Origin of the sequence: Herbivorax alkaliphila (assembly GCF_030848475.1) — a bacterium.
In the GTDB taxonomy this organism is placed as follows: domain Bacteria; phylum Bacillota; class Clostridia; order Acetivibrionales; family Acetivibrionaceae; genus Herbivorax.
The window spans coordinates 1-57,671 of the sequence record NZ_JAVDDS010000010.1 but is presented as its reverse complement, the minus strand read 5'-3'; the positions used below and the strand labels follow the sequence as shown (position 1 = coordinate 57,671).

The following is a 57,671-nucleotide window of genomic DNA, read 5'->3' as shown; positions in this document are numbered from 1 at the left end:
ATATTGATTGCAGATGTTGCCCTAGGGGTTATTTCAAAAACTGTACCTCAGCTTAATGTTTTTATAGTAGGAATGCCCTTGAAAATTTTCTTAGGATTATCAGTTATGATGCTAACTGTACCAATATTTGTATCGGTTTTAGAATCTCTCATAAAAGGAATGGACAGAGAAATGTACAATTTTTTAGAAAGCATGGCTCCAAAATGAAAAAAAGTTGGCACAGTATATTAAAATTAGCTAAATATAATAAAATAAAATCAAATTTAATGCCTGTAAATCTTCAAAAGTTTGCGGATAGTGGTGAAAAAACTGAAAAAGCTACGCCTAAAAAGCGAAAGAAAGCTAGAGAAGAAGGACAGGTACTTCAAAGCAAGGAAATGACATCAGCCATAGTACTTTTATGCATGTTTATTACTTTAAGAATTTCTGGAAGCTACATGTATGAAAAAATTCTAGAAGTATTTAAAGTTTTTTATACTCAATCACCTAAAATGGAAGGGCTTTATACTTTAGATGGAATACTTAAAGTGTTTTCACAGGCAGTTGTAGCTTATTTAAAAATAATAATTCCGATATTTGCTGTAGCTTTTTTAACGGCATTAATAACAATGTATGCACAGGTAGGATTTTTATTTACTACAAAAACTTTGAAATTTAAATTAAGCAAACTCAATCCACTTAGTGGATTAAAGAGAATTTTCTCAATAAGGTCGTTAACAGAGTTGGTTAAGGCAATTTTTAAAATATCAGTAATAGGCTTAATTGGTTTTTTGTACCTTAGAGGTGAAGTGGTAAATATATTAAAAACAATGGATATGGATGTAATAAGCATAGCAGCCTATATAGGAGTTATTGGTACAAATGTTGCAATAAGAATGTGTATAGCAATTTTAATCTTAGGAGTTTTTGATTATATGTATCAATGGTGGGAATATGAAAAAAAACTTAAGATGTCAAAACATGAAGTAAAAGAAGAGCATAAGCAGTCAGAGGGTAATCCTGAAATTAAATCAAAAATAAAGCAAAAACAAAAACAGATGTCTATGAAAAGAATGATGCAGGATATACCTGATGCAGATGTTGTTATAACAAATCCAACACATTTTGCAGTTGCTGTAAAGTATGATGCTAAAATTTCAGATGCACCCTTTGTTTTGGCAAAGGGACAGGACTATATAGCTTTGAGAATAAAAGAAACGGCAAAAGAAAATGGTGTGGAAATTGTTGAAAATAAACCCTTGGCAAGAGCAATATTTACTGCTGTTGAAATAGGAGAAAAAGTACCACCAGAGCTTTATCAAGCTGTTGCAGAAGTATTAGCTTTCGTATATGGTTTGAAAAACAGTGAGAGAGGAAGGAAATAGATGAAATTTGGGGATATGTCGGTAGCTGTTTTAGTAGTTGCTATTGTTTTAATTATAATAATACCTGTTCCAGGTGGACTGCTGGATGTTTTTCTTGCTATTAACATATCCGCAGGGTTGGTTATTCTGCTAAATGTTATTTATTCAAAAGAGGCTCTGCAGATTTCAGTGTTTCCATCTATTTTGTTATTTACTACAATGTATAGATTATCTCTCAATATAAAGTCTACAACATTGGTGCTATCAGAGGGTGAAGCTGGAAGAGTTATTGAGGGATTTGGAACATTTGTAGCTCAAGGAAATCTGGTTGTAGGTTTTATTATATTTTTAATTATTATGATTGTTCAGTTTCTTGTTATAACAAAGGGAACTGAAAGAGTGTCAGAAGTTGCTGCAAGATTTACACTAGATGCAATGCCGGGAAAGCAGATGGCTATTGATGCAGATTTAAATGCAGGACTTATAAATGATGTTGAAGCTAAGGCGAGACGAAAAAAAATTCAGAGAGAAGCGGATTTTTACGGAGCAATGGATGGAGCCACAAAGTTTGTTAAAGGAGATGCTATAGCAGGAATTATTATTACTATACTTAACATAACTGGTGGTTTGATAATTGGAACTGTAATAAGAGGAGAAGATTTTAGTTTTGCACTTGAAAACTATACAATACTTACAATTGGAGATGGTCTTGTAAGTCAGATTCCAGCTCTGTTAGTCTCATTTGCAACAGGACTTATAGTTACAAGGTCTGCATCAGATGGAGGGTTAAGTGATGATTTAAGGCAGCAGATACTTTACAATCCTAAAGTGTTTTTTATAGCTGGAGGTTTTTGTATATTGCTGGCAATTCCCCTAGCGACACTGCCATTTTTTACATTGGGAACAGCATTTATAATTATAGGAGTGGTGCTTTCTAAACAAAAAGAAGAAGTTGAAAAACAGGAAGAAGAGCAAGGGGAAGAAGAAGAGGTTGAGGAAATAAGAAAGCCTGAGAATGTAGTAAATCTTCTTCAAGTAGACCCTATTGAATTAGAATTTGGATATGGCATAATTCCTTTGGCAGATGTAAATCAAGGAGGTGACTTGCTGGACAGGGTTGTTATGATAAGAAGACAGCTTGCCCTAGATATGGGGATGATAGTTCCTGTAATAAGGTTAAGGGATAATATTGGGCTTAGCCCCAATCAATATATTATAAAAATTAAAGGAGTTGAGGTGGCAGATGGAGAACTAATGCTTGACCACTATCTTGCAATGAGTCCTGGAGTTGTGGAAGAGGAGATATCAGGTATTAATACCACTGAGCCTGCTTTTGGTCTTCCAGCAGTATGGATAAATGAGACACAAAGGGATAAAGCTGAAATGTTAGGTTATACTGTAGTTGATCCTCCATCTATTATAGCTACTCATCTTACAGAAGTTATCAAAAGTTATGCACATGAACTTACTGGAAGACAGGAGGTTCAGACAATTATAGAAAAAGTAAAGGAAAATTATCCTGCTATAGTTGAAGAACTTGTTCCTAAAGTAATGTCAATTGGAGAAATCCAAAAAGTTGTTGCAAACCTTTTAAGGGAGGGTATATCTATAAGAGATATGGTAACAATTCTAGAAACATTAGCTGACTATGCTCCAACTACAAATGACACAGATATGTTAACTGAATATGTAAGACAGTCTTTAGGAAGAGCTATTTCCAAAAAGTTCATGAAAGAGAAAAAGTCATCGGTAATAACATTAGATCCAAAATTAGAGCAGGTAATTATGGACTCTGTTCAAAAAACTGAAACCGGTTCTTTTCTAAATATAGAGCCGGGGTTAATTAATTCAATTATAAATAATTTATCAAAGCAAGTTCAAAAGCTTATGCAGTTAGGACAACAGCCTATTGTATTATCATCACCTGTTGTAAGGTTATATTTTAAAAGACTTGCAGATCAGTCCATACCAGGATTGGTAGTGTTATCATATAATGAACTTGATCCTGATATACAGGTTCAAGCTGTTGGGACGGTGAGTATTTAATGAAAGTAAGAAGGTATATGGGAAAAGATGCCCACGAGGCTATGCTAAAAGTAAAAATGGATTTAGGAAATGAAGCAGTAATACTAAACACCAGAAAGATAAAGCAGAAAGGGCTTTTGAATTTTATGTCAAAGCCAATGATTGAGGTTTTAGCAGCAATTGATGAATATCAAAATATAAAGGCAAAAAAACCCTCTTATGATAACAGGCAGCCCTTTTATAATAACGGGCAGAATAATGATAATATTAAAAAGAATGAAGAAAATTATAATGAAGTGAAAAGTAAATCGACAGAAAAAGAGGAAAAAATCATGTTGTTGGAGAATAAGGTTAATAGTATGGAAAACATACTTCAAAAAATATATGATAAAGTTCAACAACCTGAAAAGAAATCTAATGAAGCATCAAAAGAACAATGTGTTTCAAAAGTAATGGAACTTTTTCATAATAATCTTAAAAATAATGAAGTGGACACTAAAATCATCAAACAGCTGCTAAAAATAGCTGGGGAAAGATGCAATTCAAATATAAGTGTTAATGATACGGCGTTGATACTTTACAATCTTATATCCGGAATGCTCGGAAAACCTGAAACAATAAAGCTAAGAGAAGATGGAAAGCCAACAGTAGTTATCTTCGTAGGTCCAACAGGAGTAGGAAAGACTACAACTTTAGCGAAAATTGCAGCAAGTTATGCTTTAAACCACAAAAAAAATGTAGGACTTATTACTGCCGATACCTATAGGATTGCAGCAGTAGATCAGCTAAAAACCTATGCTGAAATACTTGGAATGCCTTTAGAGGTGGTCTATTCTTTAAATGAAATAAACAGTGTAATTGAAAGCTACCAGGATAAAGACATTATCTTTATCGATACTGCTGGCAGAAGCAGCAGGAATAAGCCTCAATTTAATGAACTTAAGACTTTGGTAAAAGCATCTTGTGCAGATGAAATGTTTTTGGTTTTAAGTACAACTACAGGAAAGAATAATTGCAAAGAAATTATTGATAGTTATAGTTTTTTAGGAAACTACAAGTTGATTTTTACCAAGCTAGATGAAACTCCTTCGTTAGGAACTATTCTAAATGTAAAACAATACGCAGACAAACCCCTTTCTTATGTGACAAATGGACAAAATGTACCTGACGATATAGAAATGGCAAATATAGATAAAATAACAAAAAATCTAATAGGGAGCATTTAGTGGATGATGGATCAAGCGAATAAATTAAGACAAATTATAGATAATTTAAAACTTAAAGAGCCTATAAGTGAAGCTGATGAAAAGGTTGTCCAGAAAAATAAGTCGGCCAAAGTAATTACTGTAACCAGTGGCAAGGGTGGAGTTGGAAAGACAAATATAACTATAAACTTAGCTATTGCATTAAGTGAGATGGGCAAAAGGGTTACAATTATGGACGCAGATTTAGGTCTGGGAAACATAGATGTATTACTTGGCGTTGTTCCTAAGTATACTTTGGTGGATGTTATATACAATAACAAAAATATTGTTGAAATATTATCTGATGGACCTAAAAATATTAAATTTATTGCTGGTGGATCAGGTATTGAAGATTTGGCAAAGCTTGATAATTATCAGATTCAAAAATTTCTTGCAAATATTTCACTTTTAGATAAGATGTCAGATGTAATACTTATTGATACAGGAGCAGGCCTTTCAGACAATGTAATGAGTTTTGTTATGGCAGCAGATGAAGTGGTGCTTGTTGCTACTCCAGAGCCTACATCTATTACAGATGCTTATGCACTTATAAAGGTGATATCTAAAAGAGATGTTAATAAGACAGTTAGATTGATTATAAATAGGGCAGAAAGTGTCAATGAGGCAAGTGATATTACAAATAAACTTTCAATGGTTACAAAAAGGTTTTTAGAAGTAAAACTTCAGCCATTAGGATTTATACCTCAGGATAATATGGTGATAAAAGCTGTAAAAATGCAGCAGCCTTTTTCCTTAAGTTTTCCAAAGAGTATGGCATCAAAGCAAATTAAAGATATATCAAAAAATCTTTTAGAAATAAAAAATAATGCTGATAGTGGAAGTACAACAGGAATAAAAAGTTTTGTAAGCAGATTTGTTAACATTTTAAATGGATAAATAGATTCTTTGCTGTTTTTAGGACAAAGGTGGTGAAAAATATGAATTTTAATCAGCTCAAAGAAGGTCTGAAGCTGGAAATGAAATTAAGTGATGAGGAAAAAAGCCCTGAATTTGTAAGTCAGTTAGAGTGGACTGAGCATGATAAAATTTTGTATATTTTAGCACCTATATATAAAGGGAGATTATATCCTATAGAAAAAGGAGCCAATTTAGAGATATACTTCATTCAAAAGGAAAATTTTTATCAATTTGAAGCTGAAGTTATAGAAAGAATTAAAAGAAATGATATTAGAGTTTTAAAGATAAATACATTAAGTGATATAAAAAAAATTCAAAGAAGAGAGTTTTTTAGGTTTGAATGTACAAATCCAATTAAATATAAAGTAATAAAAGCTTCAAAATCCAATTTAAAAAAAGGTGAAGATTTAAAAAAAACAATAACTAGAGACTTAAGTGGTGGAGGGGTTTGTATAAAATTAACCAATAGGGTTAGTGTTGGAGATATTCTTGAATGTGAATTGTTTTTAAATGATTTTGATAAAGTGGGCTTTCGTGGGAAAGTAGTAAGGTTTAGTGAATATGGAGTTGATAGAGGAGAATACAAGTATGAAATTGGAGTGTCATTTGAGAAAATTAGTGAGAAGGCAAGGGAGAAAATAGTAAGTTATATATTTCAAGAGCAGAGAAGACTTATTAAAAAGGGCTGATTATTTTATGAAAAGACTTAATAAAAAAGTAAAAGTGATGATTGTAGATGATTCAGCTTTTATGAGAAAAGTAATACGGGATATTTTGAGCAGCGATGATGAGATTGAAGTTATTGATACTGCTAAAAATGGTCTTGATGCTATAAAAAAGGCTAAAGTCTTAAATCCTGATGTAGTAACTTTAGATATTAACATGCCTGTTATGGATGGTCTTTTGTGTCTCAAAGAGCTTAACAGATTGCTTAAAGTATCTGTCATAATGCTTAGTAGTGTTAGCAAAGAAGGAGCAGAAGCCACCATTAAAGCTTTAGATGATGGAGCGATTGACTTTATTACAAAACCTTCAAATATATTTCATATGTCTGGTGAGGAGAAAAAAAACGAAATAGTACAAAAAATAAAAATTGCAGGAAGAGCATTAGATAATTATGATAGTAATAAAGAAAAATTTTTAATAGATGAGGATTTAGTGAAAGAAAAAACAGAATTAAAATATATTGTTGCAATAGGAACTTCAACAGGTGGTCCAAAAGCATTACAAAAGCTTATTTCTTCAATTCATCCAAATGTGGAAGCAGCATTTTTAGTTGTACAGCATATGCCTCCAGGATTTACAAAATCTTTAGCAGACAGAATTGATTACATAAGCAAGGTTAAGGTAAAAGAAGCTGAAGATAATGAAGTTATTAAAGGTTCACATGTGTACATTGCACCAGGAGATTCTCATTTGATGGTAAGTAAATCTTCTGAAAATGTACTTAAAATAAAACTGTCAAAAGATCCACCTGTAAATGGACATAGACCTTCAGTAGATGTAATGATGAAGTCGTTATCGAATACTAATTTTAAAAACATTATAGGAGTTATAATGACTGGCATGGGCAGAGACGGAAGTGAAGGAGTTGAGATACTTAAAAATACAAATAATGCACATATTATTGCTCAGGATAAAAAAAGCTGTATAGTGTTTGGAATGCCTAAAGAGGCAATATTAAAAGGTGTGGTAGATGTTGTAGCAGCGTTAGACGAAATAGCAAATGAAATTATGAAAACCATGGGGGTGCATAAATAATGGATATGAGTCAATATTTAGAAATTTTTATCGATGAAAGTAAAGAGCATTTACAGTCACTTAATCAATCGCTTCTAAGTTTAGAGAAAAACCCTCAGGACAAGTCTGTTTTGGATGAAATATTTAGGGTAGCTCATACATTAAAGGGCATGTCTGGAACTATGGGGTTTAGCAAAATGGCTAAATTAACTCATGACATGGAAAATGTTTTGCATGCTGTGAGAAGTAATGAAGTAAGAATCAAATCTGAATTGATTGATTTATTGTTTAAATGCTTAGATGCACTGGAATTTTATACGGAAAATATTATGAACGAAGGAAGTGAAGGAGATAACGATTATACTGAGATAATAAATGAATTAAACTCTGTATTGGATAAAAAAGGGGAAAATGAAGGAGGAAAAGCTGCTTCTTCAAAGGACAGAAAAAAGAAAACAACTGAAAAATCACAGTATGAAACAGCAAATTTTAAACTCGACCAATTTGAACAAAACGCAGTAAATAAGGCCTATTCTATGGACATGAATGTTTTTGAAATTACAATTATACTAAATAAAAGCTGTGTGCTAAAATCTGCACGTTCATTTATAATTTTTCAGACTCTTGAAAAGTATGGAGAAATTATAAGGTCAGAGCCAAGAGTTGAAGATATAGAAGATGAAAAATTTGATTTTGAATTCACAGTTATATGTGTAACAAAAGAAGATGATTCGGTTTTTACTAAAGAAATTAATCATATAGCTGAAGTTGAAAAAGTTGTTATTGGATCTATTGATGATAAAAAAGCTGATGAATCACAGGTGCAGGAGGCTTATGAAGAACATTCTATAAAAAATACTAATTTGGAAGAAGAGGAAAAAGATACAGAGAAAGATAAAAAGAAATCAAAAATGAAAGCCCATAAAGCGAAAACAGGTAAAACAGTAAGAGTTGACATTGATAGACTTGATGTTTTAATGAACCTTGTAAGCGAACTTATCATTATTAAGACTCGCCTTGAAGGGCTAGATGATGTTGAGACTTCACAAAGTTATGATGAAGCTGTTGAATATTTAGAGAGAATAACGACAAACCTTCATGATGCAGTAATGAAGGTAAGAATGGTTCCAGTGGATTTGGTTTTCAATAGATTTCCAAGGATGATTAGAGATGTTTCAAAAGAGCTTGGAAAAGATATAGAGCTTAATATGACAGGAACAGAGACGGAGCTTGACAGAACAGTTATTGATGAAATTGGAGATCCTTTAATACATTTAATAAGAAACTCTGCAGATCATGGATTGGAATCAACAGAAAAAAGAAAAAATATTGGAAAATCAGTAGCTGGACATATTAATTTAAAGGCATATCAGGATGGGAATAATGTTGTCATTGAGGTAGAAGATGATGGTCAGGGAATCAACCTAGAAAAAGTAAAGAAAAAGGCAATTGATAGAGGTGTAATAAAAAAAGATATGGCAGAGAATCTATCCAAAAAAGATATTATTGATTTCTTATTTAAGCCATCATTTAGTACTTCTGATAAAATAACAGATCTTTCAGGCAGAGGAGTAGGACTTGATGTTGTAAAAACTAAAATAGAGCAATTAGGTGGTATAGTTGAAGTTGAAACTGAGAAAGGTGTAGGAAGTAAGTTTATAATAAGGCTTCCACTTACCCTTGCAATAATACAGGCTTTATTAGTGGTAATTGGGAAAGAAAAGTATGCTATACCTTTAAACAGTACTAAAGAAATTATAAAAATAACTCCTGAACAAATAAAAATGGTTCAAAATCAGGAAGTGATTTTACTTAGAAATATGGTAGTTCCTGTTGTAAGACTGGGTAAAGTTTTGCAAGTACCTGAAAATGATGACCAAAAGAAAAATATGACAGTTGTTATTGTGAAAAAGGGTGAAAGATTATCAGGATTTTTAGTAGATTCATTAATTGGCCAAAGAGAAGTGGTTATAAAATCACTTGGAAAGCTTCTTTCGGGCATTAAGTGTATTGCAGGAGCAACTATATTAGGAGATGGAAATGTGGCATTGATAATAGATGTGAATTCATTAGCTGTTTAAGAGTAGTATGTTAAAATTTATGTCGCCATAAAGAAGGGGGTTATAAATCAATGAGTGAGAGTGTTGATATTAAAAATAGGCAGTTTGTTGTATTTAAGCTGGGAAATGAGGACTATGGCTTGGACATTCAAAAAGTTACTACAATAGAAAAAATGCTTCCTGCCACAAGAGTACCTAAGACACCACATTATATAAAAGGAGTTGTAAATTTAAGAGGTGAGATAATTCCAGTAATGGATATAAGAGCGAAGTTTGGTTTTGAGTCTTTAGAAGCGACTGAGGAGACAAGGATAATAATTCTTCAATTAAAAGAGATTTCATTTGGTGTAATAGTTGATGAAATTGATGAAGTCTTACAACTAAAAGAAGAGGCTATTGAAAGTGTATCAAATTTTACTAACGATCTCTCTTTAGATTATATATTGGGAGTGGGAAAAGTTGGCGACAGAATAATAACTCTTTTAAATTTTGAAAAGTTAGCAGATATTGATGAAATCGGGAGTGAAAATAATGAGTCTTAACATTGATAACTTAGACAATTTGCATATGGACGTTTTAAGGGAAATAGGAAATATAGGAGCAGGGAATGCAGTAACAGCTTTATCTAAAATGTTAAACAAAAAAATAGATATGGATGTTCCTAAGGTAAAAGTGATGAAGTTTAAAGATGTAAACGAAATTTTAGGAGGAGCAGAAATACCTGTAGTGGGGCTTCTTTTAAATGTTACAGGAGACATAAATGGTAGCATTATGTTTATTTTAAGAAGTAATGCAGCTAGGACTTTAGTGAATATATTGATGGGAAGAAGTATTAAAGATGAAAGTGAGTTTAAAGAAATAGAACTATCGGCATTACAGGAGATTGGAAATATTTTAGCAAGTTCATACTTGGCTTCTCTTTCAACTTTAACAAACCTTAGTATTATGCCGTCAGTTCCTGAACTTGCAATTGATATGGCTGGAGCAATACTTAGTGTTCCTGCCATACAATTTGGGGCAGTTTCAGATTCGGTTTTGTATATTGAAACTGAGTTTTCAGAAGGAAGTAGGAAGGTAGTAGGTGATTTTTTCCTTGTACCGGATGTTGATTCTTATGGGGTATTATTAAAAGCATTAGGAGTTATAGGCTAATGAAAAATGTTATAAAAGTTGGAATGGCTGATTTAAGTGCATCTTCCCACCCGTCAAAATTGACTACATTAGGGCTAGGTTCTTGTGTTGGAATTGCTCTTTACGATGCAAAATTAAAAGTGATAGGAATGGCACATGCCATGCTTCCAGATAGTAGTCAGGCAAAAAATACAGCTAATATTGCTAAATTTGTAGATTCATCTATTTATGCCCTTATTAGCGAAATGGAGAAGCAGGGAGGGCAAAAAGAGAATATTGTTGCAAAGTTAGCAGGTGGAGCTAAGATGTTTGCCTTTAAAGAAAGTGCAGATTTGATGCGAATTGGTCAAAGAAATGTTATTGCTGCAAAAGAAAAACTTAATCAGTTAAAAATACCAATTATTTCTGAAGATACTGGAGGAAATTATGGACGTACTATTATACTTGATTCTGATACAGGAATGCTTTATATAAAAACTATAGGATATGGAGTCAAAGAAATATAAAAGAGAGGTAGGGTAATGAATAATATTTATAAATTACCATTTATTACAGGGACTTTTGTAACGATTTTGGTGGGTATGATTAGTTACAAGACTGGAATTAAAGATGGGGAAATTTATATAAGAATGTCAATTAGTATGGTGGTATTTTTTATAACAGGAGTATATTTAAAAAATTTCATACTTAAAATTAATGAAGAATTAAAACAAAAAGAAGAACGCTTAAAAGAGCAAGAGAGATTGGAAAAAGAGAAGAAAAATGATGAAAAAAAAGGAAAAAGAATTGACTTAAAAGCAGAAGAAGAAGGCAATGAACCGGAAAAAGAACAGGATGATGACCAAAAGTTATATGACGAAGAATTTAAACCTCTTAAAGTTAACAGTGTTAAAGTTAATAAGGAAGATGAAAATTAAAAGAAAATATTTTAACAATCAAACGTTTAACATAAAACTTTATAAAACTACTGATTCAAAGACAAGCTGAAAATAGAAAAATAAAAACAATGGGGGATTTAAATGTCAGCCGTTAATAACAAACAAATTGAATTGTGGATAAAGTACAATGAGACCAATGATCCAGCTATTAAAGATAAGCTGATTTTAGAGTATGCTCACATAGTTAAGTATGTTGCTGGAAGGCTTAGTATATACTTTGGATCTAATGTTGAATATGACGATTTGATTGGATATGGAGTATTCGGGCTTATTGATGCTATTGACAAGTTTGACCTCAATAAAGGGGTCAAATTTGAAACCTATGCTTCTTTGAGGATTAGAGGATCAATTATTGACAGTATAAGAGAACTTGATTGGGTACCAAGGTCTTTAAGGCAAAAGAGTAAAGAATTAGAACGTGTATATATGGAACTAGAGAATATGTTGGGGCGTTCTGCAACAGATGAAGAGGTGGCTAGAAAGCTTGGGATAGGAATAAAGGATTTAAACAAGTTGTTAAATGAAGTAAATTTATCATCTATGATATCTTTAGAGGAATTTTTAGAACAAAACTATGAAGTTGGAGCAACAAACAATACTATAAATAAAGAGGAAAGACCTGAGGGATATATAGAGATAACAGAAGTAAAAAAAATACTGGTTGAGGCAATAGAAAAGCTTCCTGAGAAAGAGAAAACTGTTGTTTCATTGTACTATTTTAATGATTTGACATTAAAAGAAATTAGTGCGATAATGAAAGTATCAGAGTCTCGAATTTCTCAGTTACATACCAAAGCAATTCTAAGGCTAAGAGGCAAGCTTACGCGTCATAAGAGTGTTTTGATTAGCTAAAATTTACATTAAGAAAAACTATATATACTTTTTCGAATAATTAAATACATTGAAAGGAGGAAGGCGAAGTGTACAAATCACCCAGTGAAAATCCTAATAATGGTTATTTTGAGCTAGAATTTAAAGAAGATGGATTGTTTTTAACGGTCTATCCTCCAGTAGAAAAAGGTAAAAAGGTTGAGGTTAATGACATTTTAGATAGACTGGCTATTAAAAAGGTAAGGGATTTTAAAAAAGACGTGATAGAATTAGCTGTTTTAAAGTCTGAAAAAGAGCCTGTAAAAATTTCTGAAGCACAAGAAGAAGTAAAAATAGATGCTTCGGTAAAGGTTTCAGTTACACCTGATAAAATGAAGGCTTCAATAATTTTAATACCTCCAGATGGTGGCAAAATGCTAACTATAAAAGAAATATTGTCTTCCATGGGAGAACAGGGAATTAAATATGGGCTTGATATGGAAACTTTAGAAAACATATCAAAGTACCCTGTATACAATGAAAGTATCGTAGTGGCAAAAGGAACTCCGGAAGTAAATGGTAAAAATGGTTCTGTAAAATTTCATTTTGATGTAGAAAAAGATAAAAGTCCTAAAGTTGATGAAAGTGGAAAAGTTGACTTTAGACATTTGGATATTATAGAAAATGTAAAAAAAGATACAGTTCTTTGTTCATTAGAGCCGCCTCTTCCAGGTACTCCGGGAAAAACTGTTGCAGGTGTAGAGATTCCTGCTAAAGATGGCAAACCTGCGGCATTACCAAAGGGAAGAAATACAAAGATAAGTGAGGATGGGCAAAAGCTTATTTCTGTTATAGATGGACAAATTAACTATATTAGTGGGAAAGTCAATGTTTTTCAAAATTATGAAGTACCTGCTAATGTAGATAATTCAACAGGAAATATAGATTTTATAGGCAATGTGATTGTACGAGGAAATGTACAGTCCGGCTTTGTAGTTGAAGCTGGAGGAAATGTTGAGGTGTGGGGAGTTGTTGAAGGTGCAACCATTGTAGCACAGGGTGACATAGTTTTGAGAAGAGGTATGCAGGGACTTGAAAAGGGTACATTAAAGAGCGGAGGAAGTATAATTGCTAAATATATTGAAAATAGTAATATTGAGGCAAAAGAAGAAATAAAAGCAGAAGCAATAATGCACAGTAATATTAAGTGTGGAAACAAGTTGGAATTATCAGGCAAAAAAGGTCTTTTGGTTGGGGGAACATGTAAAGTTGGAAAAGAGATATCAGTAAAAGTGATAGGATCTTATATGTCTACTCCAACGGATATAGAAGTGGGAATAGATCCTTCTTTAAAAGAACGTTACAAGGAATTAAGGTCTGAAATTCAAACAATTGAAGAAGATATAAAAAAGGCAGATCAGGCTGTTACAATATTAAAAAAGTTTGAAGCAGCGGGAAAATTAACGCCTGAAAAGCAGCAAATAATGGCTAAAAGTATAAGGACAAAGGTTTTTTATTCAAATAGGGCTAATCAAATAAAAGAAGAATTATCGTATATAGAAACGAAGTTGGAAGAGGAAGCGAGCGGTATTATAAGAGCTAATAGTTATATTTATCCAGGAACAAAGGTTTCAATAGGTACAAGTATGTTGTATGTAAAAGACAATTTACAGTATTGTACTTTATATAGAGATGGCGCTGATATCAAAGTGGGTTCTTATGACAAGTAATTCAACTTGGGGACGGTTCTTGAATTGAATTTTTATGATAAGCAAGATTAAGGAGCGATGTTATGTCTATTAAGCCTGTGGAATATCAAATTTTGATTCCAAAATCTTCAGAAGTATCAAAAATACAAAATGATAACCAGCATAAGGGTACTGTAATGCAACAACAACAATCGGCATTAAATCAGCAAAAATCTGAAGATTCTGTTAATTTAGTGCATTCACAGGAGAATCCACAAAAAGCGTTGATTAAAGACAAAGAAAAGGAAAGAAAGAAAAAAAATAAGGATAAAAAAAGAGGTTGTAGAAAATATAAACACAGGAAAAATTCTGAAGATAAAGCCAGTACAATTGATATTAGGTTGTAAAATGGTTGGAGGTGATGTAGGTGACAGGTTTTTATGTAAGCATAATGTTTATGGGAATATTATTGATGGTTATTTCATTGGTGTGGATAGCCTTTGATAAAAAGAAGTATTTAGATAGCGAAAATGTGCTTGAGGAAAAAAAAGAAATGTTGGTATCGGTAATTTCAGATGCAGAACAAATGATTGAAGAGTTAAATAATCTTTCAGACTATGTAGTATCTAATATTTCTGAAAAGAGACAGGAGGTTATTGATACAATTGAAAAGGCAGATAAAAAAATTAAAGAAATTAAGGAAGAGAAAATAAGTACTAAAGTAGATGGGACGTATTTTTCAGAGGCAAATAAATCTCCAATAGATAATAAAAATACTGTATTTAGAAATATACTTTCAGAGGAAAAGGATGTGGCTAAATCCTTTGCTAAAAGTAAGGTGGAAAAAAAAGTTGTTTCAATAAACAACAGGCATAAAGAAGTTATAGATCTTTCCCAAAGTGGGCTTAATGAGACACAAATAGCTAAAAAACTGAACATGGGAAAAGGTGAGATACAACTTATCTTAGGTATAAATAAATAATTTATAGTATGGGGGCAGATTTTTCATATAGATGCTTTCAAAAAGGAGGGAGCAGAGTTTTGAGGAAATTTCACTTAAAAAGTTTGCTTTTAGGAATAGGAATGGGAATAGTGTTGAGTTCATTTGTTGGGATTATACACTCTGCTGGAATGGATAATGAACTTACTAAAGAGGAGATAATTGAAAGAGCCGAATATTATGGAATGGTATTTCATGAAGAATTTATTGAGGGTGGAGATTAGAACTTTCAAATTTTATATTAAAATGCAAGAACAGAACTTAGTTTTCCCAAGACAAAGGGTAGCTAGGTTCTATTTTTTTAGAAAAAGAAGAAATTAGCATTAAAATATGCTCACATAATTACTGTGTCTTGCACTAGGGAAATAATTGTAAATGCTACTAGGTTTGTGTTACCATTTATCAATAAGAAATGCCTTAGAAATAACGCTCTATTCTAAATCAGAAAACCCCTATGATTTAACGGGGTTTAGACGATGAGAGTCGGATGTTATAGAAGGGTTATTAACTTGTTAGTTATATTCTGACAGGAGGGGTTATAGTTGAAGTATAAAATTATAATCATAGCAGCAATGTTTTTTATATTTTATGGATGTTCGGCTTCGGTAATTGAAGTTGGTCCTAAAAGGGAAGTTAATTCTTACAGTGAAAAGTTATTTGAGGTTAATGAAAATGATGAAATCAGTATATCCTGTGATTCTGGCAATATTGAGTTTTTTAACTGGGACAGGAAAGAAGTGAAATTAGAGATAAAAAAAAGAGTAACGGGAATTTGGCAAAATAATAACCTAGATGAAAAATTGCATGATTTTAAGGTTGAATTAATTGAGGAAGATAATAAAATTTATTTTGATGTTGAATACACAGGAAAAGATAGAAATTCAACAGATAAAATTGTAGATTTAAAAATTTACATACCAAGGTGTGTACATGTTTTAAATTTAGATTTAGATAGAGGAAACGTAAAATTTCATGATGATTTAAGGGGAATATTAAATGTGGATATAAATACTGCTGATATAGAAATAAATAAATTTATTGGAAAAATAAATATAAAAGGTGATGTTGGAAATGTTAGAATACTAAATGGAAAGTTGTCTGAAAATTCTAGCATAATACAAAACATTGGTTCAATAAATATAAAATCAGAATTTGAAGAAGGGGGGGAGTATAGAATTAATACAGGTACAGGAAATATTGAACTATGGGCACCTGAGAATTCAAAAGTATCATTTGAAAGTGTAGGTGCAATAGAAGAAAATAATTTTAAGGAGAATAACTATCCTACTAAAGTCAGAGTAAATAGTTCTATGGGGAAAATTTCAATAAAAAAATATTAATTTAGCTAAACGAGTTCACTTCTCACATAGTTCAACAGCACATCTATTTAAAGTCATTTTTCATTATAAAAAAATATTGGATATTCTTTTAGTTTGAAGGGTAAATATATATTAGAATTTAAAAAATTATTATTTATAAATATGAAGGGTGATGAAATGTGATGGATGCATGGCGTGGATTTAAGACAGGAGACTGGTGTGACGAAATTGATGTTAGAAATTTTATAAATAAAAACTATACACCTTATGAGGGGGATGAAAGCTTTTTAAAAGGATCTTCAGAAAGGACAAAACAATTGTGGAAAAAGGTATCCTGCCTGTTAGAAGAAGAGAGAAATAGAGGTGGTGTTTTTGATGTAGATACAGATACAATTTCTACAATTACATCTCATGGTTCCGGATATATTGACAGAGAATTAGAAGTGATTGCAGGGCTTCAGACAGATGAGCCTTTAAAAAGGGCTTTAATGCCATTTGGGGGACTGAGAATGGTCTTAAAAGGAGCACAGGCCTATGGAAAAAATGTTTCACCTGATGTAGTTGAGATATTTACTGAATTTCGCAAAACTCATAATGATGGAGTGTATGATGTTTACACACCTGAAATGAGGAGAGCGAAAAAAGCAGGAATAATAACAGGGCTTCCAGACGCTTATGGAAGAGGCAGAATTATAGGGGATTATAGGAGAGTTCCACTTTATGGTGTTGATAGGCTTATAGCTGAAAAACAATATGAAATGACAAATCTTGAACTTGACTATATAGATCATGAAACAGTGAAAAAAAGAGAAGAAATAGCAGAGCAAATAAAATCTTTAAAACTGTTAAAGGAAATGGCAAAATCCTATGGATTTGATATTTCAACTGCTGCAAAGGATGGAAGAGAAGCAGTACAGTGGCTTTATTTTGCATATCTTGCGGCGGTAAAAGAACAAAACGGAGCTGCAATGAGCTTAGGGAGAGTATCTACATTTTTGGATGTTTATTTTGAAAGAGACTTAAATGAAGGAAGAGCTAGAGAAGAGGATATTCAAGAATTGATTGATCAACTTGTTATTAAGCTCAGAATGGTAAGGTTTTTGAGAACTCCTGACTATGAAAAACTCTTTAGTGGAGATCCAACATGGGTAACCGAGAGTATTGGAGGTATGTCTTTAGATGGAAGAACTTTGGTTACAAAAACATCTTTTAGAATGTTAAATACATTATTTAATTTAGGCCCTTCACCAGAGCCAAATTTAACTGTACTTTGGTCTGTAAATTTACCTGATGGTTTCAAAAAATTTACTTCAAAGGTGTCAATTCACACCAGTTCCATACAATACGAAAGTGATGATATTATGAGACATTATTGGGGAGATGATTATGGAATTGCATGTTGTGTATCTGCTATGCGACTGGGAAAACAAATGCAATTTTTTGGTGCTAGGTGTAATTTGGCAAAAGCTTTATTATATGCTATAAATGGTGGAAGGGATGAATTAACTGGCAATCAAATTGCCCCTATGTTTTCAGCAGTTGAAGGTGAGTATTTAGAATATGATGATGTAATGAAGCGGTTTGATATGGTGCTTGACTGGGTAGCAAGGCTTTATATGAATACATTGAATATAATTCATTATATGCATGATAAATATTCTTATGAAAGGCTTCAAATGGCACTTCATGATAGGGAAGTATTTAGAACTATGGCATGTGGCATAGCAGGTCTTTCAGTTGTTGCAGACTCTTTGAGTGCAATTAAGTATGCCAAAGTGAAGCCTTTAAGAGATAAAAATAATATTGTTGTAAACTATGAAGTTGAAGGTGACTACCCTAAATATGGAAATAATGATCAGAGGGTGGACTCAATTGCTACACATATAATAAAAATATTTATGGACAAACTTAGAAAGCAGAGAACATATAGGGATTCAACTCCTACACTTTCAATATTGACTATTACATCAAATGTAGTGTATGGTGAAAAGACAGGAAATACACCTGATGGAAGAAATGAAGGAGAGCCTTTAGCACCTGGTGCAAATCCAATGCATGGAAGAGATGTGCAGGGAGCTTTGGCAGTTTTGAGCAGTATTTCAAGACTTCCTTATGAATATGCACAGGATGGAATATCTTATACTTTTTCTGTTATTCCAAAGGCATTGGGAAGGGATAAGCATTCGAGGATAAATAACTTAAAAGCTCTTTTGGATGGCTATTTTAAAGAGGGAGGCCATCATATAAACATAAATGTATTTGAAAAAGAAATCTTGATTGATGCAATGGAGCATCCAGAAAAGTATCCTCAACTTACAATAAGGGTATCAGGGTATGCAGTAAACTTTATAAAGCTTACAAAGAAGCAGCAGCTTGATGTTATAAATAGAACCATTCATGAAAAAATATAATTGTGAGGAGAAAAAATATGAATAATACAGGTAGAATACATTCCTTTGAATCATTTGGAACGGTAGATGGACCTGGGATTAGATTTATTGTGTTTATGCAGGGATGTCCACTAAAATGTGTTTATTGTCACAATAGAGATATGTGGGATAGTGAAGGGGGAAAGGAATACACTCCTGAACAGGTAATTGAGGAGATGAAAAAATATATAAATTATATAGAGTTTTCAGGTGGAGGAATTACTGTTACAGGAGGTGAGCCACTTCTTCAGGTGGACTTTGTAACTGAGCTTTTTAAAATAGCAAAAAAGATGGGTATTCATACTGCAATTGATACCAGTGGTTTTGCCAAGGCAGATGATGTTCGGGAACTATTGGAATATACTGATTTGGTGCTTTTGGATATAAAGAGTGCAGATAAAGAAAAACATAAGAGAATCACCGGAGTTGAAAACGAGAAAATCACAAAATTTGCAAAGTATCTTTCTGATACAGGAATACCAATTTGGATAAGGTATGTTTTAGTACCTGGATTGACAGATGAGGAAAATGATTTAAAAAAGGTAGCTAATTTTATAAGAGGACTAAAAACTGTGGAAAATATAGAGGTGTTACCTTATCACACCATGGGCGCTTATAAATGGGAAAAGTTAGGCTATAAGTATCAACTTGAAGAAGTTAAAGTACCTGATTCAGTAGACATAAAAAATGCTAAGAAAATGCTGGATGTATTATAAATTCATAAATATAAAAATTGGATTTACAGTTATCATAATAAATAAAAATCGTTAAGAAGTACATAAAAATCAGGCATCTTTAGCATTAGGAGTGCACGTGCTTTTTTTAGAATTGCTTTTTCTTTTAAAATTTTTCTTTTTAAAAGGTTTTATGGTGTTAAACATTTTAAAGTTAACCTTATCAAAAATGCATTTGAAAATTTTAGAGGTATATTCTGCATCTGTTAAAGCTCTGTGAAAATCATCTAAAACTTCAATCTCCAATAATTTTAGTGCGTTTTTAAGGCTGTATCTTTGACTAGATGGAAGATTAAAAATGGATGAAAACTGTTTTTGAATATCAATGTTTTGTTTTAACCATCCAATTTTTATTCGATTGTATCTGCAGTTTAAGCTTAAATTATATATATCATCATGTCCCCAACTTATTAGTACACAGTCAGAACCAATCCATTGTTGAAAATTCTTGATAACCTTCTTAAAATCATCAGCTTTGTTAATATCCTCTTGGGTTATTTTAGTTTTTCTTTTGACTAGTGAAAATAACTTTTTAAAATATTTAGGTTTTATAAATGCTTGGAATTTTCCTATTTCCTGTAGATTTTTATCAAGTTTAACTGCACCGATTTCAATTATTTCATTGGGGAGATTACTTTTAAAAGGCTTGCTATTTAATTCTAAATCGTAAATTATATAATTCATATTATATCTCGTCCTTAATAATATTTTTAATATTTTGTGCAAATAAACAACATTCAATTCTCATACTCCAAAAAAATCCGTTAAAGCATTGGGATTTTGTCCTTGAGAAAAAAGCGTTATTTCTAAGACATTCCTTAACTATAACTTTTATATATAAAATACTTTACCATATTGTAAGGGAAGCTGCAAATATATAAAAAATATATCCTTTCGAAGACAAGTTGGTTTTTTGAGCATATTTTATATTTTTCTATTAACTTATTGACTTTAATCTGTTACAATTAATATAAAGATTTAAATAATTGTCAGTACATAAGATGATATTTATAGAATACGTTTTTGGTTATATAGATTCATAGATGCAACAATTTAAAGAGTAACTTTTTAAAAAATCAATTTTCAACACATACACTACAAAACTTTTATTTTTAAGATAAGTATATGAAAAGTCTTTTTATAATGATATATACCTTATTTTATTGAGTTTGCATTGTAAAAATGCTTTTGCAAAACTCAGTGAACTCGTTTAGCTAAAGCTAAACATAGAGGATTAAGGTGGAGTCTTAGAATAAGATAAAAAAACAAAAGAGCAGGATTTTAGAGGTGATTTTTTTTGCTAAAAAACAATAGGTCTCCTGTTAATTCTATTAACCATGCTATTATTAGAATTAAAAATGGGGATGTTGGTCTTAAAGAAGAGTTAATTAAAAAATATAGACCATATCTATTAAAAACTATATCAAGTACCACTGGTAAATATGTTGATTCTGAAACAAGCGAAGAGTATAGTGTAGGATTAATGGCTTTTAATGAGGCTATTGATAATTTTGATTCAGAAAAAAATGGGAATTTTATCAGCTATTGCAATATAGTCATAAATCATAGGATAATTGATTACATAAGAAAGAAAAAAAGGGAAAATAAAACCATACCTTTTTCATATTTTGAAGAGAAAAGCGAAAGTGAATTTGAAGAAAAATATCTTGTTTCTGATTCACACTATCAATATGAAAAAATTGAAGTTAGAGAAGAAATTATGATTTTTGAAAATAAACTTAAAGAATTTGGAATTACATTAGATGAACTTGTAACAAAGTCACCAAAGCACAAAGATTCAAGAGAGCTTTATATAAACATAGCAAAGATACTTTCAAATAATGAAGTTTTATTTAATAAAATGATTAAAAAAAAGTGTATTCCAATGTCAGAACTAATGAAGTTTGTTAAAGTTAGTAGGAAAACCATCGAAAGAAATAGAAAATATATAATAGCTGTAAGTTTGGTTTTAAGAAGTAGTTTAGACGAAATTAAGCAGTACTTTAAAAAAGATTAAAAAGGAAGGGAGGGGAAACAAATGAACAGTTTGGGAATAGTAGTTAAGGTACAAGGTAAAAGTGCAATAGTTGTATCAGAAGCTGGTTTGTTTGAAATGATAAAATACAGGGAAGGAATGTTTGTTGGACAAAAGGTTTTTTATTCTGAAAAAGACATGATAAGCAAGAGGGAAAAATACAAGTATTTAATTCCTGTTATTGCTGGGATTGCCTCTATATTCATATTAATGATGTCATATTTTAGATTTTTTCATACCGATGATGTATATGCATACATAGCTTTAGATATAAATCCAAGTTTGGAGTTAATAATAAATGAGAACAGCACTGTTATAGATGTGGTTGCTCTTAATGAAGATGCAGAAATAGTTATAAATGACATTAACTATAAAGGAACATTGTTAGAAAAAGTGGTATATGACATAATTAGAAACTCAAAAGATCAAGGTTTTATTGTAAAAAGTGATAAAAGAGAAATAGTTTTAATATCAACAGCATTTGATAATACAGAACAACCAGTGCAAAATCAAGTATTTAATAATAAACTAATAAGTAATTTAAGAAGTGAAATAAACAAAGATTTTTATTATGATGTAGATATACAACTTATGGAAGTTCCGATTAACAAAAGACATTTAGCATCAGAAACAAAAGTTTCAATGGCCAAGTATCTAATTTATGAAAAGGCAAAGGAAAAAGGAAATGACATTTCTATAGACGTGCTTAAGTCAGCTAGTTTAAATGAGTTGATTGAAGAAGGTGACATAGACATAAATAAGCTTACCTTAAAAATAGATGAGCATGAAGAAAATAAACCAACACCAAAAGAGACACCGGAGCCAACGGCAACGCCAACACCAGTACCGAAAGAGACACCGGAGCCAACGGCAACACCAACACCAGCGCCGAAAGAGACATCGGAGCCAACGGCAACACCAACACCAGTGCCGAAAGAGACACCGGAGCCAACGGCAACACCAACACCAGCACCGAAAGAGACACCGGAGCCAACGGCAACACCAACACCAGCGCCGAAAGAGACACCGGAGCCAACGGCAACACCAACACCAGCACCGAAAGAGACACCGGAGCCAACGGTAACGCCAACACCAGCACCAAAAGAGACATCAGAGCCAACGGTAACGCCAACACCAGCACCAAAAGAGACATCAGAGCCAACAGCAACACCAGCACCAAAAGAGACACCGAAGCCAACGGCAACACCAGCACCAACACCGAAAGAGACGCCAGAGCCAACGGCAACACCAGCACCAACACCGAAAGAGACGCCAGAGCCAACGGCAACACCAGCACCAACACCAAAAGATACACCAGAGCCAACGCCAACTGAGACACCAGCACCTACAGAAAAACCAAAAGAAGAACATAATATAAGGGTACAAATATATAACGACAATGCAGTATCCAAGACAGATTCAATTTATTTAAATGTTAGAGTTATTAATACTGGAGATCAGGAAATTGATCTTTCAGATGTTAAAGTAAGATATTATTATACAATAGATGGTTATTCAGAACAGGAATTTATATGTGACTGGTCAACAGTTGGACTTTCTAATGTAAAGGGTGAGTTTATTGAAATGTCATCACCAGTTGATGGGGCAGATACTATCCTTGAAATGAGTTTTTCCGACAGTGCAGGGATACTTGAACCAGGAGATTTTGTTCGTTTTAGAGTTCGAGCTTCTAAAAATGATTGGTCTCATTATATTCAGTCAAAAGATTATTCTTTTAATGCATCAGCAAATAACTTTGTTGATTGGGAAAGGATAACAGGATATATTTCTGGATCGTTAGAGTGGGGACAGGAACCATAAAAAAAGAACCATAAAAAAAGTTTTTTTGTTCTACCCACACAAAAAGAATAATTAGTTCGCACTAATATAATAGCGGGACATTTTAGATGCTCTGCTAGCTGTTGCGACAACAGTTAAAATGATAATTTTCAATACATATACCCTACATAATATGTTGAACCCCGTTTTTAACGGGTGTTTTTTTTTGCAAGTCAACATTTGCGTACTTTATGTATACTATGATATTAGGAGAGTATTTTAATCATAGTTAGGAGTGTTGAAAAATGTCAGAACAAAAAAAAGTTACTACAACTGACACTTGTAAAATTCAATATACCCATGATGAAGATTGTAAAAAGACTTTAAGAAAATGCATAAAGGTACCTGAAGTTGTTGGTAGGAATAGTAGTCAGGTACTAATTGAAAGCGTTATTCCTTTTCCAGATCTTTTTCCTGCTGTTGAGATTAAAGACATAAAAAAAGAGGTAAAAGATCTTCGTGTGCATGTGTGTAAAAACAAAGTGCTTATAAATGGTGTTTTACACAAAAATATTAACTACAAGACATTTGAAGGTGAAGTAAAGTGTGGTAAGTTAGATACCTTTTTTGGAGATGTCAAACATGTAGGCGTGGATATTCCTTTTGCAACCTATATTGACGTTCCAGGTGCTAAACCAGGAGACAAATATCAGATTGAATTTGCTGGTGTTGAAGATGAGTGTGAAGTTGATATTTTAGAGGACCCAGTTACTCTTGTTAAGTGTACAGTAAAGGCTTATAGAAAGCTTCGAGAAAAGGTTATAGTAAAAGTAGATTTAAAGGTGTTAAGAGAGGTGCAAATAGCAGTTTATCCAGACAAATGCAACATTTGCCCATAGAGTGAACTCATTTAGCTAAAGCTAAACATCCAGTCTTCAGGTGGAGATTCAACTCCACCTGAAGACTTATGAGAGAGGTTCCACCTTCTAAGATGGAGCCTCTTTTATAAGTTAAATTTAAGCCATATGTTTCCTTGAACTTTTATTTTACTAATAGAATATAATGCTTAGTAGAAAATAACCATAATTCTAGGGAGTTAAAAGGTATTTATGTTAAAAAATTATCCTAATTATAATTTTTTTAGAGAGAAAATTATAGATGAAGAAAACAAAAATATATATTACAGAAAAAAGAGTAAAAAATTAAAAGAATTAAATGAAATTGTTGAAAAGAAAAGTACTACAAAATTTATTGAGTATGAGATTTTTTTTCCACCCAAATTTCCTGCACTTAAAATAAATGAGAATATAACAAAATTAAAAAACTTAAAATGTATTAAATTTAAAAGTGGAATACTTGTTGAAGGTACGGTCTTAAAAGAAATTGTTTTTTTCTCACCTGAAAGCAGATACATCAAAAAAAATAGACTTAATACATGTTTTTCCTCACTTAAATCCATAGTAACCAATGTACCATTTAGTTGTTTTATAGAAATTAATAATGTTTACAAAGATGATATTGTTCAATTTGAATTTGCAGGGGTAGATGAAAATGATGTGGTTGATATTCTTTCAAAACCTTTCATGTGTTCAGAATGTGGAGAAAAATTGTACAGAGCATTAAAAGAAAAAATTATAATCAAAATTTCAATTATGTTATTAAGGAAAAAAACAATTTGTCTTTAGATAAATATTAAAACTAAAAAGTTTAGATTATGTTAAAAACCTCAGGCATTAAATAGTATACACCTGAGGTTTTTGGCATAAATTTCAAATGATTAATTTATGAATATTAAATCAGTCAATTGAATGTCCACAGCTATGTCAACAAATTCATTTGTTCTTTCGTTGTATATATAAAGGATGTCTGTATTTCTAAATGGACTATCGGAAGATAGTTCTCTTCCGTAAATAATATAGTAGTCTCCCTTAACTTCTATAACGTTTTCAACGTTAAAGTTTCTTCTTAATAGTCTAGAATTATTAGAACTAACATTGTAAAATGAGGTAATATTAGAGTCGGTATCTCGACCAGATGTAAAGACTTTATTGTCAATTTTACCCCAATAATTTACTTCGAAGTTACTGAGAAGTTCTTCAAATTCATCGCTGTAAAGATATACTTTACTTCTATTAATATCTGCCTCAGTACCACTAATAGCCAATGAACTTTCTAATTGCTCCCATATGTTTTTTTCCATACCAAGAACTAGATTTCTTATTCTTGAATTTGCACTATCTATATCTGCATCGTATAAAATTAATGCAAATCTACTATCATCAGACATTCTATCAATGTCTTTAACTGATAGAAATAAATTATTCTCTATTGTTTTTGTAGATATAATTTCAGTTACATCACGAACAACTGATTCTTTATCTTCATCCCATATATATAACATGTAGTCACTACTGTCTCTGTCCTGTATATGAATAATCAGTTTATCATCTTCAACAAAAAGATCTTGAAAATTACAGTTACCATAAAGTGTTCTGACACGTTGTAGAACTAGGTAGTCACCACCTGTAAAAGTATTGTCTTCATTAATGTTTTCTGGAAGTCTTGTACTGTAAAATCCAGTTGAAGTAATAATAGAGTTGTTATCATTTATAGCCATATAAATAAGTCCATTGTAGATTTCAACTTCGGATATTCTGACTGTTCCTCTTTCTGAAACTGATTGTGGCACAAAAAGGTCATAAATTTTATAATTTGATGAATCTGATCTAGAGTTTTTAAGAACTATTAAATGATCTCGTCTATCCTTTGTAGCAACGGTAATGATATTGTTAACACCATTATTATCAACAAAGTGTGTAGTTTTTTCTAAATCTATATCCAAGTCTCTATCAAGAAGTCTTAAAGTTTTTCCATCATATGAAACAAAAGGTTTTTGGGTTCCTGTAGCAAGAGTACAACTCATAAATAAAATATCATCATCAATCATCGAGTCCTGAAGAATATAGTCACTTCTTAAAAGTCTTGGATTCCAAGAATCTTCTTTAAAAACGACAAGTGAGTAATTACGTGTATCGGTGTACCTGTTTACTATTAATTGATCATTTAATATAACATAATCGCCCATAGCAAAATTATCAGCTATTTTATAAATATCTTCGCCGTCAAACCTATATAAAGCATCATTTTTTTGAGTTCTGTCATAACCATGAAGTATAAGATTGTCATTGAATTCTACTTGTTGTCTTATTTCAAAATTATTTATTAAGGTTTCGAATTTTCCATTTCTAAAAGTAACCAAGTTATTTGTATCGTCATCTTCATCAAATAGTGTTATAAGAAGTCCTCCATTGTAGGTGGTTGTGTTTTGGATTTCCTTGCCCTCTAAAGGTATTGTTGCTATGGAACTACCATCATATACGTATACCTGTGGATTTCTTCCCTGCTGGTCGTAAAACAAAACAGTACCAGTATTAAATCTTCCCACTCTATTTATAGAGATGCTTCTCTCTTCACCGTCCCAGTCAACAAAGGCACCGGAACTTTCTGCAACAAATCTTAAAGGAACTAAAGTTCGGTCTTCTTGAATTGTAGGTGCAACATCTAATTGACCTGAACTTCCATTTACAAAAGCAGTTTTGTTGTCAATTTGAAGTTTTATTTCTGTCCCCTGACGAGTTGCAGTTATGCTTCTTGTACTTCCATCCCATTTGATATCAAAGCCAAGTTCTTCAAATATTGCTCTAAAAGGAACTAAAGTTCTGCCATTTTCAATAATAGGTGCAATATCCATGCTTTTTCTTTCGGTTTTAGATATGTAATTGCGATCGTCAATTTTAAACTCTAGATCTACAAAATCTGTTGTGACAATTTCACTAGAGTTGCTTGCGTAAAGATTTGTACCATTTGTATAAACTATTGCTGCAAAAGCCACAAGAATTAAAAAAGCACTTGTGAATTTTAAAAAATAAGATTTAGACATGTTTTTCCCCCCGTTAATATATTTTGGTATTAGTTGTAAAAAGTTAGAAAACAACTATAAAAATAATAGCATACAGATTGTGGCAAGTCAATAATTTTAAGGTGTTATGAAATAATAATGTAATAAAAGATGAACTGTTTAAAAAATATGCATTTAGAGATTTTTAGACATTGCTATAGTTTTAAGATAGAGGTATAATGTTTTTGAAAGTCTAAAAAAAGGGGGAGACAATATTATGAGAGCTGTAATAACTGTTATAGGGAAAGATAAAGTTGGTATTATAGCAGGAATAAGCAATACTTTAGCAGATAGCAATGTAAATATATTGGACATTTCTCAGACAACCATGCAGGATGTTTTTACTATGATAATGTTGGTTGATATTTCAGCTTTGGCAATTTCATTTTCAAAGCTATCTAAGGAATTAGAAAAAAAAGGTCAGTCCATGGAGCTTAGTGTAAGAATACAACATGAAGATATATTTAATTCCATGCATAGAATATAAGGGAGGGATATAAATGATAAAACCCTTTGAAATTATAGAGACAATAAAAATGATTCAAAAGGAAAATCTCGACATAAGAACTATAACAATGGGAATATCTCTTAGAGATTGTTGTAGTTCAAGTAGCAAAAAAACGAGGGAAAAGATATATAATAAAATTACAGGATGTGCAAAAAACTTAGTTAAGGTTGGCGAGGATATAGAGAGAGAGCTGGGAATTCCTATAATCAACAAAAGAATTTCAGTAACACCTATTTCCATTATAGCAGAGAGTTCAGATGAAGAAGATTATGTAAGATTTGCAGAGACATTGGACAGAGCAGCAGACAGTGTTGGAGTGAATTTTATTGGAGGGTTTTCTGCTTTAGTTCACAAAGGTTATACAGGAGGAGATAAAAAACTTATTTCTTCAATTCCAGAAGCACTTAGCACTACAAAAAAAGTGTGCTCATCTGTTAATGTTGCCAGCACAAAGTCGGGTATAAATATGGATTCTGTAAAAGAAATGGGACATGTAATAAAAAAGTCAGCAGAACTAACAGCTGACAGTGGGGGACTTGCCTGTGCAAAGCTTGTTGTTTTTGCAAATGTTCCAGAAGATAATCCATTTATGGCTGGGGCTTTTCATGGAGTAGGTGAACCAGAGTGTGTAATTAGTGTTGGAGTGAGCGGTCCAGGAGTTGTAAAATGTGCATTGGAAAAGGTTAGAGAAGCTGATTTTGAAACGGTGTCAGAGACAATCAAAAAAACAGCATTTAAAATTACAAGAGTTGGTCAGTTAGTTGCAAGGGAAGCATCTAAAAGACTGGGAGTTTCCTTTGGAATAGTTGACTTATCATTAGCCCCTACTCCTGCTATGGGAGATAGTGTGGCACATATATTAGAAGAAATGGGGCTTGAAAAATGTGGCACACATGGTACTACAGCCGCACTGGCTCTTTTAAATGATGCAGTAAAAAAAGGTGGAGTGATGGCATCTTCTTTTGTAGGAGGCTTAAGTGGAGCCTTTATACCTGTAAGTGAAGATGCAGGAATGATAGAAGCAGTGCAAGAAGGTGCTCTTTCAATAGAAAAGCTGGAAGCTATGACATGTGTGTGTTCTGTTGGGCTGGATATGATTGCAGTTCCAGGTAATACAAGTGCAGATACAATATCCGCTGTTATAGCTGATGAATCTGCAATTGGAGTGGTTAATAATAAGACAACTGCAGTGAGAATAATTCCAGCACCAGGCAAAAAAGTCGGAGATATAGTTGAATTTGGTGGACTTTTAGGCACAGGACCGATAATGAATTTGAATAAGTATTCTAGTAAGGATTTTATTAAAAGAGGTGGAAGAATACCGGCACCATTACACAGTCTGAGAAATTAGCAGATGCATGATTTAAAAACAAATATTCTCATAATTGCGTGAAGTTATAAAAAGAACTCTACCCTATAAAGAGTGGGATAAAAATATACTTGTAGAAGTAAAATTTGGAGGAAAAATGATTGTATCTTTATGCCAGATGAAAGTTGAAGATGATAGAAAAAGAAATATAGATAAAGCTGTTAAAATGATAAAAACTTCTGTTAAAAACAATTCTAGGATTGTTGTTTTGCCAGAAATGTTTTGCTGCCCATACGACAATTCTAAATTTCCTTATTATGCAGAGCAAGCAGAGGAAAGTGAAGTTTTAAAAGCTATGTCTAAAGCTTCTAAAGAAGAAGGGACATATATTGTTGCTGGTTCTATACCAGAACTTAGTGGAGGGAAAATATATAATTCCTGTTTTGTTTTTAACCCTGAGGGTAAAATAATAGGAAGACATAGAAAACTTCATCTATTTGATATAGACATACCGGGAAAGATAACATTTAAAGAATCGGATATACTTACAGCAGGAAATGAAATAACAGTGATTGATACTGAATATTGCAAAGTTGGAATTGCAATATGCTATGATGTAAGATTTCCTGAAATGTTTAAAAATATGACTCTAGATGGTGTTAAGATGGTAATTATACCAGCTGCATTTAATATGACTACAGGACCTTTACATTGGGAACTTTTAATGCGTGCAAGAGCAGTTGACAACCAGGTTTTTGTAGTGGCAGCATCTCCTGCAAGAGATGAAAAAGCTTCATATGTTGCATATGGTAATTCCATGGTTGTAAGTCCTTGGGGGAAAGAATTAGTTAGAGCAGAAGGGGAAGAAACTGTTTTGCATTGTAATATGGACTTAATGGAAGTTGAAAAGACAAGAAAAGAGCTTCCAGTTTTGAATCATATGAGAAAAGATATTTATTAAAAAATTTGATATTTTTAAAATTGATTCTTTACAGTTTATAGCTGTTGTGTTAGAATGTTTTAAGTGAGTGGATTGGTTTGGCTTTAGCGAAACATTGAAGCTCTAGGTGGAGATTTTGTTCCACTTAAAGGTTCTAGACTTTAAATTATAAAAGTGTCTTAGGACAAGATAACCATTGGCTAGGTTATTGGAAGCTCCGTCCTATTACTTAGCTTTTGGGGATTAAAAAAAGAGGAGGATTTTTTTATGGAAAAAGGTTTTAAGCAGGAGGTAATTGATACTTACAAGCTTCACGAAAGTGATACTGGCTCTCCAGAGGTTCAGGTGGCTATTCTTACTAAAAGGATAAATCATTTGACAGAACATTTAAAAAAACACAAAAAAGATTTTCATTCAAGAAGAGGACTTCTTAAAATGGTTGGTCACAGAAGAGGGCTTTTAAATTACCTTCAAAAAATGGATATTGAAAGATATCGTACTATTATTGAAAAATTAAATCTAAGAAAATAGAATGGGCGAATTTTTTCGCTCTTTCTTTTAAAGTACAAAATGTTATATCTCGTCTTAAAAGATGTAATTTAAACTTATAGCCTTTCTTTGATAAATACCTTACAGACATTCATAAGCAAAAAAACTATCACTGTATACTAATAGAAAATAATTGTAAATGAATGTCTATGTGCATGTGTTTTTAAGGTTAAACAGTTTATTTTAAAATCATATAACAATAAAAGTTTGGAATACTAAAAATAAAAAATAAACTGCAGACATGTAGAAGGTAGATTGTGTAGCACTAATTTAAACAGCTTTTGATGTTTAAGCTTTGCTGTAGAATCTACATCCTACAGTCTGTAGTTATAAGGAGGAGTAGAAATGAAAAAAACTTTTAGCATTAATGTAGCAGGAAAACAGATAACTGTTGAGACAGGAGACTTAGCTCAGTTAGCAAATGGTTCAGTTATGATTAAATTTGGTGATACTGTTGTTATGTCAACAGCTACTGCATCAGCAGCTCCAAGAGAAGGAATAGATTTTTTTCCTTTGAGTGTTGATTACGAAGAAAGACTTTATTCAGTGGGGAAAATCCCTGGAGGATTTATAAAAAGAGAGGGTAGGCCATCAGAAAAAGCAATATTGACTTCAAGAGTCATAGACAGACCATTAAGACCTCTTTTTCCAAAGGATTTAAGAAACGATGTTGCTGTTGTAAATACTGTTATGGCAGTTGATCAGGATAATTCCCCTGAAATAACGGCTCTTTTAGGATCCTCTATTGCTTTGTCAATATCTGACATACCTTTTAATGGTCCTATAGGAGGAGTTATATTAGGTCTTGTGGATGGAGAGGTAATAATTAATCCAGATGCAGAGCAGAGAGAAAAAAGTAAAATGAATGTTAATCTAGTTGGAACTAAAGAAAAAATAGTTATGATAGAAGCATCGGCAGATGAAGTTCCTGATGAAGTTATGTTCCAAGCAATAGAAAAAGGACATGAAGAGATAAAGAGAATTGTAGAATTTATAGAAGAGATTGTAAAAGAAGTAGGTAAACCTAAATTTGAATATGATTCTTCGGATGTTTCTGATGAAATTTTTGTTCCAGTAAAAGAATTTGCATATGATAAAATGAGAAAAGCTGTATTAGCTGTGGAAAAGCAGGACAGAGATGAAAATATAGCAAAACTTACAGAAGAAGTGATGGAAAAGTTTGAAGAGGAGTTTCCGGAAATGGAAAAGGAAATATCTAAAGCTCTTTACAAGCTTCAAAAGAAAGTTATAAGAGAATATATATTAGAGGAAGGTAAGAGGGTTGATGGAAGGACTCTTGGCGAGATAAGACCTTTATCAGCAGATACAGATATACTTCCTAGAGTTCATGGTTCAGGTCTTTTTCAAAGAGGGCAGACTCAGGTTCTTACAATAGTTACATTAGGTGCTATGAGTGAAGTTCAGATGCTTGATGGTATTGATCTTGAAGAAACAAAAAGATATATGCACCACTACAATTTTCCAGGATACAGTGTAGGAGAAGCTAAGACATCTCGTGGTCCGGGAAGAAGAGAAATTGGTCATGGAGCTCTTGCAGAAAAAGCATTAGAACCTGTTATACCTAATCAGCAAGAATTTCCTTATGCAATAAGATTAGTTTCTGAAATACTTATGTCAAATGGTTCTACATCCCAAGGAAGTGTGTGTGCCAGTACTTTAGCTTTAATGGATGCTGGAGTTCCTATTAAAAAACCTGTAGCAGGTATTTCAGCGGGGCTTATTGTTGATGAAAATAATGAGGACAGGTTTGTAACCTTTATGGATATTCAGGGAATAGAAGACTTTTTTGGTGATATGGACTTTAAAGTTGCAGGAACTAAAGATGGTATTACAGCAATACAGGTGGATATAAAAGTTGATGGGTTGAGTTTGGATATTGTAAAAGAAGCTTTTGATATTACCAAAGATGGGCGTTGCAAAATTATTGACGATGTTATTTTAAAAGCTATAGATAGTCCAAGAAGTGACCTTTCAAAGTATGCTCCTAAAATTATATCAACAAAAATAAATCCAGATAAAATAAGAGATGTTATAGGGCCTGGTGGAAAAATGATAAACAGAATAATTGATGAGACAGGCGTTAAAATTGATATTGACGATGATGGAAAAGTATATATATTTAGTGCTGAATCTGAGGCAAATAAAAAGGCTTTGGCGATGATAGAAGGTATTTCAAAAGATGTGGAGCCTGGTCAGATGTTCATAGGAAAAGTTATGAGAACAACTTCTTTTGGTGCTTTTGTTGAGTTTTTACCTGGAAAAGAGGGACTTGTTCATATATCTAAGCTTGACAAAGAGAGAATTGCTAAAGTTGAAGATGTGGTAACTGTTGGAGATGAAGTACCTGTAAAAGTATTGGATATTGATAGGCAGGGGCGTGTTAATCTTTCTAGAAAGGATGCACTTGCTGAAAGTGAAAAAAGTTAAGAAGCACTAAAATTTCAGGTTTTAGATGAGAGTTAACACAATCTAAAACCTGAAAATCATTACATATAAGAAAAAGTTAGGAAGATTATTTTAAAAAACAGGGAGATTTTATGTGCAAATGTATAAGACTGGAAAATGGTTTGAGGATAGTGTACGAAAAAATACCACATGTTCGGTCGGTTTCAACAGGAATTTGGGTTGGAGCTGGATCTAAGGGAGAAAGCATTGCTAACAACGGAATTTCCCATTTTATAGAACATATGTTATTCAAGGGGACAAAGAAAAGATCTGCAAAGGGAATAGCAGAGGCTATAGATAATATAGGTGGTCAGCTCAATGCCTTTACAGGTAAGGAGTGTACCTGTTATTTTACCAAGACATTAGATTCTCATTTTAATATATCATTAGATGTTTTAGCAGATATGTTTTTTAATTCAAGATTTGACCAAAAAGATATTGACATTGAAAAAAATGTTGTTTTAGAAGAGATTGGAATGTATGAAGATGCACCGGAGGAATTGGTTCATGATATTTTATCCGAAGCGGTGTGGAAGAATAATTCTTTAGGTATGCCTATTTTGGGAACTGATAAAAGTCTTATTAATATAGACAAAAATCAAATCAAAAAGTATATGAAAAGTAATTACTTGCCTCAAAATGTTGTTATAGCTGTTGCAGGTAATTTTGAAGAGAATAAGGTTATAGAAAGCATAAAAGAAAAGTTTGGAAGTTGGAAAAATGAAGACTGTGATAATAAAAAGATAGAATCTGTAGAGTTTAAAAATAACAAGATTTTAAGAGAAAAAGAAACTGAGCAGGTTCATATATGTCTTGGTTTTAAAGGTTTAGAACATGGCAGTGAACAATTATATTCTCTTTTAGCGGTAAATAACATTTTTGGAGGGGGAATGAGTTCGAGACTTTTTCAAAAAATAAGAGAGCAAAAAGGTCTTGTGTATTCAATTTACTCATATCCTTCAGCTTACAAAAATGCTGGATTGTTTACTGTGTATGCAGGTATGAATCCTGAGCATTTAAATGAAGTATTAAAGCTTATAATGGATGAAATTAAGATTCTGATAAAAACGGGCATATCAGATGAAGATATTTATAAATCAAAGGAACAGTTAAAAGGTAATTATATTTTAGGTTTAGAGAGTACAAGCAGCAGGATGAATATTATGGGTAAGTCAGAGCTTCTTTTAGAAAGGATATTAAGTGCCCGAGAAGTTTTAGATAAAATTGATAGAATTAACTCTGAAAGTATTAATACAGCAATAAATAAAGTTTTTGATTTAAAAAACATTGGTCTTTCAATGGTGGGGAACATAAAAGACGATATTGATTTAGAAAAAATATAATTTTTAACAAAAAAAGCATTGGGGTTTATAAACCCCAATGCTTTTTTTGTTAAATAATACAAGCACTTTAGATTAAAAAGCTACATAAGATACTTATAAAGGGGGAATTTATATGAATAAAAAAAGATACGGGGTTTTAGGTGGTGACTTAAGAAGTGCAAAACTTGCTGAACTTATTAGAGCTCAAGGTGATGATGTTAGCATTTATGGTTTTGAAAAATCCAACTTTGACATAAGTTTTAAAGAAAGTGAGAACATTGATGAGCTAATTAAAAAAACAGATGTGATAATTGGACCACTTCCCTGTTCCTATGATAATAAAACTTTAAATGCTCCGTATCATCAGAAGAAAATTTATATAGAAGAAATCTTTAAAAAAATAAAAAAAGAGCAGTTGTTTATAGCAGGAAAACTAGGTGAAGAAATTTTAAAGATTGCTAGGGAGAATAATGTAAACTGTATTGATTTGTTAAAAAGAGAAGAGATGGCTGTTTTAAATTCAATTCCTACAGCTGAAGGAGCAATTCAAATAGCAATGGAAGAGATGGTTGAAACTGTTCATGGGAGCAAAGCAGTAGTTTTAGGCTTTGGGAGAATAGGTAAGATACTTGCAAAAATGCTCAATGGAATTGGGGCAGATGTCTATGTGGAGGCAAGGAAGCACTCTGATATTGCATGGATTAGAAGCTATGGATATACCCCTGTGCCATTAAATCAATTGAGTTTATATCTTGAAAATGCAGATGTTATATTTAATACAATTCCTTATGTTATTTTAAACATGGATATGCTAAAAAAAGTAAAAAAGAATTGCATTATAATTGACTTAGCATCAAAACCAGGAGGAGTAGATTTTGAAAAGGCAAAAGAATATGGAATAAAAACAGTATGGGCTCTTTCACTACCGGGAAAGGTTGCACCTTTAACTGCAGCTGGGTTTTTAAAAGACACAGTAAACAATATAGTAAATGAACTGGAGGGATAGAAATGTTGTTGGATGGATTGAAAATTGGATTTGCATTGACGGGTTCTTTTTGTACCATAGATAAAGTTATACCTGAAATTAAAAAAATAGTTGATAATGGTGGAAAAGTTACACCAATAATTTCACATTCAGTTGATAAATTTGACACACGATTTGGAAAGGCAGAAGACTTTAAAAAGCAACTTAAGGACATCACAGGAGAAGAAATAGTAAAGACAGTTGTAGATGCAGAACCTATAGGTCCTAAATCACTTCTAGATATTATAGTAGTTGCACCTTGTACAGGTAACACTTTGGGCAAGATAGTGAACGGAATAACAGATACTTCTGTAACTATGGCATGTAAAGCTCAGCTTAGAAATCAAAAACCTGTTTTAATAGCTGTTTCAACAAATGACGCATTGGGAACAAATGCAAAAAATATAGGGCTTCTTTTAAACATGAGAAATGTTTTTTTAGTTCCTTTTGGCCAAGATGGACCAAAAAATAAATCAAATTCCATGGTAGCTAAAATTTCTTCCATAATGCCTGCATTGCTTGAGGCTGTGAATGGTAAGCAGATTCAACCAGTATTTATACAGTATTAAAATAAAAAAAAATAAAAATGACACTTGAGAAATATAAAAAAAAGTGTTAAAATGGTTTTAACGCTAAAGTTATTGTAAAAAATAAAGTTATTGATTTTTATTTTTTATAATAATTATGTATAACGGTTTTATTTTTGAATATCATTATACTATAGCGTTAAAAAATATTTTTCATTATATTTTTATCACAAAATTGTTTCAAGAAAAGCTGTATAATTACATATGATATTTGGGGGTACAAAATGGTTGGAGTGGATACAAGAGGTATTGACGAAATACTTTTAGAGACAGGGGTATTAAAAATAACTGATCTCAAGAAAGCATGGGACATCCAAAGAGAAAGAGGCTGTAACATAGAAGACGTGTTGCTAGAACTCGAGCTTGCATCGCCAATAGATATTATGCATGCAAGTGCCGTTAAGATGGGCATTTCTTTTGTAGATCTTGCAAACTACGAAATTGAAGATGATAGTGTTCCCACACTGATAACCAGGAACATTGCAAACAGATACAAGGTGGTACCTATTAACAAGGATAATGGGGTGCTTACTGTTGCGATGAAAGATCCTACCGATATTTTCTGCATAGATGACATTCGTCTTGCGACAGCTCTTGAAATTAAACCAGTGCTTGCAGATCCAAAAGAAATTGAAAAATTAATTTTAAAATACTTTGGCGGTGAGAAAAAGCCCCAAAAACAAGAAGTTGAACAAGTTGAAAAAGAGAAAAAGCAGGCAAAGTCTGATGCATTACAAGAGGAAGAGTCAGCACTTCTTGAAAGGGATACCTTTGATAATGTAAAAGCAGATGTTGAGCCGGGAGAATTAAATACTGACCCACTTAATGAAAGTGTTTCCGATGCCAGTTTCGATACTCAGGGTATCTCTGAAAATGGTATATTTAAAGACAAGATAGGGAATCTTTTAGTTAAGGCTGGGGTAATAACCCAAGATCAGCTAGATACTGCTTTGTCTATACAGGATAAAAGTGGTGGACTTATAGGGAAGATAATGGTTAAACAGGGTTATATAAATGCTAAGTCGCTTTATGAATTTTTACAAAAACAAATGGGAGTAGAATTTGTTGACTTAGAGAATATTGAAATTGAAGAAAGTGTAATAAATTTAGTGACAAGAAACATTGCTAAAATGCATAAGCTTATTCCAATTGAAAAGTCAAATGATTCTTTAAAGGTTGCTATGAGTGACCCTATGAACATATTTTCTATAGATGACTTAAGACTTACCACAGGTTATAATATAGTTCCATGTCTTGCTGACGAAGAACAGATAATGAGTCAGCTTGATAAGTTTTATGGAAAGGTTTCTAAAGAAAAAGAAGACAAACAAAAAAGAGATAAAGAAGCAGTTGACTTAGAAGAAGAAATAAAAAAGGTAAATGAAAAAATAGCTGTTGAGATAACTCAAGAAGAAGAAGAAGAGGAAACTGTTGATATAGATGTGCTAGAAAATGCTCCTATTGTTAAAATGGTTAATATCATTTTTCAAAAGGCTGTTTCAAGTAGAGCCAGTGATATTCATATGGAGCCCCAAGAAGATTGTGTACTTATAAGGTTTAGAATAGATGGACAATTAGTTGAAATAATGAAACATGACAAGAAAATTGTTTCAGCACTTGTTGCAAGAGTTAAGATTATTAGTGGACTTAATATAGCAGAAAAGAGAATTCCACAGGATGGTAGAATTAGCATGAAGATTGACGGCAAGGATTATGACATGCGTGTTTCCGTATTACCAACAATGTTTGGAGAAAAGATTGTTATAAGAATTGCAGATAAAGAAGGTTTTAAAGTAAGTAAAATGGATTTAGGTTTCTTTGAAGATGATATGGAAAAGTTTGATAAAATCATTTCGAATCCTCATGGAATAGTTTTGGTAACAGGACCTACTGGAAGTGGTAAATCCACAACTTTATACACAGCCTTAAGGGAATTGTGTGAGCCAAATGTAAACCTTTTAACTGTTGAGGATCCTGTTGAGAGTACTATACAGGGTATTAATCAGGTACAGGTTAATGTTAAAGCAGGACTTACATTTGCTTCGGCACTAAGATCATTTTTAAGGCAAGACCCGGACATAATAATGGTAGGAGAGATAAGAGACGGAGAAACTGCTGAAATAGCAACGAGGGCTGCGATTACCGGTCACCTTGTGTTTAGTACTCTTCATACAAACGACGCCGCAAGTTCTATCACTAGGATGATAGATATGGGAATTGAACCATTTATGATGTCATCGTCAGTTGTAGGTGTAATAGCTCAAAGACTTGTTAGAAGGCTTTGTAAAAAATGTAGAAAAAAAGTTGAGCCTGATGAGTTTGAAAGAGATGCACTGGACTTAGAAGATGGTGAAGAAATAGAACTTTATGAAGCAGTAGGTTGTGAAGAATGTAATGATATAGGATATAAAGGTAGAATAGCTATATATGAAATAATGACAATAAATAGAGAAATTAAAGAATTGATAGCTAAAAATGAAAATTCAGACGTAATTAAAGATGCTGCGATAAGAGACAACTTGAAGACATTACGGAAGAATTGTACGAGACTTGTAAAAGATGGAGTGACAACGATAGAAGAAATGCTTCGTGTAGCATATTCTAAAGATTGATAAGAGGGGATGTAGGGTATGGAATTAAATGATTTACTTACGAAAACAATAGAATCGGGGGCTTCTGACCTTCACATTTGTGCTGGCGTACCTCCTGTAATAAGAGTTAGTGGTGACCTTATTTATTTAAATGAGCCCATATTGACTCCTCATGATTGTGTGCATTTAGCCAAGCAATGTCTTAACAACAGACTTTATGAGACTTTCTTGGAAAAAGGAGAGGTTGATGCATCTTATTCAGTGCCAGGAGTTGCAAGGTTTAGGATAAATGTTTTTAAGCAAAGGGCAACATGTGCAATAGCACTAAGGTCAATTCCTACAGATATTCCTGTAATTGAAGACCTTGGACTTCCAGGGTTGGTTTATGACCTTTCTTTAAAGCAAAGAGGACTGATTTTAATAACAGGACCTACAGGTCATGGTAAATCAACTACATTGGCAGCAATGCTTAATTACATAAACAGCAAAAGAAAATGTCATATAGTAACAATAGAAGATCCCATAGAGTTTTTGCACAGGCACAATAAAAGTGTTATAAACCAGAGAGAAATAGGTGCTGACACAGTGTGTTATCCCAATGCTATGAGGGCAGTACTAAGAGAAGATCCTGATGTAATACTAATTGGTGAGATGCGAGATCAGGAGACTATTGCAACTGCTCTTACAGCTGCAGAAACAGGTCACTTAGTGCTTTCAACACTACATACAATAGGATCTGCTAAAACAATAGATAGAATTATTGACGTATTCCCTCCACATCAACAGGCACAGGTGAGAACCCAGTTGTCAACAGTTTTAAGGGGAATTATTTCTCAGCAGCTTATTCAAAAGGCTGACGGGAAAGGACGTGTTTTAGCAACAGAGTCTATGGTGTGGACTCCTGCAATTGCAAACCTTATACGTGAAAGTCGTACTCACCAGATTAATACTTGTATTCAAACAGGTTCTCAGTTTGGCATGTATACTATGGATAGTTGTCTTTCAGATTTATACAAGCAAGAATTGATAGATTATGAAAGTGCTTGCCAGTATGCTATTGACTTAGATAATTTAAGAAAAATAATTTCTATGTAATTTAAAAAAAAGACTAGCATTTTTTGATAAAATGTATTACAATATATATAGAGAGAGTATTAGCAGAGAAATAAGTGGTTTAATATTTTATTTTTATTTTGTTGAATGGATATTGTGTGGGAGGTGTGTTTCTTTCCCAATTATATTCATTCTGAGTATAATTATTCCATTGTATGTGTTAATACGTCGCATCATATCAAAGTAGCTTAAATGTCTCAAAGACTATAGTTAATTAGCTGTTCAGATTGTGATTTACAAGGTGTTTATTAAATATAAAAATAGATAACGTGTAGTGAATAATATTTTGGGGGTTAGAAGATGCCAAATTATAACTACAAGGTTAAAACCGAGTCGGGGAAGGTATTAGCCGGAGAAGTAAAAATAGAAAGTGAACAGGAATTAAGAAGGATACTACAAGAAAAAGGGTATAAAGTTGTAGAGATTGTAGAAAAGACTGCAATTAATGATATCAGTGAAATCAAGTTGTTTAGAAAAAAAGTAAAACTTAAAGATTTAGCTGTTTTTTGCAGGCAGTTTGCTATAATACTAGAGGCAGGTGTGCCTATATCTCAATCCCTAGAAGTTTTAAAAGTACAGACAACAAACCCAACTTTAAAGGCCTGTTTAAGTGATGTGTATGACAATATACAAAAAGGTATAGCTATGTCAAGTGCATTTAGACAGCACGAAGATATTTTTCCTGATATACTTATAAATATGGTTGAAGCAGGAGAGCTGAGTGGACAATTGGATTTGGTTTTTATTAGAATGGCTAACTATTTTGAAGCCCAGTATAAATTAAACCAAAAAATAAAAGGTGCTTTAGCGTATCCTTTAATTGTTATGGTAGTGGCAATATTAGTTATACTTATATTAATGATAGGGGTTATACCTACATTTGCTGAAATCCTCGGTGAGTTTGATGTGGAACTTCCTGTTTATACCAGCATTCTAATTAGCATAAGCGATGTTTTTAAAAGTTTCTGGTATATCATTATAGGAGGAATTATAGCTATAGTTTCATCAATAGCTTATTACAGAAAGACGCCAGATGGAAAAGTGTTTTTTGGAAAATTAGCAATTGGCTTACCGGTATTTAAAAGTGTAACTAGAAATATTATCACTGCAAGATTTACAAGAACATTGGGAACTTTAATGTCAAGTGGAGTTTTGTTGATACAGTCTATGGAAGTTGTTGCAAAGGTTTTAGGTAATTCAGTAGTTGAGCAAAAGATTTCTCATGTAATAGAGGAGGTAAAAAAAGGTAAGGGTCTGACAACACCCTTAGCTTCAATAAGATATTTTCCTCATATGGTTATTTCGATGATAAGAATAGGTGAGGAATCAGGTAATTTGGATTTTGCACTTGAAAAGTCGGCAGACTTTTACGATCAGGAAGTTGAAAGGTCACTGCAACAGCTTACAAGTTTTATAGAACCTTTGATAATGATTAGTCTGGCATTAGTAGTTGGCTTTATAATATTAAGTGTATTGACACCAATGTTTGCACTGTACGAAGAATTAGCATAGTAATTTTTGCTTATGTTAGATTATCATCTAATTCCAAAAAAGTTTGGGGGGGGATATGAGATTACATATTTCTAGGAATGGGATAATTGACATGGGCATGGGAGTAAATATAAAAACATAAAAAAATAATAGGAGGGCTAAGTATGAAAAAAATGTTAAAAAATCAAAAGGGTTTTTCATTGGTTGAGTTACTTATAGTTATCGCAATAATGGGTATTTTGGCAGCGTTAGCATTTAGTATGTTTTCAGGAATATTCAGTAGCACAGAGAGAAGGGCAGACGATAGGACAGCTGATCAAATAGCTAAGGTATTGACAGCATATGTGGTTGAAACAGGTGATACTGGCTTAGTAAAGTTGACAGATAATCATGCAAGCTTTACGACAGAGTATACTAATGCAGATGGAACTGATCCTGGTTTTACTTGGACAGCACAACTAGATGGTTCAGCTGATGTGTCTGGTAATCAAATAACACAAGAAATAGTTGAAGCACTACAATATATTATTTCTATAGAAAATGATAATACTAATAGGCAAGTGGAATATGGACCATATTTGGCACCAAGAGAAGGTGATGTAGTTGAGTGGGAAAATTATGCACCAACGTGGGATGGTCATGAAGAAGGGTACCTTATTGAAGTTTATTCGAACTTACAAAAAGTAGATGTTGTACCGGTGTCAAAAGAAACCCCAGCTTCAGGTGCGGAGACTGGAGTTTTCTATCGTTAATAATACCTAAGACAGTTAATTTATAATTATGAAATAACCGGCTGGAGTGAAATCCAGCCGGGGAACTGTAAAATATGATTACAGGATGGATGCTTATGTTTAAAAGATTAAATTCAAAAGGTGTGTCTTTAATTGAGTTGATGTTGACACTTGCTATTATTGGGATTATATCCCCTATTGTCTTTTCTATATTTATTGGTGGAGTAAATAATTATGTAGGAGGAACTAACTATGTAGATCAGCAGTTTAGGGTTAATGATGCTATTACTCAGATAAGACGTGACATTGGAAGGGCAAAGATTGTTGATGTAATTGGTGGAGCGGAATCTGATTTAGAAAGAGAACTTGAAAGTATAAAGTTTATTTTTTCTCATGAAGATACTGACGATTTTAACGAATGGAAGTTTTGTGAAGATGAAGAAGCACTTGTTTTAAATACTTCTTCTGGAGATACAATTGTTGTGAGAAATATGGATTTTAGTAAAAGCAAATTTGTATATGACAGTGGTAGCAAGTCTATAATCTTGCATGTAAAGCCATTGGAAAATGATAGCCTTGTAAATAAAGGTGGCAGTAATATTCAAAGAGTGATAACAACAGAGTTTTCTGTTAGATATAAAGAAGTTGACGAAGATTAAAGGGCTGATTATAATAATTAGTAATAAGGGGGGACTAAAATACTGTGAAAGATATTAATCTATTGCCAGAAGAGGTTAAAGAAACTGAATATGTCCAGCCTCCTAGGGGCGGAGGTTCACCTGTTAAGCTTTTGTTTGGTCTTGTAATTGCAGTTGTGTTGGTGACGGTTAGTATTTTAATGCCAATGCTTAACATCCGACAAAAAGAACAGGAACTTGAAAATCTTAGAGCTGAAATTGAAAGTGAGAAGTATGATGTAGTAAGAGAGGTACGGAATGATTTGTCTAACATTAATTCTGTTCTAGCATCTAAGACAGATGTAATAGGTACAATTGATAGTAGTAATCATCCAGTTAGTGAAGTGATAACATCAGTGTACAATTCAGCACCTTTAAGAGTAGCTGTAAATAACATTGCGTATAACGAGCAAAGAGCTAGAATTACTGGTATAGCCCAAGACAATGTGGCTTTTGCAGAATTTATTTCAGCCATTAATAGAGTTACTTTGTTAAATATATCTGGAAGTCCATCATATGATGAAAGCACTGGAACCTTTCAGTTAACAATTAGAGTCAGCGGAGAGGGGGCGTGAGAGTGATATGAAAAGCGATAAAGGGAAAGTTGTAATTTTAATTTTTATTTTAGTTATGTTATATGCAGTGGTGTACTATAGGTTTATTTGGATGGATAGATTTAGCCCCCAATTAGAAGACTTGTCAACTGATATTGAGACTGAACAAATGACAAAAAATGCTTTAGAACGGGATTTGGCAGATATCGACACACTAAAAAGAGAAGTTAACATGAAAACAGTTCAAGATGAAAGATTAAGTGAATTTCTCATGAGTGAGGCGAGTTTAGCAGATAGTTTTGATTACGTTGATCGGCTAAATAAGATGTTTAACAATCAACTAACAGATGCTAATGTGAATCCACCGAGACAAAGAACATCAGATAACACAGATACAACTTACTATGAGTTTGGAGTTGGATTTTCGGCTGAGTTGTCCCTTGGAGAAGTTTTAAATCTTATAGACTTTCTAGAGGGTGGAACAAGAAAGGTAAGGGTTTCGGCTTTTGATATTAGACCTATTTCTGAAAGGGCTTCTGTGGTTGTGGAGGAGTCTGAAGAAGAAGAGGAAGAGTACGACATATATAGGGAAATCTACTCTATAGAAGTAGCAGTTAATTTCCACTCATTAGATGAAGGTCATATTGACAAGATGTATGATTATAGCAGACAAAGGTTTAATAGATTTGAAGATGGAGATGGTTTTTCAGTTAGTTTTGATGAACCATTATCACCAATATTTACGATTGCAGATGAAGACACAAGTTATACAGGCGGGGGCAGCACTGATGCTGCACCTGCTTTTCGCAGAGATGTGGTTGTTGAATTAATGAATTTTTATGTAGGTGGTCCTAATTTTATTACAAGGTGTGCGAATACAAGAAAACGAATTGGTATAAAAACTGGAGATTTTGTAGAATTAAGTTTAAGTTTTGATGCAAGTACATATAGGGCACATTCAAAAACTCCTCATAGAGAAGTTACTTATGACGGAGAAATTTTAGGCGATACTATTAATATTGAAATCAATGCCGATTTTCCACTTAATGTTCCAGAAAACGAAAATTTCAGAACTGACATTACAATTGTTAATAACTCTGGAAAGCAGATAAGAATAAAAAACAATGATGAAGTAAGAAGAGTTAGTTTAATGGACAGGAACGGCAATCAAATATATAGAAGAAGTGAAGTAGAAAATTTAATTGTGATATAATGGTGGTGACTGTTATGAAAAAATTATTAAAAAATAAAATAGGAATGACGCTGATTGAGGTAATATTGGCACTTTCTATTTTGGCAGTGGTTGTAGTTCCATTGTCAGTTGGTTTCATGAATTCTCTTAAAATAAGAGAGAGTTCTGACAGACAAATAGATATAAATGAAGTTAGTAGAATTATAAAAGAACAGGTGACAAATGTAATACGAGGAGATGATCATGCTGTAAGAGAAAGAGTTGATGATCCGACTGAAACTGGTTCTGATTTTGATGACAGAAATATATACGGTTACGAGAAATTAGAAATTTATGAGTCAGATAATGAAAATATAGAAGATTATTATTTTGATGTAGAACTCATTGAAGATGATGTTGAAGGTCTTGGAATTGTAGAGGTTGAAATTAATATTTATAACAACTCAGAAGAACTTAAAAATACTTTTAGGTTATTGGTGAGGGTGAGGGGAGGCGAATAAGCTATGTATAAGTTGTTAAGGAGTAAAAAAGGTGTTGCACTTGTTAATGTGCTAATTATAACAACAGTATTAATGATGCTTAGTGTGTTGCTGGTAGACTATGCTCTATTTAGCTTAAGAGAGTCCCAAAGACAGGGAAATGTAAACAATACACATTATGCAGGTCATTCTACTACTGAAGTCATATTTGCTCAAATTAACAAACTTGAGGAGGACGCTGATGGTTCGCTTTTAGGCGAGTGGGACGGTGGTTCTGTTGGTGATGATGATGATGACTTAGACAGTTATGCAAATTACATACTGGGAAAAATTAAAGATGATTTTACTGATGATGTGTTTGAAATTGATATGACAGGTGATGAAGTAGCAGAGGTTATTCTTGAATCTGATGATATAGTTTGGGTGCCTGGATCTTTAAAGAAAAAAGATGTTGGTGGAGAAGAAAGATTTTTTATGACAATAGGAGTAACAGTAATGGCTTTTTATAGTCCTGAGAACTCTATGTATGCGGCTGGAAATCAAGAAATATATGCTCAAGAAGAGTTTGATTTTCCGTTACCATCTGATGCGGGGTTTGAAGTGTTAGGAAGCTATACTATTGGAGATTGTATGGTAATCGGGAATGGTGGTTTTGATGATGAAGATAGGTTTACTGCTAATGTAAAAGGAGATTTATATGTTTTTGGTTCTTATCCAGAAGCGTTTGATTCACCAAAACAGGAATATTATGGAGGGATTTTTGTTCGAGATAATGCACAGCTTGATATAAAGGGAAATGCATATGTTCGTAGTTTTATTAGAGCAGGATTATATAAGCCTTTTATACCTGGTGAAGATTCGGATTCAGATGAGTATGAAAAAGATGGAAGTAGGATTAATATATATAAGGATGCAGTAGCACAATGTATACAAATTTTTGGAAATATGAATGATATTTCAGTTCTTAGAAATGCTTATACATTTACGGATATAGAAATCAATGGAATGAGATCAGTTATATACATAAATGGAAGTGCTGTGGGATTAACTAGGGGTGAAGGTGCACTTTCTCATGAGCAGTCAAGTGCAATTGTCAACAGTGCATCTATTCATAATACCCATCATCCAGATGCACATAAATCTAGAGTTGTTGTAAATGGTGACGTTATAATACCTGGTGGTACAATGTGGATTGATTCAAATACTGGATTGGCAAAGGCGCAGATAGAAGATGCTTCTTTGGTGTGGGAAGATAGTTCTCTTCTTGGAAGTGCACCTTTTTATAGTTTGAGGCGTAATCTTTTGGAAAGCATAGCTGATGATGATGGTGTTGGTCCAGATCAATATCATAGTGAATTAAGAAGAGCTTATGAAGATAGTCAGAATAGTGATAATTATTACATAGGAGGCAAGACTAATAGATTCCAAGTATATAATCCACGTAGTATGGATTATAGTAAACTTAATGAACCTACATCTATGGATATAGATGAAGAACTTGTTAAAATAAGAGCGGATAATAATTGGGATAAACTTGTTGTTGAAGAAATATCGGGAGAGTGGTCATCTAGTTTAGCTGCTAATAATAGAGTATACAATATTTTTTATAGTCAAGATGAAGATGGCTTGCTAGATGATAATAGTGGTCATATTTCTGATTCAGGTGATTATGTTAATACATTGCCTTATATTAATAACGATGATTATCAAATTGACAATATTTTTAATGAAGATGAAGATGGACTTGAATTTGCCGGTAGTTGGGGTGATTACGATGATGATAGGAAAGAGTGGGTTTGGGGCAAACTAGAAGATATAGAAGCTGAACTAAAGAAGCGTGCAGAGATTTTTGTAGAAAGAAACCCTGAAGGAGAAGTAGATGAAGAAGAAGATGATGATGATGATGATGAACCAAGACCAAGTAGCTGGGGGGCAAATCTTAAAGACGCTCCTCATGGTCACATGGAAGGGGATTTGTTTAATTATTTATTAGGAGAACTCAGCAGCCTACAGTCAAATGACTACGACAATTTCATAGGTATTGATGAAATTGATGGTATTGATGATGAACGATATTATCTGCTTTTAAATACTGATCCTGACGAAGACATAGTTATTGATGGTAAATTTAAGGGTATTATTTTTACTAAAGGAACTGTTATATTAGAATCAGGTGCTAATGTTTATGGATCTATAATTGCTGCTGGCGGTGAATATGATGATGAGTATGATGATGATTTATTTAGACCAGCTGCTATGGAGGGATTGAAAGAAAATGAAAATGACTTAAATGAGTTAAATAACGGAGATCGTGCAGGAATTATAATTAGACCTGGCGATGATTATTCCGTTAATGAGTATCTCGATGATGATGTTGATTATCATGTAAATCTATCTTTTTATCCTGAATATCAAATGGATACGGGAGACCCGATAGTAAGTGCAGAACAGGTATTAGATGAAGCTGGTCTAGGATATACTGATAGTATATATTTAAATAAAGCAGCAAGGCATATTTTACTAAGCAGATTGGAAGCTGAAGGTATACCTTTGTGGCACATATTCTAAAATAATTATGGGGTGGAGTGAATGAATAAAAAATTAAAATTATTGACGTTATCAATGGCTTTAGTCGTAACAATGAGTAGCATTACAGGGTGTGATCTTCCCTTTGGGCAAGATGATGTAGAAGAACAGGAGCCACTGCCTCCTCTTCAAGGACCTGATGCTAGCGTACAAGAGGATGAACAAGTTCAGGAGTTTTTAGGAGAATATTTTAGTGACATGTTTGCTGTGCCTGTTGAAGATTATACTGAAAATCTTGTTAAGGGCATAGTTCCAGAAAATATTTTTCCTTATATTGCATCAAGAACTATTGATGAGGGAAATGAAAACCCAGAAGTGCCGATACATATGCCAAGAAAGGTTTCTATGGGTAATCTTGTTCTTTTAGATTATGATTTATTAGAACATAATAATAGTCCAATGATTGATGCTACTTACATTGGACAAAGTGGAGATGCTTTTGCGTATTATGTAAAAGTAGATGTAGCGGCAACGGGACTGCCACATGATGTATTTGGTGACAATTACATACAAAGACATTTTGAAGAGGTTGATGATGATGAGTTAGATGAATTTAACACTGTATGGGTGTATGAATTTGAAGAAAATTCTGATGAAGAAAAGGCAGTAACAGATGAAGATTATGATAGGATAAAAGTACAGCTTAGATATGATGTAGAAGTAATTATTGAAGGTGGTTCATATAAGGTTTTAACACAGTTAGAGTCAGTTTATAGGCCACGGTTAAGAGATAGGGTGCATATATTAAATCATGAGTTTGTAAGAAGGATTCCGTATCTTGATATGAGTATTAATGATGAAAGTACTGTATATGAAAGAGAAAGAGGTTTAATTGAGTCATTTTATAATAATTTATTAAAGTTAGACAGAGAGAGAATGGCTTTATTAAGAAAGAATTGGGATTTGGATTATTTGGACTTTATGGAGTTTATTTCATCGACAGGAATTAGTGGTGGTGAAAATCCAGAATTATTACTTGTAGATGAAGATTATAAAGAGAAATTTAATATAATGGCTTTTCCTTTACAGCCAGGTATGAGAAGATTAACAAATTATGAAGTTTTTAATGTGACGATACATCCAGCGTATTCACAAAAAAACAAATTGTATTTTGTAAGATTTGTAGCTGGTGTAGAAAGAGCAAGTGATATTGGACTTGGTAATAGAACAATGTATTATTATGATTATGTTGTTACATTAGATGATCAAGATGGAAATTTACAAATAGACAGTATAAAGCTTAATGAATTTTATGAGACATCAAATTTAGATATTATACAACAAGAGGAAGAGGAAGACGAAGATGACGATGAAGATGATGATGATGATGATGATGATGATGATGAATAAAAATTATAGTGAACTCGTTTAGTTAAAGCTAAACATCGAGGCTTCAGATGGAGACTCAACTCCACCTTATAGGAGGTGGAGTCTTAGAACAAGATAAAAATAAGGCTTCTCTTTTATAAGAGGGGTCTTTTTTTTGTAGTCAGTTAAATCTTTTAGATAAAGCTAAGCATCGAGTCTTTAGCTTGAGATTCAACTCCACCTGAAGATTTATAAGAGCAACTTAACTCTAAGAAGGCGGAGTTTTAGAATAAGATAAACCTTTCTAATTGGGTATGTCATTTAGTTAAATAAAAATATTCTATAGTTTCAATTAAATAAATGACATGCCATTATTCTGAGTAACATGGGATTTTATTTTTTTGTAATATTTTTTAATAAAAAAAACAATACTATTAGTAACTTAATTTATACATATTGGAGTTGTGATAAATTGAAAAAAGAAAATAATATTTCTTCTAACAATCAATCAGTTACTGAAAACCAGAATAAAAAGGATGTAGATATAAATGAAATAAAAGAGCTGGGAAAGTCTAGTGTTTCAAATTCAAAGGGAAATATACACTGTCTTACTGTTATAGGACAGATTGAAGGACATGTGGTGTTGCCTCCTCAAAATAAAACAACAAAATATGAACATGTAATACCTCAATTAGTTGCAATTGAGGAAAGCGATGAAATAGATGCACTTATGCTTGTTTTAAACACTGTAGGTGGAGATGTAGAGGCAGGTCTTGCTATAGCAGAGATGATTGCTAGTATGTCAAAACCAACTGTTTCATTGGTATTAGGTGGAGGACATAGCATAGGAGTTCCGATGGCTGTTTCCACAAAGCACTCATTTATAGCACCTTCTGCTACAATGACTATTCACCCTATAAGATTAACTGGAATGGTTGTAGGTGTTCCCCAGACGTATGAGTATTTTGATAAGATGCAGGAAAGAGTTGTAAAGTTTGTATCAAAAAATTCAAACATAACACAGGAGAATTTTAGAAAACTTATACTTAAGACAGGAGAGCTTGCAAATGATGTAGGGACTATTCTTTTTGGGGATGAAGCTGTTAAAAAAGGGTTAATTGATGAAACAGGTGGACTATTTAATGCATTAGAAAAACTATATGAATTAATTGAGCTAAGAAAAAAAGAAAAAAGTCACCAACACAAGGAGGGGTTACAATGATTTTACATTCTATAGTGCCTGTTGAAGTTGTATTTGGTAATTTTGATGATCAAAAAAAAGAGGGTAAAAACATTGAGCTAGATTATTTAGGAGAAAAAATTGTAGCAACTGCACTGTCAAATAATAGATATAGGGTGGACAGAATAATCAGCACTTCACTAAAAGCATATCTAAATCCAAATCTTATACCTGGTTCTATTATCGAGAGATAGAACTATTTATATAAGGGATATTACAAATGGTAAAGGATTTTTTGTATATCCGATATTATAGGGTATATGTTATTTAAGTGAATGAAAATATGGAAGCAGCTTTAGTTTATGGAATATGGTTCTTAGCCTTTAATAAACATATGAAATATTACATAAATTGTTAATTTTTATTATTTTTTATGGTATCATCTCAGGGAAGGTGCTGGAAAATGCCAGTATTTTTAAAATTTAATAATTTAGGGGGCAATTTTTGTGGAGTAATAAGTTATTTAATATAAGGTTTATTTTTATATGCCTTATAACTTTTTTATTTTTGATTTCAGGATCAATAGTGCTATCCCAATCTGGAGATTCTAATCAAAGAGGAATTATTGGTGACATGAATGAAGATGGAATAGTGGACAGTACAGACTATATTATATTAACAAGGTATGTACTTGAAATAATTGATGAGTTGCCAGTTGAAGACAAGCTTTGGGTGGCAGATTTAAATGGAGATGGTTTAATTGACAGTAGTGATGTTATCCTTTTAGGCAGATATTTGCTGGAAATGATAGATGAATTTCCAAAAGAATCTATGGAAGATCCAACTCCTGTGCCAACACCTTCCTCAAAACCGAATCCTACACCAACACCTGTTTTTCTTGACGAAAAAACAAGTAATGTTAATACAGTACAGGGTGAGATATTTAATTTTGTTTTCAGTGCAGACAATTTAAAAAATAAAGAAAGTTTAAGTGCATTATACATTTATACAGTTACGTATAATCCAGATGTGCTTGAAGTGGTTGATTTGTGTAGTGAAACATATGAAAAAGTGCTTACACCAAAATGGGTAGAGGGAACAGATATTGAGATACTAGAATTTAAACCTGATGAAGGAATGTTTATTTTTAGTTCTGAAAAGTTTTTTTATGTTGACAAAGGATTGTCTGGAGCATTAAATTCTGTTAAATTTAAGTCTAAAGCTGATGGATTACATCAAATAGACTATAAAGTCGAGAGAATATCAGAGGATATAGATGATTTTCGCAGAGATGTGGTTGTTGATTTAATGAATTTTTATGTAGGTGGTGCTAATTTTGTTACAAGGTGTGCGAATACAAGAAAACGAATTGGTATAAAAACTGGAGAGTTTGTAGAATTAAGTTTAAGTTTTGATGCAAATACATATAGGGCACATTCAATAAGTCCTAGAGAAGTTACTTATGACGGAGAAATTTTAGGCGATACTATTAATATTGAAATCAATGCTGATTTTCCAATTAATGTTCCAGAAAACAAAAATTTTAGAACCAATATTACAATTGTTAACAACTCAGGAAAAAGAATAAGAATAGTTTCAAATAATCCAACGGGTAGAATCACATTAGTTGATAGGCATGGAGATGAAATTACTATGTATAGTGAAGAAGAAAATGTAAGAATTTATGTAGGTGAAAATTAGTATCTAAATAAAAAGTGGTTATTAAAGAGAGGAGAAAATTTATGATGATTAAAAAATATAAAAAATTAACAGGTATTATAATTGCAATTTTAGTTATTACAGTGACAGTAATTTCTGTGGCAGAAGCAGTTAACAACAAAGAGGACTATGCAAAAAAAGAAGAAATGGTTGAAAATACGCCAGTGCCTGACAAGGAGCCAGAAAAGGAAGAAGAGCCAATAGAGACAGATAGTGAGTCTGTAGATGATATAAGTGAACAGACCGAGAACTCAGAATTAGAGTCACCAATAGATATTGATGAGGATACAGGTATGCCGGCAGGGCTTTGGAAAATAAGAAAACAAGATTGGATAGAGACTTTAGCAGAAGAGTATGGCAAGTCAATTAACCAAATAGAAGACCTATATTCTGAGATAGGTGATTTAAATGATGTAAAAAGAGAACTTGAAAAATTAAAACTACAGGATAAAATGCTTTCAGATGACAGAGTTATTGAACTTGTCAAAAAGGGAATCGGAGTCTTGCAGGTAGAGAAAGCAGAAGAAATTGCAGCTAAAACTGATATGGATACAGAAGAAATTCTTGAAATGAGATATGGAGATTTAGTCAAGCCAGAAGAAGAGAAATTATTTAGCGCATTATCAGTTGAGGAGCCAAAGAAGCGTGAAACAAAGGAATGGGAAGATATAGAAAAAGAATTAGGAATTGAAGAAAAAACTCCGCTAGAACAACTTGAGGTACCTGAAAGTATTGTCAAAGAAATGGAAGAAATGGGTTTGTCAAGCCAGGAAATGGTTGATATAGCACTTTTGAGTACAAACAATAATGTACCCCATGAAGAAGTTTGGGATAAGATTAAAAGTGGAAAAACACATGATGAATTGTATCAGCAGTATTTAGAAGAAGGAAGAAGGGCAAGTAGTGGAGATATTACGATGGAAGAGAGGATTCAGCAGTTAGAAAGAGATGTAGTGGATGTTTTAGGTGCTACAGAAGAAGAAGTGGCTTTATGTCGTGAAAATGGAATTGAAGGATTTAGTATGTATACGGCAAAAACTCTTTCAATTGATTATAATGTTTCACTTGAGATTTTGGTTGAAAAGTTTAACAGGCTTGGTGACTGGGATAAAGTAATTGATGAAATGGGGGAACGTGACTGATGAAATATAAAATTTTAGTTAGTATGTTGTTTTGTGTTATTGGTATAAGTATATTAAATACTGTATCTTTATTTGCAAGTTTTGATAGAAGTAATATTTATGAAGGGTATATATTTCCTGATTCAGCATATAAAAAAGTTGACAATACATCTTTTGAGATAGGTGAGGGGGAAAATATCAACTCTGCTACAGGAGATTTAGAATTAAAGGAAACTGATTTAGTACTTGAGGGAAGAAAAGGATTAGATCTTGCACTTACAAGATACTACAGACTGGGGAACTCAAATTTAAGAGAGCCTTTTGTTGATTTGGTTGAGGGGGAAGAACAGGAAATTGAAGTATGGCAAGTGTATGGCATGGTAGAGATACAAAGATATAGCAAAATGGGAGTTCCAGGAGCTAAACGAGTTGAAAATTTTACAGATCCTAATCAATTTACAATTTCTGAAAAAGCAGATGCACTTTTGGAAAGATATAAAAATGATGAATTTTCAGAAACTCTTAGATTTGAGGATGCTAGTGGAGAACCATATTATGAATCATATAAGTTTATACAAATGTCAGTTAAAAGTTATAGGACAGATGCTGCTCCTAAATTTTATGGGACAAGACCTGGAGTTGTAACAGTTAATCAGAGACATTTTGATATAGGTGCAGGGTGGTCATTTGAATTTCCCTTTATAGAAAATAGAAGAGGTAATTTATATCTTCATTATGGAAGTACGGGAGTATGGCATATAGAAGTTGAGGAAAATGGTGAAATATCATTAGATGGATATGATTTAAAAGATATTTCTATAAAACGTGAAAATGTATCAAGGTCTGATTTTGAAATGGATGCCTTTTATGTTGTTAGCGAAAAAGATGGTAAAAAGATATACTTTGCAGAAGATGGACGATTACTTGCAATAGAGGACAGATTTGGAAATAATATTCGTTTTTTTCATACAGATAGGACATGGAGGGACAATGACTATAACGTTACAACACCAGTAATAACAAGGATAGTAGACAGTGTAGGAAGAGAAATATTGATAAATTATAATGATACTGATAGTACGGTAAATATTAGATGGGGAACTAATGAAATTGTATATCACAAAAAATCTGTAAAAGACATAACAAATGCAGATACAGCGAAGGAAAGAGGACGATTTGAGAATGAGTTTGTACTCTATAAAGTTGTAGATCAAGAGGGGGGCGAAACCAAATATGATTATGACATAAACTATGCAATGGACAACTATTTTAATAGAAATGAAGATCACTATAATGGTTTTGATAAGGATGATAATGGCAAACCTGTATTAGATGAAAATGGTAATCCTGTCTACAGCAAAAGAGATAATGATTCTAACAGTGATAAATTTAGTGGAGTATATAACTATTATGCCTGTCTTTCAACTATCACATATCCTACAATGGCAAAGACTCATTATGAATATAATAGAGGAGTAAGATATGTAGTAGAAGAAAATGATGATTGGGATGACAAGGCAGGGGAGAAAATAGCAGACAGAAATATAAAAAATTTAGGTCCTGATGGTTCGATGTATTTTTACAGGGTTATAAAAAGGTATGAAGAGGATAAGGAGGGCAGAATATATAATGAGAAAGAATTTAATTATAAAAAGACGGAATCAGAAGGAGTATTCTGCCAGTACGATGGTTATCCCCTTTATGGTACACAGGAGGATATACCTGATGATTTTGAAGTAAAAACAGTGGTTGAAGATACAAGTGGAAATGAGTTTACATATACATATAATAACAAATTGCTTTGTTTAAATGTGTTAAATGATTATGCAGATGGAAGCTATAATGAAGAGATGATATACAGGTATGATAATAATAGGCAAATGACATTGGCTGTAAAAAATGTATTTAATCCTTCTACAGGAGAATTTATATCATATGCGGAAAACTACGCATTTGACAAGTACCGTAATCTTAATTATCAATGGGGACATGGAACAAAAAGAGCATCTGACAGTAAAACAAATTATAATGAATTATCAATAACAGATTATGATCCATTAGACAGTGAATATAGGACAACTTATGAATATAATCCTACATACCACTATATGACTTCTATTGAATATAAAAAAGATCGTGATACATATATAAAACACGAGTATGTACCTACTTCTAATGAAAAGTCTATCGAGTTGGAGAATGTTTATGAAAAGAAAGGTGCTAATGATTATACTTTAAAAGAAAAGATGGAGTACGTTTATGATACATATGGAAATGTAGTTGAAGAAAGAAGGTATTTAGAAGACTGTCCTCAGGGAGAAAAATCTAAATGGGAATATTTTATTCCAACCTTTTATGAATATGATGGAAGATATAAAGGATTGTATCCTTCAAGAATATATTACACTGATTTAAGAGAAGGCTCAGAGTCTGATGACGAGTTAGGAGAACTTATAGAGGCTAGGGAAGGTTTAGATGCAGGTGTAATTGATGAAAGATACAGCTATGACTTTTATGGCAATTTAAATGTAATCATAGATGGAGAAGGTTATCGTACCAATTACCGTTATGATAACTTAGGAAGAGTAACAACAATAATCAACCCTGATGGCACAAGGAAAGAGTTTAAATACACATCTAATGCAGATGAAAACAGTGTTGAAACTATAATGGAAAACGGAAGCAGAACAAAGGAAGTGTATGATGAATTCGGAAACCTTGTAAAGACTCAGGTGTTTGTAGACGGAGAATTTGTAAGTATTGAAAAGATAGAGTATGATTCAAATTTTCGTGTTGATACCGAAAGAAATCTTGTGAATGGAGGCTTTACAAATTATAAATATTTTGGAGACGGAAGTCTTAGATTAAAAGAGACAAGAGATAATGCAAATAAATTGTATTATAGAGAAGTAAACAGATATGAGGTAGTAAATGACGGTTTAGAGAAGTATTTTAAAACTAGTAATACAATATTAGGTGATGAAAGTTCTCCATCAATATCAACAGCTGCATATGAGGATAAAAAAGGCAATCTTAAAATGCAGGTTAGAAAAAGAAATAATGGTGAGGATTACAAAGACACATTTAATTATGACTATCTTGGAAATGTGACAGATGAAAGAATTGCAAGGTTTTATGATGAATCAGATTCAGATATCTGGAGAAAATCTGTATCAGGAGATCTTTTAGAATGGACAAGTAAGTATGAGTATGATTATGCAGGAAGACTTGTAAGACTTACCAATATTAATGGACACTATATGACAAATGAATATGATGCATTAGGAAGGAAAATAAGAGTAACAGACTACAAAGGTAATAATAGACCAAGTACTGAAAAATATTACACAACATACATTTATGACAATATGGATAGGCTTATAAAAGAAAAAATACCTTTTGAAAAAGATGAAGAGGGAAAGGTAATATATTCTAAAAATCTTTATGGTTATGACCGAAACGGTAATTTGAGATATGAAAAGACAACAGCTAACAAACCAGAAGAAGAACTTTCTTTCAATGAGAAATGGTATGTATATGACAGGTGCAATATGTTAACAGGTATAAAAAATGTTAACAATCTGTCAAATAGTCCAAAAGAGACATGGACTCAATATTATTATGATGAGTCAGGCAACAAGCTTAGGATGTATACAGGTCTTATAAGTTATTTAAAAATTACAGGATTAGATGAAGTAGAAGGTAATGATGAAGTATTTAATGTAAAAAAATATGAATACAATAAATATACCAATCAGTTGGAAAAAGTTATTGATCATATGGGATATGAAGAAATATATGAGCATGATTTAAATGGTGATTTAATAAGCAAAATTGATAGAAATAACAATGAGATAAGCTATGAGTACGATATCTTAGGCAGAATGGAATCAAAAAGTGTTAAAACCTCTGATGGAATAGGAGATGCTTCATATTTCTATACATATAAATTAACAGGTATGAAAAGAAGTGAAACAGGTGGTGAAGTAGACTATACCTATACATATGACGAACTTGGAAGACTTGTAACAGTGGACGAATCAAAAGGTGTAATTAAAAGTTATGGTTATGATGCAAGCGATAACAGGACATCTTTTGAATTAAAGAAGGATGGGGAAGCAAAAATAGAGCTCACCTATGAATATGACGGAATGGATCGTCTAAAGAGAGTTTTAGAACCAGAAGATCAGATTGCTTATAGTGCATTCTATGTGTATGATGAAAATGGAAATAGAAGTATATTGAGATATGTAAATGCTGATATATATTATGATTATAACCTTGCAAATAATTTGGTTTCACTTGAAAATTCGAGGGCATATGTATTAAGTTCAAAATATATTTCTAGATATCACTATGAGTACTATTTAGATGGAAATCAGTCAAGAAAATACGAAGAGATAAGCGGCAATTCAACACAATATATATATGACGGATTAGGAAGACTCTACAGAGAGACAGATACAGAAGAGGACACTATTGTAAAAAGAGTTACATATGAATATGATGCATCTCACAACAGAAGGAGAATGAGTGTTGAAGAAGGTAATTTAAGCGATCGTATAGGGGGTTGGTATGGAAAGAGTGGGAATGCCTATGATGCAATATACTATACTACCAGTTACAAATATGATAAAAACAATAGGCTTACACATGAAATAATACTGTACAATAAACCTGAAGAACGCAGAAGAGCTACATTTCCTCGGTCAGCAAAAGAATTTGAATTAGTATTAGACAAAAGGGAAGAGAACATATATAACTATGACAGAAATGGAAACCAGATATTTAAAAAGCAGACTGTACTAAAAGAAGGGGATGAAACAAGCTTTACAGGATTTGTAGCAGGAAAGCAAGAAGACACAGGCGGAATATACTTTTATGAATACGATGGTTTTAACAGGCTAATAGGATTTACAGGCGATGGTAAGACAGCAAGCTATACATATAATGGAGATGGATTGAGGACGACTAAGACTGTAAATGGAGAAAAGACAAGGTACATATATGATGCAGGAAATATAGTACTTGAAATTGATGGGTTAGGTGATGTACAATCAAGGTATATACGAG

General features: G+C 32.6%; 49 protein-coding genes (1 of these 49 running past the window's edge). 47 read left to right on the top strand and 2 right to left on the bottom strand.

The annotated features are described in order from the left end of the window. From fliR to pflA, 20 genes are all read left to right on the top strand, one after another. Positions 1-207, top strand: the end of a protein-coding gene (gene fliR, locus RBH29_RS05440) for a flagellar biosynthetic protein FliR (RefSeq protein ID WP_306695756.1). The gene continues 582 nt to the left of window position 1, outside the view; only the last 207 of its 789 coding nucleotides appear in the window; its start codon lies beyond the left edge, outside the window; the stop codon is at positions 205-207. Continuing rightward, on the top strand, positions 204-1,364 hold the full coding sequence (gene flhB / locus RBH29_RS05435; protein WP_373463295.1) for a flagellar biosynthesis protein FlhB: 1,161 nt from the start codon (positions 204-206) through the stop codon (positions 1,362-1,364). The genes fliR and flhB overlap by 4 nt, the downstream gene beginning before the upstream one ends. After that, the gene (gene flhA, locus RBH29_RS05430) at positions 1,365-3,389 is read left to right on the top strand and encodes a flagellar biosynthesis protein FlhA (protein ID WP_306695755.1); all 2,025 of its coding nucleotides are present in this window, start codon (positions 1,365-1,367) and stop codon (positions 3,387-3,389) included. Continuing rightward, positions 3,389-4,594: a flagellar biosynthesis protein FlhF gene (gene flhF, locus RBH29_RS05425; protein WP_306695754.1), complete on the top strand. Its 1,206-nt coding sequence runs from the start codon at positions 3,389-3,391 to the stop codon at positions 4,592-4,594. Before flhA ends, flhF begins: the two co-directional genes overlap by 1 nt. 3 nt (positions 4,595-4,597) lie before the next feature. Continuing rightward, positions 4,598-5,509: a MinD/ParA family protein gene (locus RBH29_RS05420; RefSeq protein WP_306695753.1), complete on the top strand. Its 912-nt coding sequence runs from the start codon at positions 4,598-4,600 to the stop codon at positions 5,507-5,509. A gap of 41 nt (positions 5,510-5,550) precedes the next feature. Beyond that, entirely contained in the window at positions 5,551-6,219 is a 669-nt protein-coding gene (locus tag RBH29_RS05415; protein ID WP_306695752.1) for a flagellar brake protein, read from the top strand. 7 nt (positions 6,220-6,226) lie between these two features. Beyond that, a complete protein-coding gene (locus RBH29_RS05410; protein ID WP_306695751.1) occupies positions 6,227-7,291 on the top strand; it encodes a protein-glutamate methylesterase/protein-glutamine glutaminase in 1,065 nt (354 codons plus the stop codon). Further along, positions 7,291-9,351, top strand: a complete 2,061-nt coding sequence (locus RBH29_RS05405; RefSeq protein ID WP_306695750.1) for a chemotaxis protein CheA — start codon at positions 7,291-7,293, stop codon at positions 9,349-9,351. Before RBH29_RS05410 ends, RBH29_RS05405 begins: the two co-directional genes overlap by 1 nt. Positions 9,352-9,401: 50 nt before the next feature. Beyond that, on the top strand, positions 9,402-9,872 hold the full coding sequence (locus RBH29_RS05400; protein WP_306695749.1) for a chemotaxis protein CheW: 471 nt from the start codon (positions 9,402-9,404) through the stop codon (positions 9,870-9,872). Beyond that, positions 9,862-10,482, top strand: a complete 621-nt coding sequence (locus RBH29_RS05395) for a chemotaxis protein CheC (protein WP_306695748.1) — start codon at positions 9,862-9,864, stop codon at positions 10,480-10,482. Before RBH29_RS05400 ends, RBH29_RS05395 begins: the two co-directional genes overlap by 11 nt. Continuing rightward, on the top strand, positions 10,482-10,967 hold the full coding sequence (locus RBH29_RS05390; protein ID WP_306695747.1) for a chemotaxis protein CheD: 486 nt from the start codon (positions 10,482-10,484) through the stop codon (positions 10,965-10,967). Before RBH29_RS05395 ends, RBH29_RS05390 begins: the two co-directional genes overlap by 1 nt. Before the next feature lie 15 nt (positions 10,968-10,982). After that, positions 10,983-11,378: a hypothetical protein gene (locus RBH29_RS05385; protein WP_306695746.1), complete on the top strand. Its 396-nt coding sequence runs from the start codon at positions 10,983-10,985 to the stop codon at positions 11,376-11,378. Positions 11,379-11,480: 102 nt separating this feature from the next. After that, a complete protein-coding gene (locus tag RBH29_RS05380; protein WP_306695745.1) occupies positions 11,481-12,251 on the top strand; it encodes a FliA/WhiG family RNA polymerase sigma factor in 771 nt (256 codons plus the stop codon). Positions 12,252-12,319: 68 nt separating this feature from the next. Next, the gene (locus tag RBH29_RS05375; RefSeq protein WP_306695744.1) at positions 12,320-13,939 is read left to right on the top strand and encodes a FapA family protein; all 1,620 of its coding nucleotides are present in this window, start codon (positions 12,320-12,322) and stop codon (positions 13,937-13,939) included. A 62-nt stretch (positions 13,940-14,001) separates the two neighbouring features. Beyond that, a complete protein-coding gene (locus RBH29_RS05370; RefSeq protein WP_306695743.1) occupies positions 14,002-14,304 on the top strand; it encodes a hypothetical protein in 303 nt (100 codons plus the stop codon). Between the two features lie 20 nt (positions 14,305-14,324). Next, entirely contained in the window at positions 14,325-14,879 is a 555-nt protein-coding gene (locus RBH29_RS05365; RefSeq protein ID WP_306695742.1) for a DUF6115 domain-containing protein, read from the top strand. Between the two features lie 59 nt (positions 14,880-14,938). Continuing rightward, complete coding sequence (locus RBH29_RS05360) at positions 14,939-15,121, top strand: hypothetical protein (protein ID WP_306695741.1); 183 nt, start codon at positions 14,939-14,941, stop codon at positions 15,119-15,121. A gap of 318 nt (positions 15,122-15,439) precedes the next feature. Next, on the top strand, positions 15,440-16,237 hold the full coding sequence (locus tag RBH29_RS05355; RefSeq protein ID WP_306695740.1) for a DUF4097 family beta strand repeat-containing protein: 798 nt from the start codon (positions 15,440-15,442) through the stop codon (positions 16,235-16,237). A 161-nt stretch (positions 16,238-16,398) separates the two neighbouring features. Then, positions 16,399-18,627, top strand: coding sequence for a formate C-acetyltransferase (gene pflB, locus RBH29_RS05350; RefSeq protein WP_306695739.1), 2,229 nt, complete (start codon positions 16,399-16,401; stop codon positions 18,625-18,627). Positions 18,628-18,644: 17 nt separating this feature from the next. Continuing rightward, entirely contained in the window at positions 18,645-19,361 is a 717-nt protein-coding gene (gene pflA, locus RBH29_RS05345; RefSeq protein ID WP_306695738.1) for a pyruvate formate-lyase-activating protein, read from the top strand. A 69-nt stretch (positions 19,362-19,430) separates the two neighbouring features. Here the strand turns inward: pflA and RBH29_RS05340 are convergent, their stop codons facing one another. Further along, positions 19,431-20,063: a 3'-5' exonuclease gene (locus RBH29_RS05340; RefSeq protein WP_306695737.1), complete on the bottom strand. Its 633-nt coding sequence runs from the start codon at positions 20,061-20,063 to the stop codon at positions 19,431-19,433. Between the two features lie 613 nt (positions 20,064-20,676). Between RBH29_RS05340 and sigI the strand changes: the two genes are divergently transcribed. The 4 genes from sigI to RBH29_RS05320 all read left to right on the top strand — a co-directional run bounded on the left by sigI (position 20,677) and on the right by RBH29_RS05320 (position 24,878). Further along, the gene (gene sigI / locus RBH29_RS05335) at positions 20,677-21,396 is read left to right on the top strand and encodes an RNA polymerase sigma-I factor (RefSeq protein WP_306695736.1); all 720 of its coding nucleotides are present in this window, start codon (positions 20,677-20,679) and stop codon (positions 21,394-21,396) included. 21 nt (positions 21,397-21,417) lie between these two features. Beyond that, positions 21,418-23,235 (top strand): anti-sigma-I factor RsgI family protein, encoded by a 1,818-nt coding sequence (locus RBH29_RS05330; RefSeq protein ID WP_306695735.1) that lies wholly within the window; start codon positions 21,418-21,420, stop codon positions 23,233-23,235. A 263-nt stretch (positions 23,236-23,498) separates the two neighbouring features. Continuing rightward, positions 23,499-24,092 carry a DUF3794 domain-containing protein gene (locus RBH29_RS05325; RefSeq protein ID WP_306695734.1) on the top strand — a complete coding sequence of 198 codons (594 nt, stop codon included), beginning with the start codon at positions 23,499-23,501 and terminating at the stop codon, positions 24,090-24,092. Between the two features lie 210 nt (positions 24,093-24,302). Next, the gene (locus RBH29_RS05320; RefSeq protein WP_306695733.1) at positions 24,303-24,878 is read left to right on the top strand and encodes an SPOCS domain-containing protein; all 576 of its coding nucleotides are present in this window, start codon (positions 24,303-24,305) and stop codon (positions 24,876-24,878) included. Between the two features lie 92 nt (positions 24,879-24,970). Here RBH29_RS05320 and RBH29_RS05315 read toward each other — a convergent pair whose 3' ends face one another. Continuing rightward, positions 24,971-27,133, bottom strand: a complete 2,163-nt coding sequence (locus RBH29_RS05315) for a copper amine oxidase N-terminal domain-containing protein (protein ID WP_306695732.1) — start codon at positions 27,131-27,133, stop codon at positions 24,971-24,973. 235 nt (positions 27,134-27,368) lie between these two features. On the opposite strand from RBH29_RS05315, the gene RBH29_RS05310 reads away from it, so the two are divergent. The 23 genes from RBH29_RS05310 to RBH29_RS05200 form a co-directional block, all read left to right on the top strand. After that, complete coding sequence (locus tag RBH29_RS05310; protein WP_306695731.1) at positions 27,369-27,638, top strand: ACT domain-containing protein; 270 nt, start codon at positions 27,369-27,371, stop codon at positions 27,636-27,638. Positions 27,639-27,651: 13 nt separating this feature from the next. Then, positions 27,652-29,010, top strand: a complete 1,359-nt coding sequence (locus RBH29_RS05305; RefSeq protein ID WP_306695730.1) for a PFL family protein — start codon at positions 27,652-27,654, stop codon at positions 29,008-29,010. 115 nt (positions 29,011-29,125) lie between these two features. Then, the gene (locus RBH29_RS05300) at positions 29,126-29,929 is read left to right on the top strand and encodes a carbon-nitrogen hydrolase family protein (protein ID WP_306695803.1); all 804 of its coding nucleotides are present in this window, start codon (positions 29,126-29,128) and stop codon (positions 29,927-29,929) included. A 246-nt stretch (positions 29,930-30,175) separates the two neighbouring features. After that, positions 30,176-30,439 (top strand): 30S ribosomal protein S15, encoded by a 264-nt coding sequence (rpsO, locus tag RBH29_RS05295; protein ID WP_306695729.1) that lies wholly within the window; start codon positions 30,176-30,178, stop codon positions 30,437-30,439. Positions 30,440-30,802: 363 nt separating this feature from the next. Continuing rightward, complete coding sequence (locus RBH29_RS05290; RefSeq protein ID WP_306695728.1) at positions 30,803-32,905, top strand: polyribonucleotide nucleotidyltransferase; 2,103 nt, start codon at positions 30,803-30,805, stop codon at positions 32,903-32,905. Positions 32,906-33,015: 110 nt separating this feature from the next. After that, positions 33,016-34,266 carry a M16 family metallopeptidase gene (locus tag RBH29_RS05285; protein WP_306695727.1) on the top strand — a complete coding sequence of 417 codons (1,251 nt, stop codon included), beginning with the start codon at positions 33,016-33,018 and terminating at the stop codon, positions 34,264-34,266. 112 nt (positions 34,267-34,378) lie between these two features. Then, positions 34,379-35,251 (top strand): dipicolinate synthase subunit DpsA, encoded by an 873-nt coding sequence (dpsA, locus tag RBH29_RS05280; RefSeq protein ID WP_306695726.1) that lies wholly within the window; start codon positions 34,379-34,381, stop codon positions 35,249-35,251. A 2-nt stretch (positions 35,252-35,253) separates the two neighbouring features. Continuing rightward, a complete protein-coding gene (locus tag RBH29_RS05275; RefSeq protein WP_306695725.1) occupies positions 35,254-35,838 on the top strand; it encodes a dipicolinate synthase subunit B in 585 nt (194 codons plus the stop codon). Between the two features lie 242 nt (positions 35,839-36,080). Continuing rightward, the gene (locus RBH29_RS05270) at positions 36,081-38,468 is read left to right on the top strand and encodes an ATPase, T2SS/T4P/T4SS family (protein WP_306695724.1); all 2,388 of its coding nucleotides are present in this window, start codon (positions 36,081-36,083) and stop codon (positions 38,466-38,468) included. Positions 38,469-38,486: 18 nt separating this feature from the next. After that, entirely contained in the window at positions 38,487-39,542 is a 1,056-nt protein-coding gene (locus RBH29_RS05265; RefSeq protein ID WP_306695723.1) for a type IV pilus twitching motility protein PilT, read from the top strand. A gap of 318 nt (positions 39,543-39,860) precedes the next feature. Then, entirely contained in the window at positions 39,861-41,072 is a 1,212-nt protein-coding gene (locus RBH29_RS05260) for a type II secretion system F family protein (RefSeq protein WP_306695722.1), read from the top strand. A 143-nt stretch (positions 41,073-41,215) separates the two neighbouring features. Further along, positions 41,216-41,803 (top strand): type II secretion system protein, encoded by a 588-nt coding sequence (locus RBH29_RS05255; RefSeq protein WP_306695721.1) that lies wholly within the window; start codon positions 41,216-41,218, stop codon positions 41,801-41,803. A gap of 95 nt (positions 41,804-41,898) precedes the next feature. Further along, positions 41,899-42,441: a PilW family protein gene (locus tag RBH29_RS05250; protein WP_306695720.1), complete on the top strand. Its 543-nt coding sequence runs from the start codon at positions 41,899-41,901 to the stop codon at positions 42,439-42,441. Between the two features lie 44 nt (positions 42,442-42,485). Further along, positions 42,486-43,034, top strand: a complete 549-nt coding sequence (locus RBH29_RS05245) for a PilN domain-containing protein (RefSeq protein ID WP_306695719.1) — start codon at positions 42,486-42,488, stop codon at positions 43,032-43,034. A 7-nt stretch (positions 43,035-43,041) separates the two neighbouring features. Then, the gene (locus RBH29_RS05240; RefSeq protein ID WP_306695718.1) at positions 43,042-44,226 is read left to right on the top strand and encodes a hypothetical protein; all 1,185 of its coding nucleotides are present in this window, start codon (positions 43,042-43,044) and stop codon (positions 44,224-44,226) included. 14 nt (positions 44,227-44,240) lie between these two features. After that, the gene (locus RBH29_RS05235; protein ID WP_306695717.1) at positions 44,241-44,705 is read left to right on the top strand and encodes a prepilin-type N-terminal cleavage/methylation domain-containing protein; all 465 of its coding nucleotides are present in this window, start codon (positions 44,241-44,243) and stop codon (positions 44,703-44,705) included. Positions 44,706-44,708: 3 nt separating this feature from the next. Further along, positions 44,709-47,252, top strand: a complete 2,544-nt coding sequence (locus RBH29_RS05230) for a polymer-forming cytoskeletal protein (RefSeq protein WP_306695716.1) — start codon at positions 44,709-44,711, stop codon at positions 47,250-47,252. Between the two features lie 21 nt (positions 47,253-47,273). Then, entirely contained in the window at positions 47,274-48,620 is a 1,347-nt protein-coding gene (locus RBH29_RS05225) for a hypothetical protein (RefSeq protein WP_306695715.1), read from the top strand. 448 nt (positions 48,621-49,068) lie between these two features. Next, complete coding sequence (locus RBH29_RS05220; RefSeq protein ID WP_459076759.1) at positions 49,069-49,800, top strand: ClpP family protease; 732 nt, start codon at positions 49,069-49,071, stop codon at positions 49,798-49,800. Then, positions 49,797-50,012, top strand: a complete 216-nt coding sequence (locus RBH29_RS05215) for a YlzJ-like family protein (RefSeq protein ID WP_306695713.1) — start codon at positions 49,797-49,799, stop codon at positions 50,010-50,012. Before RBH29_RS05220 ends, RBH29_RS05215 begins: the two co-directional genes overlap by 4 nt. 250 nt (positions 50,013-50,262) lie before the next feature. Next, complete coding sequence (locus tag RBH29_RS05210; RefSeq protein WP_306695712.1) at positions 50,263-51,459, top strand: dockerin type I repeat-containing protein; 1,197 nt, start codon at positions 50,263-50,265, stop codon at positions 51,457-51,459. 41 nt (positions 51,460-51,500) lie between these two features. After that, a complete protein-coding gene (locus RBH29_RS05205; RefSeq protein WP_306695711.1) occupies positions 51,501-52,619 on the top strand; it encodes a hypothetical protein in 1,119 nt (372 codons plus the stop codon). Further along, positions 52,619-57,671, top strand: a 5,053-nt coding sequence (locus tag RBH29_RS05200) for a hypothetical protein (protein ID WP_306695710.1), incomplete at its 3' end; no start/stop codon positions are given. The genes RBH29_RS05205 and RBH29_RS05200, both read left to right, overlap by 1 nt.

Excerpts from the sequence above, each read along its gene's own strand:
- RBH29_RS05320 (WP_306695733.1), top strand. The coding sequence starts at position 24,303 with ATGTTAAAAAATTATCCTAATTATAATTTTTTTAGAGAGAAAATTATA.
- RBH29_RS05285 (WP_306695727.1), top strand. The coding sequence starts at position 33,016 with ATGTGCAAATGTATAAGACTGGAAAATGGTTTGAGGATAGTGTACGAA.
- RBH29_RS05240 (WP_306695718.1), top strand. The coding sequence starts at position 43,042 with ATGAAAAGCGATAAAGGGAAAGTTGTAATTTTAATTTTTATTTTAGTT.
- pflA (WP_306695738.1), top strand. The coding sequence starts at position 18,645 with ATGAATAATACAGGTAGAATACATTCCTTTGAATCATTTGGAACGGTA.
- flhB (WP_373463295.1), top strand. The coding sequence starts at position 204 with ATGAAAAAAAGTTGGCACAGTATATTAAAATTAGCTAAATATAATAAA.
- RBH29_RS05255 (WP_306695721.1), top strand. The coding sequence starts at position 41,216 with ATGAAAAAAATGTTAAAAAATCAAAAGGGTTTTTCATTGGTTGAGTTA.
- RBH29_RS05310 (WP_306695731.1), top strand. The coding sequence starts at position 27,369 with ATGAGAGCTGTAATAACTGTTATAGGGAAAGATAAAGTTGGTATTATA.
- RBH29_RS05265 (WP_306695723.1), top strand. The coding sequence starts at position 38,487 with ATGGAATTAAATGATTTACTTACGAAAACAATAGAATCGGGGGCTTCT.
- flhF (WP_306695754.1), top strand. The coding sequence starts at position 3,389 with ATGAAAGTAAGAAGGTATATGGGAAAAGATGCCCACGAGGCTATGCTA.
- RBH29_RS05230 (WP_306695716.1), top strand. The coding sequence starts at position 44,709 with ATGTATAAGTTGTTAAGGAGTAAAAAAGGTGTTGCACTTGTTAATGTG.
- RBH29_RS05215 (WP_306695713.1), top strand. The coding sequence starts at position 49,797 with ATGATTTTACATTCTATAGTGCCTGTTGAAGTTGTATTTGGTAATTTT.
- flhA (WP_306695755.1), top strand. The coding sequence starts at position 1,365 with ATGAAATTTGGGGATATGTCGGTAGCTGTTTTAGTAGTTGCTATTGTT.
- RBH29_RS05315 (WP_306695732.1), bottom strand. The coding sequence starts at position 27,133 with ATGTCTAAATCTTATTTTTTAAAATTCACAAGTGCTTTTTTAATTCTT.
- RBH29_RS05380 (WP_306695745.1), top strand. The coding sequence starts at position 11,481 with ATGTCAGCCGTTAATAACAAACAAATTGAATTGTGGATAAAGTACAAT.
- RBH29_RS05235 (WP_306695717.1), top strand. The coding sequence starts at position 44,241 with ATGAAAAAATTATTAAAAAATAAAATAGGAATGACGCTGATTGAGGTA.
- rpsO (WP_306695729.1), top strand. The coding sequence starts at position 30,176 with ATGGAAAAAGGTTTTAAGCAGGAGGTAATTGATACTTACAAGCTTCAC.
- RBH29_RS05305 (WP_306695730.1), top strand. The coding sequence starts at position 27,652 with ATGATAAAACCCTTTGAAATTATAGAGACAATAAAAATGATTCAAAAG.
- RBH29_RS05415 (WP_306695752.1), top strand. The coding sequence starts at position 5,551 with ATGAATTTTAATCAGCTCAAAGAAGGTCTGAAGCTGGAAATGAAATTA.
- RBH29_RS05325 (WP_306695734.1), top strand. The coding sequence starts at position 23,499 with ATGTCAGAACAAAAAAAAGTTACTACAACTGACACTTGTAAAATTCAA.
- RBH29_RS05275 (WP_306695725.1), top strand. The coding sequence starts at position 35,254 with ATGTTGTTGGATGGATTGAAAATTGGATTTGCATTGACGGGTTCTTTT.
- RBH29_RS05390 (WP_306695747.1), top strand. The coding sequence starts at position 10,482 with ATGAAAAATGTTATAAAAGTTGGAATGGCTGATTTAAGTGCATCTTCC.
- pflB (WP_306695739.1), top strand. The coding sequence starts at position 16,399 with ATGGATGCATGGCGTGGATTTAAGACAGGAGACTGGTGTGACGAAATT.
- RBH29_RS05410 (WP_306695751.1), top strand. The coding sequence starts at position 6,227 with ATGAAAAGACTTAATAAAAAAGTAAAAGTGATGATTGTAGATGATTCA.
- RBH29_RS05290 (WP_306695728.1), top strand. The coding sequence starts at position 30,803 with ATGAAAAAAACTTTTAGCATTAATGTAGCAGGAAAACAGATAACTGTT.
- RBH29_RS05260 (WP_306695722.1), top strand. The coding sequence starts at position 39,861 with ATGCCAAATTATAACTACAAGGTTAAAACCGAGTCGGGGAAGGTATTA.
- RBH29_RS05420 (WP_306695753.1), top strand. The coding sequence starts at position 4,598 with ATGATGGATCAAGCGAATAAATTAAGACAAATTATAGATAATTTAAAA.
- RBH29_RS05405 (WP_306695750.1), top strand. The coding sequence starts at position 7,291 with ATGGATATGAGTCAATATTTAGAAATTTTTATCGATGAAAGTAAAGAG.
- RBH29_RS05385 (WP_306695746.1), top strand. The coding sequence starts at position 10,983 with ATGAATAATATTTATAAATTACCATTTATTACAGGGACTTTTGTAACG.
- RBH29_RS05395 (WP_306695748.1), top strand. The coding sequence starts at position 9,862 with ATGAGTCTTAACATTGATAACTTAGACAATTTGCATATGGACGTTTTA.
- dpsA (WP_306695726.1), top strand. The coding sequence starts at position 34,379 with ATGAATAAAAAAAGATACGGGGTTTTAGGTGGTGACTTAAGAAGTGCA.
- RBH29_RS05340 (WP_306695737.1), bottom strand. The coding sequence starts at position 20,063 with ATGAATTATATAATTTACGATTTAGAATTAAATAGCAAGCCTTTTAAA.
- RBH29_RS05270 (WP_306695724.1), top strand. The coding sequence starts at position 36,081 with ATGGTTGGAGTGGATACAAGAGGTATTGACGAAATACTTTTAGAGACA.
- RBH29_RS05370 (WP_306695743.1), top strand. The coding sequence starts at position 14,002 with ATGTCTATTAAGCCTGTGGAATATCAAATTTTGATTCCAAAATCTTCA.
- RBH29_RS05205 (WP_306695711.1), top strand. The coding sequence starts at position 51,501 with ATGATGATTAAAAAATATAAAAAATTAACAGGTATTATAATTGCAATT.
- RBH29_RS05400 (WP_306695749.1), top strand. The coding sequence starts at position 9,402 with ATGAGTGAGAGTGTTGATATTAAAAATAGGCAGTTTGTTGTATTTAAG.
- RBH29_RS05330 (WP_306695735.1), top strand. The coding sequence starts at position 21,418 with ATGAACAGTTTGGGAATAGTAGTTAAGGTACAAGGTAAAAGTGCAATA.
- RBH29_RS05250 (WP_306695720.1), top strand. The coding sequence starts at position 41,899 with ATGTTTAAAAGATTAAATTCAAAAGGTGTGTCTTTAATTGAGTTGATG.
- RBH29_RS05300 (WP_306695803.1), top strand. The coding sequence starts at position 29,126 with ATGATTGTATCTTTATGCCAGATGAAAGTTGAAGATGATAGAAAAAGA.
- RBH29_RS05225 (WP_306695715.1), top strand. The coding sequence starts at position 47,274 with ATGAATAAAAAATTAAAATTATTGACGTTATCAATGGCTTTAGTCGTA.